This is a genomic window from Falsiroseomonas sp. (assembly GCF_030695085.1).
Lineage (GTDB): Bacteria > Pseudomonadota > Alphaproteobacteria > Acetobacterales > Acetobacteraceae > Falsiroseomonas.
The window spans coordinates 54425-110349 of record NZ_JAUYTS010000116.1 but is presented as its reverse complement, the minus strand read 5'-3'; the positions used below and the strand labels follow the sequence as shown (position 1 = coordinate 110349).

58 protein-coding genes and 1 tRNA gene (2 of these 59 running past the window's edge) are annotated in these 55925 nt (G+C 69.5%); 53 read left to right on the top strand and 6 right to left on the bottom strand.

Translation table 11 applies throughout. The features are described 5' to 3' along the window. The 6 genes in view from Q8S40_RS13140 to Q8S40_RS13115 are tightly spaced (at most 1 nt apart) and all read left to right on the top strand, a layout consistent with a single transcriptional unit that may run on beyond the window. On the top strand, positions 1-113 hold the end of the coding sequence (locus Q8S40_RS13140) for a riboflavin synthase (protein ID WP_304814609.1). It extends 490 nt beyond the left edge of the window; only the last 113 of its 603 coding nucleotides appear in the window; its start codon lies beyond the left edge, outside the window; it ends in the stop codon at positions 111-113. Then, the gene (ribB, locus tag Q8S40_RS13135) at positions 110-1237 is read left to right on the top strand and encodes a 3,4-dihydroxy-2-butanone-4-phosphate synthase (RefSeq protein ID WP_304814608.1); all 1128 of its coding nucleotides are present in this window, start codon (positions 110-112) and stop codon (positions 1235-1237) included. Before Q8S40_RS13140 ends, ribB begins: the two co-directional genes overlap by 4 nt. Then, positions 1234-1731 (top strand): 6,7-dimethyl-8-ribityllumazine synthase, encoded by a 498-nt coding sequence (gene ribH, locus Q8S40_RS13130; RefSeq protein ID WP_305670751.1) that lies wholly within the window; start codon positions 1234-1236, stop codon positions 1729-1731. Before ribB ends, ribH begins: the two co-directional genes overlap by 4 nt. Then, on the top strand, positions 1728-2255 hold the full coding sequence (gene nusB / locus Q8S40_RS13125) for a transcription antitermination factor NusB (RefSeq protein WP_305670750.1): 528 nt from the start codon (positions 1728-1730) through the stop codon (positions 2253-2255). Before ribH ends, nusB begins: the two co-directional genes overlap by 4 nt. A gap of 1 nt (position 2256) precedes the next feature. Beyond that, positions 2257-3216 (top strand): thiamine-phosphate kinase, encoded by a 960-nt coding sequence (gene thiL / locus Q8S40_RS13120; protein WP_305670749.1) that lies wholly within the window; start codon positions 2257-2259, stop codon positions 3214-3216. Then, positions 3216-4397 (top strand): MFS transporter, encoded by a 1182-nt coding sequence (locus tag Q8S40_RS13115; protein ID WP_305670748.1) that lies wholly within the window; start codon positions 3216-3218, stop codon positions 4395-4397. The genes thiL and Q8S40_RS13115 overlap by 1 nt, the downstream gene beginning before the upstream one ends. Positions 4398-4443: 46 nt before the next feature. On the opposite strand, the gene Q8S40_RS13110 is transcribed toward Q8S40_RS13115, so the two are convergent. Further along, positions 4444-4887, bottom strand: coding sequence for an outer membrane protein assembly factor BamE (locus tag Q8S40_RS13110; RefSeq protein WP_304814603.1), 444 nt, complete (start codon positions 4885-4887; stop codon positions 4444-4446). A gap of 227 nt (positions 4888-5114) precedes the next feature. On the opposite strand from Q8S40_RS13110, the gene Q8S40_RS13105 reads away from it, so the two are divergent. The 8 genes from Q8S40_RS13105 (at position 5115) to Q8S40_RS13070 (ending at position 9594) form a co-directional block, all read left to right on the top strand. Further along, a complete protein-coding gene (locus Q8S40_RS13105) occupies positions 5115-5645 on the top strand; it encodes a ubiquinol-cytochrome C chaperone family protein (protein ID WP_305670747.1) in 531 nt (176 codons plus the stop codon). Next, a complete protein-coding gene (locus Q8S40_RS13100) occupies positions 5642-6181 on the top strand; it encodes a DUF177 domain-containing protein (protein WP_304814601.1) in 540 nt (179 codons plus the stop codon). Before Q8S40_RS13105 ends, Q8S40_RS13100 begins: the two co-directional genes overlap by 4 nt. A 102-nt stretch (positions 6182-6283) precedes the next feature. Then, positions 6284-6484 carry a 50S ribosomal protein L32 gene (gene rpmF, locus Q8S40_RS13095; protein WP_304814600.1) on the top strand — a complete coding sequence of 67 codons (201 nt, stop codon included), beginning with the start codon at positions 6284-6286 and terminating at the stop codon, positions 6482-6484. Positions 6485-6527: 43 nt separating this feature from the next. After that, positions 6528-7598: a phosphate acyltransferase PlsX gene (gene plsX, locus Q8S40_RS13090; protein ID WP_304814599.1), complete on the top strand. Its 1071-nt coding sequence runs from the start codon at positions 6528-6530 to the stop codon at positions 7596-7598. 4 nt (positions 7599-7602) lie between these two features. Next, positions 7603-8577 (top strand): beta-ketoacyl-ACP synthase III, encoded by a 975-nt coding sequence (locus Q8S40_RS13085; protein ID WP_305670746.1) that lies wholly within the window; start codon positions 7603-7605, stop codon positions 8575-8577. 137 nt (positions 8578-8714) lie between these two features. After that, entirely contained in the window at positions 8715-9035 is a 321-nt protein-coding gene (locus Q8S40_RS13080) for an integration host factor subunit alpha (protein WP_304814595.1), read from the top strand. A gap of 110 nt (positions 9036-9145) precedes the next feature. Beyond that, the gene (locus tag Q8S40_RS13075; protein ID WP_370690845.1) at positions 9146-9451 is read left to right on the top strand and encodes a MerR family transcriptional regulator; all 306 of its coding nucleotides are present in this window, start codon (positions 9146-9148) and stop codon (positions 9449-9451) included. A gap of 66 nt (positions 9452-9517) precedes the next feature. Beyond that, positions 9518-9594: transfer RNA gene (locus tag Q8S40_RS13070), tRNA-Pro, on the top strand. A 15-nt stretch (positions 9595-9609) separates the two neighbouring features. Here the strand turns inward: Q8S40_RS13070 and Q8S40_RS13065 are convergent. Continuing rightward, entirely contained in the window at positions 9610-10773 is a 1164-nt protein-coding gene (locus tag Q8S40_RS13065; RefSeq protein WP_304814593.1) for a multidrug effflux MFS transporter, read from the bottom strand. 224 nt (positions 10774-10997) lie between these two features. Here Q8S40_RS13065 and Q8S40_RS13060 point away from each other — a divergent pair, with 224 nt between their 5' ends. The 22 genes from Q8S40_RS13060 to Q8S40_RS12955 all read left to right on the top strand — a co-directional run bounded on the left by Q8S40_RS13060 (position 10998) and on the right by Q8S40_RS12955 (position 35439). Beyond that, positions 10998-12170 (top strand): PQQ-dependent sugar dehydrogenase, encoded by a 1173-nt coding sequence (locus Q8S40_RS13060; RefSeq protein ID WP_305670744.1) that lies wholly within the window; start codon positions 10998-11000, stop codon positions 12168-12170. 73 nt (positions 12171-12243) lie between these two features. Next, positions 12244-13020: a cyclase family protein gene (locus tag Q8S40_RS13055; RefSeq protein WP_305670743.1), complete on the top strand. Its 777-nt coding sequence runs from the start codon at positions 12244-12246 to the stop codon at positions 13018-13020. Positions 13021-13124: 104 nt separating this feature from the next. Continuing rightward, positions 13125-13949, top strand: coding sequence for a xanthine dehydrogenase family protein subunit M (locus tag Q8S40_RS13050; protein ID WP_305670742.1), 825 nt, complete (start codon positions 13125-13127; stop codon positions 13947-13949). A gap of 1 nt (position 13950) precedes the next feature. Beyond that, a complete protein-coding gene (locus Q8S40_RS13045) occupies positions 13951-14412 on the top strand; it encodes a (2Fe-2S)-binding protein (RefSeq protein WP_304814586.1) in 462 nt (153 codons plus the stop codon). Further along, positions 14409-16784 carry a xanthine dehydrogenase family protein molybdopterin-binding subunit gene (locus Q8S40_RS13040; RefSeq protein WP_305670741.1) on the top strand — a complete coding sequence of 792 codons (2376 nt, stop codon included), beginning with the start codon at positions 14409-14411 and terminating at the stop codon, positions 16782-16784. Before Q8S40_RS13045 ends, Q8S40_RS13040 begins: the two co-directional genes overlap by 4 nt. 19 nt (positions 16785-16803) lie before the next feature. Next, positions 16804-17871, top strand: coding sequence for a C4-dicarboxylate TRAP transporter substrate-binding protein (locus Q8S40_RS13035; protein ID WP_304814583.1), 1068 nt, complete (start codon positions 16804-16806; stop codon positions 17869-17871). A 137-nt stretch (positions 17872-18008) separates the two neighbouring features. Further along, positions 18009-18563, top strand: coding sequence for a TRAP transporter small permease subunit (locus Q8S40_RS13030; protein WP_304814581.1), 555 nt, complete (start codon positions 18009-18011; stop codon positions 18561-18563). Then, positions 18560-19870, top strand: a complete 1311-nt coding sequence (locus Q8S40_RS13025; RefSeq protein WP_304814579.1) for a TRAP transporter large permease — start codon at positions 18560-18562, stop codon at positions 19868-19870. Before Q8S40_RS13030 ends, Q8S40_RS13025 begins: the two co-directional genes overlap by 4 nt. A 200-nt stretch (positions 19871-20070) precedes the next feature. Further along, entirely contained in the window at positions 20071-20847 is a 777-nt protein-coding gene (locus Q8S40_RS13020) for an ABC transporter ATP-binding protein (protein ID WP_304814577.1), read from the top strand. A gap of 7 nt (positions 20848-20854) precedes the next feature. Continuing rightward, on the top strand, positions 20855-21547 hold the full coding sequence (locus tag Q8S40_RS13015; RefSeq protein ID WP_370690846.1) for an ABC transporter ATP-binding protein: 693 nt from the start codon (positions 20855-20857) through the stop codon (positions 21545-21547). Between the two features lie 40 nt (positions 21548-21587). After that, positions 21588-22832, top strand: coding sequence for an ABC transporter substrate-binding protein (locus Q8S40_RS13010; RefSeq protein ID WP_304814630.1), 1245 nt, complete (start codon positions 21588-21590; stop codon positions 22830-22832). Between the two features lie 116 nt (positions 22833-22948). After that, positions 22949-23806 (top strand): branched-chain amino acid ABC transporter permease, encoded by an 858-nt coding sequence (locus Q8S40_RS13005; RefSeq protein WP_304814629.1) that lies wholly within the window; start codon positions 22949-22951, stop codon positions 23804-23806. Positions 23807-23809: 3 nt separating this feature from the next. Continuing rightward, the gene (locus Q8S40_RS13000; RefSeq protein WP_305670740.1) at positions 23810-24799 is read left to right on the top strand and encodes a branched-chain amino acid ABC transporter permease; all 990 of its coding nucleotides are present in this window, start codon (positions 23810-23812) and stop codon (positions 24797-24799) included. Between the two features lie 143 nt (positions 24800-24942). Further along, positions 24943-26886, top strand: coding sequence for a methyl-accepting chemotaxis protein (locus Q8S40_RS12995; protein WP_305670739.1), 1944 nt, complete (start codon positions 24943-24945; stop codon positions 26884-26886). 123 nt (positions 26887-27009) lie between these two features. Then, positions 27010-27711 carry a DUF1028 domain-containing protein gene (locus Q8S40_RS12990; RefSeq protein WP_304814570.1) on the top strand — a complete coding sequence of 234 codons (702 nt, stop codon included), beginning with the start codon at positions 27010-27012 and terminating at the stop codon, positions 27709-27711. Further along, entirely contained in the window at positions 27708-28691 is a 984-nt protein-coding gene (locus Q8S40_RS12985) for an ABC transporter ATP-binding protein (protein ID WP_305670738.1), read from the top strand. Before Q8S40_RS12990 ends, Q8S40_RS12985 begins: the two co-directional genes overlap by 4 nt. Continuing rightward, positions 28691-29746, top strand: a complete 1056-nt coding sequence (locus Q8S40_RS12980; protein WP_305670737.1) for an ABC transporter ATP-binding protein — start codon at positions 28691-28693, stop codon at positions 29744-29746. Before Q8S40_RS12985 ends, Q8S40_RS12980 begins: the two co-directional genes overlap by 1 nt. Further along, a complete protein-coding gene (locus Q8S40_RS12975; protein ID WP_305670736.1) occupies positions 29743-31260 on the top strand; it encodes an ABC transporter substrate-binding protein in 1518 nt (505 codons plus the stop codon). Before Q8S40_RS12980 ends, Q8S40_RS12975 begins: the two co-directional genes overlap by 4 nt. A gap of 159 nt (positions 31261-31419) precedes the next feature. Then, positions 31420-32367 (top strand): ABC transporter permease, encoded by a 948-nt coding sequence (locus Q8S40_RS12970; RefSeq protein WP_305670735.1) that lies wholly within the window; start codon positions 31420-31422, stop codon positions 32365-32367. Beyond that, positions 32364-33257 carry an ABC transporter permease gene (locus Q8S40_RS12965; RefSeq protein ID WP_304814561.1) on the top strand — a complete coding sequence of 298 codons (894 nt, stop codon included), beginning with the start codon at positions 32364-32366 and terminating at the stop codon, positions 33255-33257. The genes Q8S40_RS12970 and Q8S40_RS12965 overlap by 4 nt, the downstream gene beginning before the upstream one ends. A 200-nt stretch (positions 33258-33457) precedes the next feature. Continuing rightward, complete coding sequence (locus tag Q8S40_RS12960; protein WP_305670734.1) at positions 33458-34240, top strand: hypothetical protein; 783 nt, start codon at positions 33458-33460, stop codon at positions 34238-34240. Beyond that, on the top strand, positions 34237-35439 hold the full coding sequence (locus tag Q8S40_RS12955) for a toxic anion resistance protein (protein ID WP_305670733.1): 1203 nt from the start codon (positions 34237-34239) through the stop codon (positions 35437-35439). The genes Q8S40_RS12960 and Q8S40_RS12955 overlap by 4 nt, the downstream gene beginning before the upstream one ends. 17 nt (positions 35440-35456) lie before the next feature. Here the strand turns inward: Q8S40_RS12955 and Q8S40_RS12950 are convergent, their stop codons facing one another. Further along, entirely contained in the window at positions 35457-36023 is a 567-nt protein-coding gene (locus tag Q8S40_RS12950) for a YidB family protein (protein ID WP_305670732.1), read from the bottom strand. A gap of 124 nt (positions 36024-36147) precedes the next feature. Between Q8S40_RS12950 and Q8S40_RS12945 the strand changes: the two genes are divergently transcribed. The 6 genes from Q8S40_RS12945 (at position 36148) to Q8S40_RS12920 (ending at position 43115) form a co-directional block, all read left to right on the top strand. Further along, on the top strand, positions 36148-37119 hold the full coding sequence (locus Q8S40_RS12945; RefSeq protein ID WP_305670731.1) for a tripartite tricarboxylate transporter substrate-binding protein: 972 nt from the start codon (positions 36148-36150) through the stop codon (positions 37117-37119). Between the two features lie 65 nt (positions 37120-37184). Further along, a complete protein-coding gene (locus Q8S40_RS12940) occupies positions 37185-38252 on the top strand; it encodes an alcohol dehydrogenase (protein ID WP_305670730.1) in 1068 nt (355 codons plus the stop codon). A 136-nt stretch (positions 38253-38388) separates the two neighbouring features. Then, a complete protein-coding gene (locus Q8S40_RS12935) occupies positions 38389-39792 on the top strand; it encodes a cytochrome P450 (protein ID WP_305670729.1) in 1404 nt (467 codons plus the stop codon). Continuing rightward, positions 39793-40758, top strand: a complete 966-nt coding sequence (locus Q8S40_RS12930; protein WP_305670728.1) for a lysophospholipid acyltransferase family protein — start codon at positions 39793-39795, stop codon at positions 40756-40758. It abuts the gene before it with no gap. A 72-nt stretch (positions 40759-40830) separates the two neighbouring features. Next, positions 40831-42549, top strand: a complete 1719-nt coding sequence (ilvD, locus tag Q8S40_RS12925) for a dihydroxy-acid dehydratase (RefSeq protein ID WP_305670727.1) — start codon at positions 40831-40833, stop codon at positions 42547-42549. A 242-nt stretch (positions 42550-42791) separates the two neighbouring features. Continuing rightward, positions 42792-43115: a hypothetical protein gene (locus tag Q8S40_RS12920; protein ID WP_305670726.1), complete on the top strand. Its 324-nt coding sequence runs from the start codon at positions 42792-42794 to the stop codon at positions 43113-43115. A 3-nt stretch (positions 43116-43118) separates the two neighbouring features. On the opposite strand, the gene Q8S40_RS12915 is transcribed toward Q8S40_RS12920, so the two are convergent. From Q8S40_RS12915 to Q8S40_RS12905, 3 genes are all read right to left on the bottom strand, one after another. Beyond that, positions 43119-43892 (bottom strand): exodeoxyribonuclease III, encoded by a 774-nt coding sequence (locus Q8S40_RS12915; protein ID WP_305670757.1) that lies wholly within the window; start codon positions 43890-43892, stop codon positions 43119-43121. 36 nt (positions 43893-43928) lie between these two features. Next, on the bottom strand, positions 43929-45629 hold the full coding sequence (locus Q8S40_RS12910; protein WP_305670725.1) for a hybrid sensor histidine kinase/response regulator: 1701 nt from the start codon (positions 45627-45629) through the stop codon (positions 43929-43931). A gap of 304 nt (positions 45630-45933) precedes the next feature. Continuing rightward, positions 45934-46269 carry a HesB/IscA family protein gene (locus tag Q8S40_RS12905; protein ID WP_370690844.1) on the bottom strand — a complete coding sequence of 112 codons (336 nt, stop codon included), beginning with the start codon at positions 46267-46269 and terminating at the stop codon, positions 45934-45936. Between the two features lie 142 nt (positions 46270-46411). On the opposite strand from Q8S40_RS12905, the gene Q8S40_RS12900 reads away from it, so the two are divergent. The 11 genes from Q8S40_RS12900 to serS all read left to right on the top strand — a co-directional run. Then, positions 46412-47581, top strand: coding sequence for a deoxyguanosinetriphosphate triphosphohydrolase (locus tag Q8S40_RS12900; RefSeq protein WP_305670724.1), 1170 nt, complete (start codon positions 46412-46414; stop codon positions 47579-47581). Positions 47582-47611: 30 nt separating this feature from the next. Continuing rightward, on the top strand, positions 47612-49387 hold the full coding sequence (gene argS, locus Q8S40_RS12895; protein ID WP_305670723.1) for an arginine--tRNA ligase: 1776 nt from the start codon (positions 47612-47614) through the stop codon (positions 49385-49387). Further along, positions 49384-50106 carry an SPOR domain-containing protein gene (locus Q8S40_RS12890; RefSeq protein WP_305670722.1) on the top strand — a complete coding sequence of 241 codons (723 nt, stop codon included), beginning with the start codon at positions 49384-49386 and terminating at the stop codon, positions 50104-50106. Before argS ends, Q8S40_RS12890 begins: the two co-directional genes overlap by 4 nt. 7 nt (positions 50107-50113) lie before the next feature. Next, entirely contained in the window at positions 50114-51145 is a 1032-nt protein-coding gene (gene nagZ / locus Q8S40_RS12885; RefSeq protein WP_305670721.1) for a beta-N-acetylhexosaminidase, read from the top strand. After that, positions 51142-51840, top strand: a complete 699-nt coding sequence (locus Q8S40_RS12880) for a site-2 protease family protein (RefSeq protein ID WP_305670720.1) — start codon at positions 51142-51144, stop codon at positions 51838-51840. Before nagZ ends, Q8S40_RS12880 begins: the two co-directional genes overlap by 4 nt. Beyond that, positions 51837-52607: a ScpA family protein gene (locus Q8S40_RS12875; RefSeq protein ID WP_304814532.1), complete on the top strand. Its 771-nt coding sequence runs from the start codon at positions 51837-51839 to the stop codon at positions 52605-52607. The genes Q8S40_RS12880 and Q8S40_RS12875 overlap by 4 nt, the downstream gene beginning before the upstream one ends. Next, the gene (gene scpB / locus Q8S40_RS12870) at positions 52591-53214 is read left to right on the top strand and encodes an SMC-Scp complex subunit ScpB (protein ID WP_305670719.1); all 624 of its coding nucleotides are present in this window, start codon (positions 52591-52593) and stop codon (positions 53212-53214) included. The genes Q8S40_RS12875 and scpB overlap by 17 nt, the downstream gene beginning before the upstream one ends. Continuing rightward, positions 53211-54278 (top strand): ABC transporter ATP-binding protein, encoded by a 1068-nt coding sequence (locus Q8S40_RS12865; protein WP_305670718.1) that lies wholly within the window; start codon positions 53211-53213, stop codon positions 54276-54278. Before scpB ends, Q8S40_RS12865 begins: the two co-directional genes overlap by 4 nt. Before the next feature lie 104 nt (positions 54279-54382). After that, the gene (tatB, locus tag Q8S40_RS12860) at positions 54383-54928 is read left to right on the top strand and encodes a Sec-independent protein translocase protein TatB (protein ID WP_304815759.1); all 546 of its coding nucleotides are present in this window, start codon (positions 54383-54385) and stop codon (positions 54926-54928) included. Between the two features lie 18 nt (positions 54929-54946). Then, a complete protein-coding gene (gene tatC / locus Q8S40_RS12855; RefSeq protein WP_304815758.1) occupies positions 54947-55738 on the top strand; it encodes a twin-arginine translocase subunit TatC in 792 nt (263 codons plus the stop codon). Between the two features lie 78 nt (positions 55739-55816). After that, positions 55817-55925, top strand: the 5' portion of a protein-coding gene (gene serS / locus Q8S40_RS12850; RefSeq protein ID WP_305670717.1) for a serine--tRNA ligase. The gene runs 1169 nt beyond the window's last position; only the first 109 of its 1278 coding nucleotides appear in the window; the start codon lies at positions 55817-55819; the stop codon falls past the right edge of the window.

Below are 55925 nucleotides of genomic sequence, written 5' to 3'. Positions count from 1 at the left end.
CCCACACCACGGAGGTGACCGGCTTCGCGCAGCTGCGCCCCGGCCATTCCGTGAACATCGAGATCGACATGCTGGCCCGCTACGTCGCCCGCCTGCGGGAGTTCAACGCATGAGCACCGTCACCGCCCAGACCACCAGCTTCCACGACTTCCTCAGCCCCACCGAGGAACTGCTGGAGGAAGCCCGCCGCGGCCGCATGTTCATCCTGGTGGATGACGAGGACCGGGAGAATGAGGGCGACCTGGTCATCCCGGCGCAATTCGCCACGCCGGACGCCATCAACTTCATGGCCAAGCACGCCCGCGGGCTGATCTGCCTGGCGCTGACCCGGCACCGGGTGGAACAGCTCGGCCTGCCGTTGATGGCGCAATCCAACGGCACCCGCCACGCCACCGCCTTCACGGTGAGCATCGAGGCGCGGGATGGCGTGACCACCGGCATCTCCGCCGCCGACCGCGCGCGCACCGTGGCCGTGGCCGTCAACCCCGAGCTGGGGCGGGAGCATATCGTCACGCCTGGCCATGTCTTCCCGCTGGTGGCGCGGGAAGGCGGCACGCTGGTCCGCGCCGGGCATACCGAGGCGGCGGTGGATTTCGCGCGACTGGCAGGCCTCAACCCCTCCGGCGTGATCTGCGAGATCATGAACGACGACGGGTCGATGGCGCGGATGCCGGATCTGGTTGCCTTCGCCCAGCATCACGGCCTGAAGCTCGGCACCATCGCCGACCTCATCGCGCATCGCCGGCGGACGGAACGCCTGGTGCGGCGGGTGGAGGAAGGCAACGTCGAGGGTGTCGGCGGCACCTGGCGCGTCGTGGTCTATGCCTCGACGCTGGATCAGGGCGAGCATCTGGCGCTGGTGAAGGGCGACCTTTCCGGCCCCGTCCCAGTGCTGGTGCGGATGCATGCGACGTCCCTGCTGCGGGACATGGTGGGCGGCAAGGTGGAGGATGACCTGCACGCCGCCATGCGGACCATCGCGGAAGCCGGGCGCGGCGCGGTGGTGATGCTGCGCGACTGGCGGCTGGATGGCCTGTCCCAGCAGGTGCGCGCGGCGCGCGAGAGGCGCCTGACCTCGCCGGAAATCCGCGACTATGGCATTGGCGCGCAGATCCTGGCCGATCTGGGCTTGCGCGACATCATCCGCCTGTCCGACAACCCCCGCCCCGTTGTGGGCCTCGAAGGCTATGGCCTGACCGTGGTCGAGACGCGACCGATACCGAAGGACAGCAAGTGAGTACCAAGGACGCCCCTGTTCGCGCGACGCGGACCCTCTCTGGCGAGCCACCGCGCATCCTGGTGATCCAGGCGCCCTACTACGCCGAGGTCGTGGGCGGCATGCTGGCCGGTGCGCGTGGCGTGCTGGAAGGCGTCGGCGCCAGCCTCGATGTGGTGGATGTCGCCGGGGCGTACGAGATGCCGGCGGCGCTCCGCATGGCGCTCGGCGCGACGGAACGCTGGGACGGCTTCCTGATGCTCGGCTGCGTGGTGAAGGGCGAGACGGACCATTACGATTTCATCTGCGCCTCGGTCTGCCAGGGCGCGATGACGGTCGCCTCCGAATACGGCGCGCCGCTCGGCTTCGGCCTGCTGACGGTGGCGAGCCTGGACCAGGCGATCGCCCGGTCGCGGCCCGACCAGCACAATAAGGGTGCCGAGGCCGCGCATGCCGTGCTCGGCCAGGTCACGCTGGCGCGGCGCTGGCATTTCTCGCATTGGGCGCGGCGATGAGCAGCCAGAAAGGCAAGCCCCCGGCACCTGGCGGCCGCCCGCGCACCGGCGCGCGCGTCGCTGCCGTGCAGGCCCTGTTCCAGAGCGAGCAGGCGGGTGAGAACCCGGAATCGGTCATCGCCGAATTCGTCCGCCACCGCCTCGGCCCGAATGCCGCCGAGGACAGCTATGCCGAGGGCCGGATCCCCGAGGCCGACGCCAAGCTGTTCGCCCGCATCGTCCGCACCGCCGCCGCCAAGATCGAGAATCTGGACGAGACCATCGGCAAGGCGCTGGCCAAGGATTGGCCGCTGGAGAAGCTGGACCCTGTGCTGCGCGCCCTGCTGCGCGCCGCGGCGGCGGAATTCGCCACGCCGAAGGACCCGCCGGCCCGCGTCGTGATCAACGAATACCTCGACATCGCCAACGGCTTCTTCGTGGCCGATGAGCCGCGCTTCGCCAATGGCGTGCTGGATGCGCTGGCCCGCGCCTATCGCGCCGACGAATTCGCCCCGGCTCCCGCGGCACCGGCGCCGCGCGGCTGAGATGACGCTGCCCGCCGAGTTCGGGCTGATCGCACGCCATTTCGCGCCCTTGGCGGGGAAGGGCGGGCTGGGCCTTGGCGACGATGCCGCGCTGCTGGACCCGCCGCCGGGCCGCACCCTGGTGCTTGCGGCGGATGCCATGGTGGCCGGCGTGCACTTCCTGGCGGATGACCCGCCGGAGACGCTGGGCCGCAAGCTGCTTCGGGTGAACCTGTCGGACCTTGCGGCGATGGGCGCCGTGCCACTCGCCTACCTGATGACAACGGCCTTCCCGCGCGGCGTGACGCAGGACTGGATCGCGGCCTTCGCGGCGGGCCTGGCGCTGGACCAGGCGGAATTCGGCATCGAATTGCTGGGCGGCGACACGGTGGCCACCGATGGTCCGGCCACCTTCTCGCTGACCATCCTCGGCCATGTCGCGTCGGGGGCGGCACTGCGGCGGGTGGGGGCGCGGCCGGGGGACGAGGTCTGGGTCTCCGGCAGCATCGGCGATGGCGCGCTGGGGTTGCTGGCGCTGACCGGCCGCCTGCCGGCCGACCCGCATCTCGCCGCCCGCTACCGGCTGCCGCAGCCGCGCGTGCCGCTCGGCCTGCGCCTGGTCGGGCTGGCGCGGGCGGCGATGGATGTCTCGGATGGGCTGGTGCAGGACCTTGGCCATCTGGCGCGGGCTGCCGGCTGCGGCGCGGTGATCGAGGCCGCCGCCGTGCCGCTCTCCGCCCCGGCGCGGGCCGCGCTGGCCGCCGACCCGGCCCTGCTGCGGCGTATCCTGACCGGTGGCGACGATTACGAACTGGTCTTTGCCGCCGCCCCTGCCGATTCGGCCCGCGTGCGGGCGGCCGCGGCGGAGGCTGGGGTCGTGGTGACCCGGATCGGTGTTTTTGAAGCCGGGCAGGGGGTGCGCGTGCGCGATCCGGCCGGGCAGGATGTGAAGCTGCCTGCCAGCGGATGGAGCCATTTCTGATGCCTGCCGAGGAAGCCCGCATGAAGCGGGATGTGCGGATCCTGTTCTTCTGCCAGGCGCTGATGAACGCCTCCGTGGTGGGGCAGGTCGCGATGGGCGGGCTGGTCGGCTACAGCCTGGCCACCGACAAGTCGCTGGCCACGCTGCCGCTCGCGCTGCAGATGGTGGCGACCATGGCGGCCTCGATTCCCGCCGGCATCATCTTCTCCCGCCTCGGCCGCCGGGCTGGCTTCCTGATGGGGGCGGCGGGGTCCTTCTGCGGCGCGCTGACCTTTGCGCTCGGCATCTGGCTCGGGGATTTCTGGGTCTATGCGCTGGGCGCGCTGCCCGCCGGCATCGGCTTCGGCATCGCCCAGCATTACCGATTCGCCGCCGCCGAGGTGGCCTCCCCGGCCTATCGGCCGAAGGCGATCTCGCTGGTCATGGCCGGCGGCGTGCTGGCGGCGATCTTTGGGCCGGAGCTGGTGAAGCACAGCCGCAACCTGTTCGAGCCCTTCATCTTCCTCGGCACCTACCTGATCCTGGCGCTTCTGCCGATTGCCTGTGCCGTGCTGCTGACCAAGGTGCGCCTGCCGCCGGCGCCGCCGCGGCCCAAGGTGACCACGCCGATCATCGAGATTCTGCGCCGCCCGGCCTTCCTGGCCGCCGCCGGCACCGGCGCCATGGGCTATGGCACCATGAACCTGCTGATGACCTCGACTCCGCTGGAGATGATGGCCTGCGGCTTCGGTGTCGGCGCCAGCGCCACGGTGATCCAGGCGCATGCCGTGGCGATGTTCGCACCGGGCTTCTTCACCGGCCGGCTGATCGCCCGATGGGGGGCGCGTACCATCATCGCGGCTGGCGTCGGGCTGAACGCGCTGTGCGGCGCGGTCGCCATCCAGGATGAGACCTTCTGGCACTTCACCGTGGCGCTGGTGCTGCTGGGGCTCGGCTGGAACTTCATGTTCACCGGCGCCACCACCCTGCTCGGGGAAGCCCATTCGCCGGATGAGCGGGTGCGGGCGCAGACGGCGAATGATTTCATCGTCTTCGGCACGGTTGCCTGCACCGCGCTCGGCTCCGGCGTCATCCATGCAACCGCGGGGTGGGAAGTGCTGAACCTGCTGCTGCTGCCGGCGCTGCTGTTTGCCCTGGTGCTGACGCTGTTCCTGCGTCCGGCTCGCGCCAGGGCTGCCTGAAAGGCAACAGGAACAGCCGCTTGCGGCTGTTCCTGCTCGCGCCAGATCAGCGGCTCGGCGCGCCGATCGTCTGGGTCTGTCCGCCGAGGCCCGGCGCCAGGCGGCCGATATTGCCGAACAATTGCTGCATGATCGTGCGGTCATTGCCCGGTGACGGGGTGATGCGGCTGACCACCCGGACATTGCGCCCCTCCTCCGGCCCGATGCGGCGGATATCCTCCACCACGCCGGCCTGGGTGAAGCGGATGGCGACCACGCGCTGGTCTTCCACGGACAGGGTCCGCCCCGGCCGCTGCCGGGTGATGCTGCTCATGTAATACCAGACCGAATTGTCGAAGGTCCCGGTATGGGAGGGAGAGCCGATCAGCGTCTCCACATCGGCGCGGGAACTGACGCCGGGCGTAATCTGCGCCAGCGCCTCATCATCCACCGCATGGCCGCGCATCTCCCGCGGGCTCTCGAACAGTCCGAGGCCGGGAACGGCGGACATGCCGCCGCATCCGGTCGTGCCCAGCAGGGCAACCAGAACCAAGGCAAGGCCTGGGCGGGCGCCGAGACGGGAAGTTTGACGGGCCGCCAAGGGCCGCAACATGTTGACCGCGTGCATGGGGCGCTCCATGTCCCGGCAATGCCACCCTCGCGGGTCGCGGTCAACGTCGCCCGGCAGCGTGGCCCGGCAGCGCGATCGGTGGCGAATTGCCCGGATGGGAGTGGACGATGGGCCTGCTTGGCCTTTTTGGGCGCAAGCCGCATGAACGTGCGGGCTTCGACCTGTATGGCGCGGCCGTCGCGGCGGCGCGGCAGCCGCGATTCTTTGCCGAACTCGGCGTGCCGGACACGCTGGATGGGCGATTCGACCTCGTTTCCCTGCATGTGGCGCTGCTGATTCGCCGGCTGCGGCGAGACCCGGATGTGGCTGGCCCTAAACTCGCCCAGGCGGTGTTCGACGCGATGTTCGCCGATATGGACGTGAACCTGCGGGAGATGGGCGTCGGCGACCTGGTCGTGGGCAAGCGCGTGAAACGGATGTGGGAGGCCTTCCACGGCCGTGCCGCGGCCTACGAATCGGCCGTGGATGCCGGCGATGCCGCGGCGCTGGCGGAGGCGCTGGCCCGCAACATCTGGCGCGGAGAGCCGCCGCCGGCCGGCGCCGCGGCGCAGCTGGCTGCCCATGCCCTGGCGGTGGCCGACCTGCTGGCCCCGCAGCCGATGGCGACGCTGAAGCGCGGCCAGGCGCTATTCGCATGACGACCGACAATCCCCTCGAATTCTCGCGCCGCCACCGACTCGGCGGCACCGAGTCCCGAAGCCTGGAACTGCGCGCCCGGCCGGAGGAATGTGCGGCGCTGGCCGCCCGCTTCCGAATTCCCGGCGTCACGCGGCTGGAGGCCTGGCTCACCCTCAGCCCCGAGAATGGCGGCACCATGCGGCTGCGTGGCCGGCTGGCGGCGGATGTGGTGCAGGAATGCGTGGTCTCGCTCGGACCCGTTCCGCAAACCGTTGATGCCGCATTGGATCTGCGCATCCTGCCGCCTGGCACCCCGGCCACCGATGACGACCCGGACAGCCCGGATGAGATCGAGACATTCGGCGACGCGGTCGATCTGGGGGAGGTGGTGGCCGAGCAGCTCGCCCTGGCGCTCGACCCCTATCCGCGCGCGCCGGACGCGGCGATCCCGCCCGAACTGGATGGCACCACGCTTGAGCCCGAGGCCGATATGGACGATACGGCCCCGGAGCGCCCGAATCCCTTCGCCGCCCTGTCCCGCCTCAAGCGGAACTGACGGCGGGAGAAATCCGGGGCCGCTTGCTTCCCCGTGCCGCGCGGTGCTAATGCCCGCGGCTCCGCTGATATTGCAGCTTGTTGACGAGAAAGGCTCGGCACCATGGCCGTCCCGAAGAGAAAAGTATCGCCGTCCCGCGCCGGCATGCGGCGGAGCCACCAGGCTCTGACGGCGGCCGCGCATATGGAGTGCACGAACTGTGGCGAACTGAAGCGCCCGCACCACATCTGCTCGCATTGCGGCCATTACGATGGCCGTGAAGTGATGGCGGCCGACAAGGCCAAGGGTGTCGTCCGCGTCTGAACCGCACGAAAGGGCAACCGCCCATGTGGCGAAGGCTCTGAAGGTGGCGAGGAAGATCCTGGCGGATCGAGGTCCAGCAGCGTTCGCGCTGGCAATCGATGCCATGGGCGGCGATCACGCACCGGAGTCCATCCTGGATGGGCTGGAGCTGGCCGCGGAACGCCACCCACAGGCGCGTTTCCTGCTCGTCGGTGACGAGGCGCGCGTCGGGGCGTTGCTCGCAAGGCGTCCTCGCGCGGCCAAGGCCTGCAGTCTGCGTCATGCTCCGGAAGCCATTCCGGGCGACATGAAGCCGACCGCGGCTTTGCGCGTGCGTGGGTCCTCCATGCGCGTGGCAATCGATGCCGTGGCGCAGGGCGAAGCCTCCGGTGTCGTCTCCGCCGGCAATACCGGCGCGCTGATGGCGCTGGCCAAGATCGTGGTGAAGACGCTGCCGGAAATCGATCGGCCGGCGCTGGCGGCCATCGGGCCCTCGGCGCGGGGCGATGTGGTGATGCTCGACCTCGGCGCGAATTTGCAATGCGATTCACGCAACCTGGTTGAGTTCGCCATCATGGGCGACGCTTTCGCCCGTGCGGTGCTGGGCCTGACCAATCCCACGCTCGGCCTGCTCAATGTCGGCTCCGAGGAGCTGAAGGGCGATGAGCGCGTGCGGGTGGCGGCGGAAACGCTGCGCGACAGCCATCTAGGCACCAATTTCCGCGGTTTCGTCGAAGGCCATGACATTGCCGCCGGCACGGTGGATGTGATCGTCACCGATGGCTTCACCGGCAATGTCGCATTGAAGACCGGGGAGGGTGCGCTGAAACTGATGCGCGACCTGCTGCGCCAGGTCTTCACCAGCTCCATGCCCGCGCGCATGGGCTACCTGCTGGCCCGCCCGGCGCTGGACCGGCTGCGTGAATGGATGGACCCACGGCGCTACAATGGCGCCGTGTTGATCGGGCTGAATGGCGTGGTGGTGAAAAGCCATGGCGGCACGGATGCCGTCGGCTTCGCCCATGCGGTGGATGTGGCGATGGACATGGTGACGCACCGCTTCAACGACCGGATCCGGGAAGGGCTGGCGCTGCTGCCAAGCCCCGCCCAGCGGCTTGCCGCCACCCAGCGCTGATCCGATGAGCAGCGCGATTCGCGGCGTGATCGCCGGCACCGGCGGCTACCTTCCGGCGCGCTCCGTCAGCAATGACGAGCTGGCGCTGGAGAAGAACCTCGACACCACCGATGACTGGATCGTGGAGCGCACCGGCATCCGCCGGCGGCACTTCGCGGCCGTCGGTGAAACGGCCTCCTCCATGGGCATGGAAGCCTGCCGGGCGGCGCTGGCGCAGGCCGGGGCTTCGGCGGCGGATGTGGATGCGGTGATCGTGGCCACGGCCACGCCGGACAGCGCCTTCCCCTCCACGGCCTCGCGCATCCAGGGTGGCCTCGGCATCACGCGCGGCTTCGCCTTCGACCTGTCGGCCGCCTGCACCGGCTTCATCTACGCGCTGTCGGTCGCCGATGCGATGATCCGCACCGGCCAGGCGCGTGGCGTGCTGGTGGTGGGCGCGGAAATCTATTCCCGCATCCTGGACTGGACCGACCGCGGCACCTGCGTGCTGTTCGGTGATGGCGCCGGCGCGGTGTTCCTGCGGGCGGAGGAAGGTACGGCACGCGGCCTGCTTTCCACCCATCTTCATTCCGATGGCCGTTTCGGCGACATCCTCCAGGTCGATGGCGGCGCGGGCTCCACCGGCTGCTCTGGCGTTGTGCGGATGGCGGGGCGGGAGGTGTTCAAGCACGCCGTCACCAAGCTGGCCGCCGCGGTGGATGAGGCGCTGGCGGCCAATGGCCTCGGCCATGACGACGTTGCCTGGCTGGTGCCGCACCAGGCCAATATCCGCATCATCGAGGCGATGGGCCGCAAGCTGCATCTGGGCCTCGACCGCGTGGTGGTGACGGTGGACCGCCACGCCAATACCTCCGCCGCCTCCATCCCGCTGGCCCTGGCGGAAGCCACGCGCGACGGACGCATCAAGCCGGGCGAGCTGGTGCTGATGGAGGCCATTGGCGGCGGGCTCACCTGGGGCGCCGCACTGGCGCGTTTCTGAGCGATTCCCGCGCCCTGTGCGGCGCGGTGGCAACAGTGTTGCAACTTCCTGCCACACCGCCGCAAACCTATGGTTGACGGCCATCCCGGAACCCGGCTTTCTTGCGACTTGAAGGGGTTGCAAGGACCTGCTCTGGCATGACGACGATCACGCGGGCCAATCTGGCGGAAGCGATCTATGCGCAGGTGGGACTCTCGCGCAACGAGAGTGCCGAACTGCTGGAGACGGTGCTGGAGCGCATGTCGGCGGCGCTGGAGGCGGGGGAGGCGGTGAAGATCTCCGCCTTCGGGTCCTTCGTCGTGCGCCAGAAGGGCCGCCGGGTCGGGCGCAACCCGAAGACCGGGGTGGAAGTGCCGATCCAGCCCCGCAAGGTGCTGGCCTTCCGGCCCTCCCACGTGCTCAAGGCGCGGCTCAATCCGGGCCAGACCATCGCGCGCTCGGCCGATGACGACGCATGAGTGACGACGGCCAGGACGGCGATGATCCCCGCGGCCGTCCCCGCAAGGCCCCCACGGCCTTTCGTACAATCAGTGAGGTAGCGGACGATCTTCAGATCCCGCAGCATGTCTTGCGGTTCTGGGAGACCAAATTCCCGCAGCTCAAGCCGCTGAAGCGCGGCGGCGGGAGGCGCTATTACCGGCCGGAAGACATCACGCTGCTGCGGCGGATCTCCGACCTTCTCTATACCCAGGGCTACACCATCAAGGGCGTCCAGCGCCTGCTGCGGGAAGGCGGGCTGGATGAGGCCGGGCAGGCCCCGGAACTGCCACTCGGCGATATCGATGAGGTGGAGGCGCCGGAGCCGGTGCGCGACGCGCTGGATGCCCTGGAACGCCTGGCGCATGAGCTGCGGGCCCTGGCCGCCCGGGGCTGAACGGGGGCTGATTTTGCGCCCCGGGGGTTGGCGCGGCCCGGCGCCCGGTGCTATTGCCGCCGCAGTCGGAGCGTAGCGCAGTCTGGTAGCGCATCAGTCTGGGGGACTGGGGGTCGTGGGTTCGAATCCCGCCGCTCCGACCATTCAGCGACCCTTTTTCAGCGCCGCGTCCGCATCAGGTCTGCGAGCAGCGCGGTGCCGACCCCGGCGAGCATCAGCAGCGCCATCGGCACCGCATCCGTTCCCGTCAACACACCGACCAGCCCGGCACCCAGCGCCGCCAGGCCGAACTGCATCATGCCGAGCAGGGCAGACGCACTCCCGGCACGCGTGCCATGGCGGGCCAGCGCGCCCACCGCGGCATTCGGCAGCACCAGGCCGGTGCAGGCCAGGGCGACGCAGGCCGGCAGGTAAAGGCCGAGGAACCCCCCCCAGCCGGTGCTGGCCGACAGCGTCATCAGCAGCACCGCCAGCAGCGCGACATACAGCGCCACCCGCGGCACCAGCCCGCCAAAACGCCCGAGCAGCCAGGGGTTGAGCTGCGTCAGCCCGATGAAGCCGATGGCGCTGACGGCGAATAGCAGCCCGAACTCGGACGGCGCGATGCCGTATTGCGCGATATAGACCTCCGGCGCGCCGCCGATGAAGGCGAAGACCATGAACATGGCGGCGCCCCCCATTACCGCATGGGTGATGAAGCCGCGCTCCACGCCGATGCGGCCGAAATCGCCGAGGACCGTCATCGCCGAACGGCGTTGCCGGCGTTCCGGCGGCAGCGTCTCCGGCAGCAGGAAGCCGGCCAGCAGGCAGGAGACCAGGCCATAGCCGGCCGAGACCCAGAAAATGACGCGCCAGCCGGCGGCCTCCAGCAGCAGCCCGCCGATGGTCGGCGCCAGGATCGGCGCCGCGCCCATCACCAGCATCAGCCGCGACATCAGCCGCGCCGCATCCAGCCCGGTCGCCAGGTCCCGCACCATGGCGCGCGGGATCACGGCACTCGCCGCGCCGCCAAAGGCCGCGACGCAGCGCCAGGCGGAGAGCATGGCGATGTCGGACGCCAGCGCACAGCCGATGGAGGCCACGGTATAGATCGCGGTGCCGATGATCAGCGGCCGGCGCCGGCCGAGCCGGTCCGCCAGCGTGCCCTGCACCAGCTGCCCGACCGCCAGCCCGAGGAACCAGGCGGACAGCGTCGCCTCCACCCCGCCCCAGGCGGAGCCGAGCTCGGCCCGGATTGCCGGGAAGGCGGGCAGGTACATGTCGGTGGAGAGGGGCCCGACGGCGGTGAGGAAGCCGAGCAGCAGGGGAAGCCAGCGGGGCATGAAGATCTTTCTGCGGTGGCGCGCTTGCCGCTGCGACGAAGCGGCAGCGACCATGCAGGACGCCGGGACGGCGTGCCAACGCGGATAATCGGACCCGGGCATACGCTGCGCGCCGGGTCGCCACCGTGACGAACCTCGGGCGCGGCATGGCGTTGCCTGACACCGACTTCATAAGTCGGCCATGCAACTCCTGCGCAACAACCGCCGAACCGAGGAGCCTCCCCATGAGCAAGCGAGTCCCCCGCCTGACGCGCGCCGGCGCGCTGGCCAGCCTTTTCCTGCTGCCGTCGCTGGCCGCCGCCACGGCGCAGACGCGCACCCTTGAGACCGAGCATGGCAGCGTCCGCGTCGAGACTCTGGCACAGGTGGAACACCCCTGGGGCCTCGCCTTCCTGGAGGGTGAGCGCTTCCTGGTGACGGAGCGCAACTCCGGCCGGCTGATGCTGGGTGGTGGCGACCGGATGCGGCCGGTCTCCGGCGCGCCGGAGGTCTATCGCTATGAGGGTCCGACGAATCGCAGCCAGGGCGGGCTGCTCGACATCGCCCTGCATCCGGATTTCAGCGAGAACCGCATCCTGTTCCTGAGCCACTCCCGCTGGACCGATGAGGGCGGCGGCACCGCCGTGACGCGTGCGCGCCTGGCCGGGGAGGATGGCGACGATCCGCGGCTCGAGGATGTCGAGACCATTTTCATGATGAACAACCCGGATGGCAGCGGCCTGCATTTCGGCGGCCGCATGGCCTTCGACCCGCGCGACGGATCGCTGATGTTGTCGGTCGGCGATCGCCGCAACATGAACCGCGCGCAGGATGACAGCGACCATGCCGGCTCCATCCTGCGCATGACGACCGATGGCAGCCCGGCAGAGGGCAACCCCTTCGCCAATGACGATGACAAGGCTGCGCACATCTATGCCATCGGCCTGCGCAACGTGCATGGCATGGCCTTCCACCCGGAGACGCAGGAGCTGTGGGTGAACGACCACGGCCCGCTCCGCGGCGATGAGATCCATCGCATCGAGGCCGGCCGCAACTATGGCTGGCCCTTCCTGACCGGTGGCCGCGACTACTCCGGCGCCCCGCTGGGCGAAGGCACGGAGCGGGAGGGGATGGAGCAGGCGGTGCATATCTTCGAACGCACCGTCGCCCCCTCCGGCCTCGCCATCTATGGCGGGGACCAGTTCCCCGACTGGCGTGGCGACAAGCTGCATGGCGGTCTGACGGCCCGCGCGCTGGTCCGCACCCGGATGGAAAATGGCCGCGTGGTGCAGGAGGAATGGATGCTGGGCGACCTGGACCGCCGCATCCGCGACGTCCGCGTGCATCGCGACGGCTCCATCTGGCTGCTGACCGAGCATGAGGATGGCGAGGTGCTGCGCCTGACGGCGGCGCGCTGAACGAAAGGGGTTTCCCCAGCCATGAAGCCGCGGGTTAGGCTTCGCGCCGGATTGGCTGGGGAAACGCCGAAAAATGCCGCGCCGGATCATCGACCTGTCGATCGCGCTCGATAATGACGTGGTGCAGGACCCGCCGGGCTACGGCCCCGCCATCGAATACCGCACGCATAAGGACTCGGCCGGGGAGCTGGTGGCCTTCTTCCCCGGCATCACGCCGGAGCAGCTGCCCGATGCCGAAGGCTGGGCGATGGAATGGGTGCGGCTGTCCACCCATAACGGCACGCATCTGGATGCACCCTGGCATTACGCCAGCACCATGGATGGCGGCGCCCCGGCGCTGACCATCGACGAGGTGCCGCTGGATTGGTGCATCGGCCCGGGCGTGCGGCTGGACTTTTCCGAGTTTGCCGATGGCCATGTGGTGACGGCGGCGGAGCTGGAGGCGGCGCTGTCCGCCATCGGCCACACGCTGCAACCCGGCGACATCGTGCTGGCGCATACCTCGGCCGGCGCCTGCTATGGGCGGCCGGACTACGTCTCCCGCGGCTGCGGTTTTGGGCGGGAGGCCACGTTGTGGCTGACCGCGCGCGGCGTGCGCGTGGTCGGCACCGATGGCTGGTCCTGGGATGCGCCCTTCATCCACACCAAGGCCAAGGTCGCCGCCACCGGCGATGCCAGCCTGATCTGGGAAGGCCACAAGGCGGGGCGGGAGGCCGGCTACTGCCAGATCGAGAAGCTGACCAACCTGGACAGGCTGCCCGCCACCGGCTTCACCGTGAGCTGCCTGCCGGTGAAGATCACCCGTGCCTCCGGCGGCTGGTGCCGGGCGGTGGCGATCTTCGACGATTGAGACTTCACAAGCCTGTGCTGGACAAAGCCCGCGCGCACGACAACTCTGGCGTCAACAAGCCGCGGCCCTGACCGCGGCGGACGTCCAGGGAGAGTATCGGAGCGGTGAAACCAGCCCCCTTCGCCTATGCGCGCGCGACCACCCTGGCCGAGGTGTTCGACGTGCTGGAGACCCATGGCGACGCGGCCCGGCTGCTCGCCGGCGGGCAGAGCCTGATCGCCGCGCTGAATCTGCGCCTCGCCAGCCCGAGCCTGCTGCTGGATATCAACGGGGTTGCCGCATTGCGCGGCGTGACCTTCGCGGATGGCCTGCTGCGGATTGGTGCGCTGACCCGCCATGCGGAACTCGGCGCCGATCCGTTGGTGGCGCAGCACGCGCCCCTGCTGGCGCAGGCCGTACCGCATATTGCCCATGCCGCCATCCGCAGCCGGGGGTCTATCGGCGGTTCGCTGGCGCTCGCCGACCCGGCGGCGGAACTGCCGGCCTGCGCCCTGGCGCTGGAGGCGGTGCTGGTGCTGGCAAGCCGGGGCGGGGAGCGCCGAGTCGCGGCCGCGGATTTCTTTCCGGGGCTGTACCAGACCGCGCTGCGCGGGGATGAGGTGCTGGCGGCGGTGGAAATCCCCTCCCGCGCCGGGGCGGCCTGCACGCTGCAGGAACTGGCGCGGCGGCATGGCGACTACGCCATTGTCGGGCTGGCCGCGCAACGCCTGGGGCAGGGGGTGCGGCTGGCCTGGTTCGGCGTCGGCCCCACGCCGCTGCGCACGCCGCGCGCCGAGGCCGCCTTCGCCGCCGGGGATGTCGCGGGCGCGCAGGCGGCGCTGGCTGGGGAATTGGACCCGCCGGAGGATCTGCATGGCCCGCCGGCGCTGCGCCTGCATCTGGCGCGCGTGCTGCTGGGCCGCGCCGCCGCCGCGCTCAAGGGGCATTGAGATGAAGCTGGATGTGTCCCTGACGGTGAATGGCGAGGCCGTTTCCGCCCGCATCGAGCCGCGCCAGCACCTGGTGGATTTCCTGCGCGAGGTGCTGGACCTGACGGGCAGCCATGCCGGCTGTGAACACGGCGTCTGCGGCGCGTGTTCGCTGATCGTGAATGGCGAGATGGTCCGCGGCTGCCTGATGCTGGCGGTGCAGGCCGAAGGCGCCGAGGTCTGGACCGTGGAGGGCCTGACCGAGACCGGTGCCATTGCCGCCTTGCAGGACGCCTTCGTGGCACGCAACGCGCTGCAATGCGGCTTCTGCACGCCGGGGATGCTGGTGGCGGCGGCGACGCTGCTGAAGGCGAACCCCCACCCGACGCGGGAGGAAATCCGCGAGGGCATCAGCGGCAATTACTGCCGCTGCACCGGCTACCACGCCATCGTCGATGCCATCGAACAGGCGGCCCGCGCATGAGTGAGCTTTCGGCCGTGGACCGGCCCAATTCCTATATCGGCCGCTCCGTGCCGCGACCCAATGCGAAGCGGCTGGTGGCCGGGCGCGGCCAATATGTTGACGACCTCCGCCTGCCGCGCATGGTGCATGTGGCTTTCCTGCGCAGCCCGCACGCGCATGCGCGCATCCTGTCCATCGACTCTGCCGCAGCGAAATCCGCGCCCGGCGTAGTGCGCGTGGTGACGGGGGCGGAGATGGCTGCGGTCTGCACGCCCTGGGTCGGCGTGCTGCACCACCTCAAGGGCCTGAAATCCGCGCCGCAACATGCGCTCGCCGTCGATCGCGCCTGCTGGCAGGGGGAGCCTGTGGTGGCTGTGGTCGCCCGGTCCCGCGCGGAGGCGGAGGATGCGGTCGGGCTGGTCGAGGTGGCGTGGGAGGAATTGCCGGCGACGGTGGATATGGAAACCGCGCTCGCCAACGGCACGCCGGTGATCCACCCGGAGCTCGGCGACAATCTTGCGTTCCAGCGCGAACATGTCGGCGGCGAGCCGGAGGCCTGTTTCGCGGATGCCGACAGCGTCGTGGTGCAGGCCAGTTTCCACACTGGGCGGCATACCGGCGTCTGCCTCGAAGGCCGCGCGATCCTGGCGGACTACAACCCGGCGGAAGGGCGCCTGACGGCGTATCACTCCAACCAGGCGCCGCACATGATGCAGACGGTGTTCGCGAAACACCTTGGCCTGCGCGAAGGCGATGTGCGCGTGGTGTGCCGCGACGTCGGCGGCAGTTACGGCATCAAGGTGCATGTCTATCCGGATGAGATGGCGACTGCCGCCTTGTCGAAGATGCTCGGGCGACCCGTAAAATTCGCGGCCGACCGGATCGAGGGCATGGTCTCCGACATCCACGCCCGCGACCATCGCATCACGGCGCGGGCCGCGGTGACCAGGGATGGCGTGATCACCGCGATGGAGATCGACGACCTCACCGGCATCGGTCCCTATTCCGTCTATCCGCGCACCTCCGCGGTGGAGGGCAACCAGGTGGTCAACCTGTGTGGCGGCCCCTATGGGCTGCGTGGCTACAAGGCGCGCACCACGGTGGTGTTCCAGAACAAGACGCCGACCTGCCAATACCGCGCCGTGGGCCACCCGATCGCCACCACGGTCACGGAAGGGCTGGTGGACCTCGCCGCGGAAGCCATCGGCATGGACCCCGCCGAAATCCGCCGCCGCAACCTTCTCGCTGATGACGTCTACCCTTTCCGCAATCTGGCCGGCCTGGCCTTCGAGGGGCTTTCGCATCACGCCTGCCTGACCAAGCTGCTGGCGATGATGGACTACGAAGGGCTGAAGGCGGAACGCGACGCGCTGCGAGCCAAGGGGGTGTATCGCGGCATCGGACTGGCCAGCTTCATCGAACTGACCAACCCATCCCCCTTCATGTACGGCATCGGCGGCGCGCGGATTTCCGCGATGGATGGCGCGACGGTGCGGCTGGACCCGGATGGCAGCGTCAGCGTTGCCTCCGGCGTCACCGAGCAGGGGCAGGGGACGGAGGCGATGCTGGCGCAGATCACAGCCGGCGCCGTCGGCGTCGATGTGGCGCGGGTCCGCGTGACCACCGGCGATACCGAGACAACCCCCTATGGCGGCGGCACCTGGGCTAGCCGCGGCGCCGGCATCGGCGGTGAGGCGGCGCTACAGGCGGGCAATGCGCTGCGGCAGCAGATCCTGGTGATCGCGGGTGCCATGTTGCAGGCCGCACCCGAAAGCCTGGATGTGCGCGGCGGCGTGGTGGTGGATCGCGCAACGGGCGCGGAACGCCTGCCTTTGGAAGAGCTCGGCCGCATCGTCTATTTCCGTGGCGATACGCTGCCGAAGGATCTGCCGCGGGAGCTGGTGGCGACGCGGCACTACACGCCGAAGGATTACCCCTTCGCCTTCACCAATGGCGCGCAGGCCAGCTACCTCGAAGTCGATGTCGAGACCGGCTTCGTGAAGCTGCTGAAGCATTGGTGCGTCGAGGATTGCGGCACCGTCATCAACCCGATGCTGGTGGATGAGCAGATCAGGGGCGGTGTGGTGCAGGGCCTCGGCGGCGCGCTGCTGGAACACTGCGTCTATTCGCCGGAGGGCCAATTGCTGACCGGCTCGCTCGCCGACTACCTGCTGCCGATGTCGGGCGAGATGCCGGATATCGCGGTGGCGCATGTGGAAACTCCGACCAAGGAATCCGCCCTCGGCGCCAAGGGTGCCGGTGAGGCGGGGACGGCCGGCGCGCCGGCCGCGGTGCAGAACGCCATCAACGACGCGCTGCGGCCGCTCGGCGCGCGCGTCTTCGCGCAACCCTTCACCCCCGCGCGCATTCTCACCGCGCTCGGCAAGATCTGAACAACAGGGAGCAATAAACATGAAGAACTTTACCCGCCGCGCGCTGCTCGGCACCGCCGCCGCAGCCCCACTCGCCGCGCCGAACGTGCTGGCGGCGCAGACACAAATCAACATCACCATCGCGGCCAGCCACCCCACCACCATCGCCTGGATCTGGGCGATGCAGCAGGCGCTGATGCCGGCGGTGAACGAGGCGCTGGAGAGCACGCGCTTCCGCATCCGCTGGCGCGAGGCCTTCGGCGGCACGCTGTACCGCTTCACCGAGACGCGCAACGCGGTGAAGGACGGCATCACCGATATCGGCTTCGTCGGCACGCTGTGGGAAGGCAGCGCCATGCCGCTGCAGAACGTGACCTACTTCACGCCCTTCGCCACCGACAATCTGCGCCTGCAGGTCGATGTGATGGAGAAGATGACGGCCGAGATGCCGGAGATGCAGAAGGCCTGGACCGACAACAACATGGTCTATCTCGGCACCTGCGGCACCGAGACCTACGATCTGTGGTCCACCTTCCCGGTGCGCAGCGTGGACGACCTTCGCAACCGCAAGATCAGCGCGCCCGGCGTCTCCGCCACCTGGCTCGGCGGCACCGGCGCGGTGCCCGTGAATGGCGCGCTGACGACCTACTACACGGATATCCAGACCGGGGTGAGCGAGGGCGCGCTGTCCTTCCCCTCCGGCATCTTCCCGGTGCGGGTGCATGAGGTGGCGAAGTACATCACGCGGGTGAATGTGGGCTGCATGTATGTCGGCGGCATCGGCATGAACCGGCAGACCTTCGGCCGGCTGGACCCGGTGGTGCAGGCGGCGTTCCGCACCGGCGGCAAGGCCTATACCGCGGCGCTGACGAATCGCGTGCTGGAGACCAGCGACGCCAACCTGCGCCAGATGGCGGCGGCGGGGGCGGAGGTTTCCACCTTCCCGGCAGCGGAGCGCCAGCGCTGGGTGGATGGCCTGCCGGACATCGCCGGCGATTGGGCGCGCACCAATGAGGGCCGGGGCCAGCCGGCGAAGAAGGTGCTGGCGGCGTATATGGACGGGCTGCGCGCCGGCGGCGCCACGCCGGGCCGCGCCTGGACGGCCTGATCTTCCAGTTGCAGCCGGCGTCGCAGACGCCGGCTGAGCGGCCGAAGGTCCGCCGCCGGCAGTCCGGTGAGCCAAGCCCGCGGAGCGGGTGCCCAACACGCCTGTGGTGTGGCTGCGGCACGATTGAGGGTCAGAATATGTCGGAACTGGATGGCATCAGCGATGCGGCGCAGGAGGAAGCGGCGCGTCCGCCGAAGGATGCCTTCGGCCTGGTGCTGTGGCTGCTGAACAGCCTCGGCACAGTGATGATCGCGGCGATGATGGTGCTGATCGTCAGTGACGTGGTCGGCCGGTCGTTCTTCAACGCGCCGCTGAACGGCGTGGCGGAAATCTCCGCCAAGCTGATCGTCGCCATCGTCTTCCTGCAATTGCCGGCGGCGATCCACTGGCAGCGCATGACGCGGGCGGACATGTTCCTCAATCGCCTGGCCGCCCGCAGCCCGCGCGCGGCCCATGCGGCGGAGGCAGTGTTCGCCGGCATCGCGGTGTTCGTCTTCATCGTGATCTTCCGCGCGACGCTGCCGCAATTCATGGATTCGTGGGAGCAGGCCGAGTTCTTCGGCGTGCAGGGCGTCTGGACCCTGCCGACCTGGCCGATCCGCCTGGCCATCCTGGTGGGCTGCGCCGGTGCGGCGCTGGCCAGCCTGGTGCAGGTGGCGCGCGGCCTGCTGGGCGCGGGGCGCCCGGCATGATCGAGATCGAGATCGGCCTTGCGCTGATCGCCATCATGGCAGGCCTGGTGCTGGCGGGCGTGCCGATCGGCATCGGCCTCGTGTTCCTGTCCTTCATCGGCATCGGACTGATCCGGGAGAATTGGGACCTGGCCGGACGGTTGCTGGCGCTGGCGTCCTATGCCGCGATTTCGGACTACCTGTTTGCCACGATTCCACTTTTCGTGTTGATGGGACTGCTGGTTTCCGTCAGCGATGTGGGCCGCGACACCTTCGAGGTGGCGCAGCATCTGCTGCGCAAGCTGCGCGGTGGCCTGGGCATGGCCACCGTGCTGGCCAATGCGGTGTTCGGCGCCGTCACGGGTATTTCCATTGCCTCGGCGGCGGTGTTCACCAAGGTGGCGGTGCCGCAGATGATTCGCTTCGGCTACACGCCGCGCTTCGCGGTGGGCTGCGTCGCGGGCAGTTCCATCCTCGGCATGCTGATCCCGCCCTCCCTGCTGCTGATCATCTATGGCGTTCTGGCGGAGGTCTCGATCGGGCGGCTGTTCCTGGCCGGCATCATCCCGGGCCTGGTGATGGCGGCCGGCTTCATGCTGATGATCTGGCTGATGGCGACCTTCCGGCCGGACTGGGTGCAGCCCCATGCCGCCCAGGTGGCGCCGCCGCCGGAGGAGACCGCAGGCAGCCTGCTGGCGAAATCGGTGCCGATCACCACGCTGATCGGCCTGGTCCTTGGCGGCCTGTACAGCGGCTACTTCACGCCGACCGAGGCGGGCGCGGTGGGGGCCTTCGGCGCGCTGGTCATCGCCCTGGTGCGGCGCCGGCTGAATCTGCAGAAATTCTGGCGTATCCTGGTGGAGACCGGCTTCGTCTCCGTCGGCATCCTGTTCCTGCTGATCGCTGCCAGCATGTATTCGCGCATGCTGACCATGGCCGGCATCCCGGCCTCCATCGCGGATCTCATCCAGGCGATGGGGCTTGGCGTCTATGGCTTCCTGTTCGTCTATATCCTGTTCGTGCTGCTGCTGGGCATGATCGTGGACAGTTCTTCCATCCTGCTGATCGTAACGCCGATCGCAGCCCCGATCGCGATGGCCTTCAATCTGGACCTGATCCATTTCGGGATCATCACCGTCATCGCAGTGGAGGTGGGGCTGCTGACGCCGCCCTTTGGCATCGGCGCCTTCGCGGTGAAGGCGACGCTGAACGACAAACGCATCGGGCTGGAGACGATCTTCGCAGGCTGCATCCCCTTCATCCTGGTGATGCTGGCGGTGCTCGCGCTGATCGTCGCGGTGCCGGGGCTGACGCTGATGTTCAACTAGGGTGTTCAACCCGCCATCTGGCGTGCCAGTGGCATGCCGCTGAAAGGTTGAGCTTCCTATCGAGTGATGCCTTTCCCTCACTTGCGTCTTGCGCGGACTGCCTGCACAAATGTCCCACAAGCGCATCGGCCATGCGCCGCGGGCGGACCACCGCCCCCGACCAGGCCGAGCCATAACAACACAATTGGGGGCGTCCACGAGTGGTCGATACGATCCTCGAGACCGAGGGGCTGACGAAGGAATTCCGTGGCTTTGCCGCGGTCAGCGATGTGCGCCTTCAGGTGGCGCGCGGCAGCATCCATGGCCTGATCGGCCCCAATGGGGCCGGCAAGACCACCTGCTTCAACCTGCTGACCAAGTTCCTGCCACCAACCCGCGGCACCATCCGCTACGATGGCCGTGACATCACCGGCATGAAGCCGGCGGAGGTCGCGCGGCTGGGCCTGGTGCGGTCATTCCAGATTTCCGCAGTGTTCCCGAACCTGACGGTGCTGGAGAATGTGCGTCTGGCCCTGCAGCGCCAGCGCGGCGGGTCCTTCGACTTCTGGCGGGGCGAGAGCCTGCTGCGCCAGTATGACGACCGGGCGATGGAATTGCTGGCCGATGTCGGCCTCACCGAATACGCCCGTTTTTCCGCCGGCCAGCTTCCCTATGGTCGCAAGCGCGCGCTGGAGATCGCGACGACGCTGGCGCTCGACCCGGTGATGATGCTGCTGGACGAGCCCACGGCCGGGATGACGCATGAGGATGTGGACCGCATCGTCACCCTGGTGAAGCGGGTTGCCGCCGGGCGCACCGTCCTTCTGGTGGAACACAACCTGAAGGTGGTGGAAGGGCTGTGCGACACCATCACGGTGCTGACGCGTGGCCGGGTGCTGGCGCAGGGCGATTACGCCACCGTATCCCGCAACCCGGAAGTCCAGGCCGCCTATCTCGGCACCGATCCCGGCATTTCCGGAGGCACGCAGCATGTCTAACGCCGCCATGCTGGAAATCCGCGACCTCGAGGCCTGGTACGGCGAAAGCCATGTGCTGCACGGCGTCTCGCTCGATATCCATCCGGGGGAGGTGGTGACGCTGCTGGGCCGCAATGGCGCCGGCAAGACCTCCACCCTGCGGTCCATGATGGGGCTGGTCGGGCGGCGGTCCGGCAGCATCAAGTTCGAGGGGCGGGAGACCATCGCCCTGCGCTCCGACCTCATCGCCCGGGCCGGCATCGCCTATTGCCCCGAGGAGCGCGGCATTTTTGCGAGCCTCGACGTCACCGAGAATCTCATGCTGCCGCCGGTCATCGCGCCGGGCGGCCTCGGGCTCGACGAGATCTACACGCTGTTCCCGAATCTGAAGGAACGCGCGCGCAGCCCGGGCACCAAGCTCTCGGGCGGCGAGCAGCAGATGCTGGCCATCGCCCGCATCCTGCGCACGGGTGCCCGGCTGCTGCTGCTGGATGAGCCTTCCGAAGGCCTCGCCCCCGTCATCGTGCAGCAGATCGGCGCCATGATCCGGGAGATCAAGCAGCGCGGCTTCACCGTGCTGCTGGTGGAGCAGAATTTCCGCTTCGCCCAGACCGTGGCGGACCGGCACTATGTGATGGAGCATGGCCGCGTCGTGGACATGGTGCCGAACGAACAGCTCGCCTCCAGCCTGGACCGGTTGCACGAATACCTGGGCGTTTGAGAGCCTGGGCATGACCAAACATCATCGGGAGAATTCGAACATGAGCCTCAATCGCCGCACGCTGCTCGCCGGTGCCGCCGCCCTTCCGGCCCTCGGTGGGCTGCCTTTCCGCAGCGCCCGCGCCCAGGCCGCCAACACCATCCGCATCGGCGTGCTGAACGACCAGTCCGGCACCTATCGCGACCTGTCCGGCCCGGGCTCCACCCAGGCGGTGCAGCTCGCCGTGCAGGAATCGGGCATCACCCAGCGTGGCGTCACGGTGGAAGTGGTGCAGGCCGACCACCAGAACCGCCCGGATGTCGGCTCCACCGTGGTGCGCCAGTGGATCGACCGCGACGGCATCGATGTGGTGGTGGATGTGCCCACCTCCTCCGTCGCACTCGCCACCAACACGCTGGTGCGGGAGAAGAACAAGGTCTTCCTCAATTCCGGCGCCGCGACCTCGGACCTCACCGGTGCGCAATGCTCGCCGAACACGGTGCATTGGACCTACGACACCTACATGCTGGCCAATTCCACCGGCGGCGCCATGGTGCGCGCCGGCGGCAAGTCCTGGTTCTTCATCACCGCGGACTACGCCTTCGGCCATGCGCTTGAGCGTGACACCGGCAATTTCGTGAAGGCGCAGGGCGGCGAGGTGCTCGGTTCGGTCCGCACGCCGTTCCCCGGCACCACCGACTTCTCCTCCTACCTCCAGCAGGCGCAGCGCTCCCGCGCCCAGGTCATCGGCCTGGCCAATGCGGGCGGCGATACCATCAACTCCATCAAGCAGGCGGCCGAATTCCGCATCACCCGCGGCGGCCGCGTGAAGCTGGCGGGGCTGCTGGTGTTCATCACGGACGTCAACTCGCTGGGTCTGGAAGTGGCGCAGGGCCTCGTGCTGTCCGAGACCTTCTACTGGGATCTGAACGACAAGACGCGCGCCTTCACCCAGCGCCTCGGCGCCATGCCGGGTGGCATTCGTCCCTCCATGGTGCAGGCCGGCTGCTATGCCTCCGTCCTGCATTACCTGAAGGCGGCGGGCGACATGGGTGTTGCGGCCGCCAAGGCCTCCGGCGCCGATGCTGTGACGCGGATGAAGGCGATGCCGACCAGCGACGATGCCTTCGGCGAGGGCACGATCCGGGCCGATGGCCGCAAGATCCACCCCTGCTACCTGTTCGAGGTGAAGGCCCCGTCCGAGAGCAGCGGCGCCTGGGACTACTACAAGCTGCTCGGCACCACCCCCGGCGACCAGGCCTTCCGCCCGATCGCCGATGGCGGCTGCGCGCTGGTCCGTAGCTGATCCGCGCGGCATCCCGGCGGGGTCCACCCGCCGGGATGCCGACCTTTGACACCCCCTGATACCAACCCTGGCAAGGCCCGCGCCCGGTGATCGAAAACCTGCTGTTCGAACTCGAGATGGCGGCCCCACAGGTGATCCTTGGGCTGGTCAACGGCGCCTTCTACGCGCTGCTGTCGCTCGGGCTTGCCATCATCTTCGGCATGCTGAACGTCATCAACTTCGCCCATGGCGCGCAGTTCATGATGGGCGCCTTCGTCGCCTGGATGCTGCTGGCCTGGGCGGGCATCCCGTACTGGGGCGCGCTGGTGCTGGCGCCGCTGATCGTGGGCGCCTTCGGCGTGGTCATCGAACGAACGATGATCGCCCGATTGTACAAGCTGGACCATCTGTATGGCCTGCTGCTGACCTTCGGCCTGGCGCTGATCATCGAGGGTGTGTTCCGCAACGCCTTCGGCGCCTCCGGCCTGCCCTATGCGCCGCCGGCGGCCTTCAATGCGCTGAATGTCGATATCGCCATCATGTTCCTGCCCGGCTATCGGGTCTGGGTGGTGATCGCCTCACTCCTGGTCTGCCTCGCCACCTGGCTGGTGATCGAGAAGACCAAGATCGGCGCCTATCTGCGCGCCGCGACGGAACGGCCCGAACTGGTGCAGGCCTTCGGCATCAACGTGCCGCGGATGATGACGCTGACCTACGGCGCGGGCGTGGCGCTGGCCGCCTTTGCCGGCGTGCTGGCGGCGCCGATCTATTCGGTGAATCCGGCGATGGGGGCGAACTTCATCATCACCGTCTTCGCCGTGGTGGTGATCGGCGGCATGGGGTCCATCATGGGCTCCGTCGTCACCGGCTTCGGGCTGGGGCTGATCGAGGGGCTGGCGCGGGTGGTCTACCCCGAAGCTTCCGCCACCGTGGTTTTCGTCATCATGGCGATCGTGCTGCTGACGCGGCCCGCCGGCCTGTTCGGAAGGGGCTGAGACATGGCCGATACCACCATCAGCCTCGGCACGCCCGAGGCGGTGCATGAGGAAGCGGGCTTCCTCGGCTTCACCCGGGCGCAGGCCCTGGCCTTCGGGGTCCTGGTCGCCTTCGTGGTGATCAGCCCGTTCTTTCTGTACCCGGTCTTCCTCATGAAGATCCTGTGCTTCGCGCTGTTCGCCTGCGCCTTCAACCTGTTGATCGGCTATGTCGGGCTGCTGTCCTTCGGCCATGCCGCCTTCTTCGGCATGGGCGGCTACATCACGGCGCATTCCCTGAAGGTCTGGGGGCTGACGCCGGAACTGGCGATCCTGGCCGGCGGGCTGGTCGGCAGCGTGCTGGGGCTGGGCATCGGCTGGCTGGCGATCCGGCGATCCGGCATCTATTTCGCCATGATCACCCTGGCCATGGCGCAGATGGTGTATTTCTTCTGCCTCCAGGCGCCCTTCACGGGTGGCGAGGACGGCATCCAGCAGGTGCCACGCGGCAGCCTGTTCGGCATGGTGTCGCTGGATTCCGATTTCACCCTGTACTGGGTGGTGGCCTTCGTCTTTCTCGCCGGCTTCCTGCTGTTCCACCGCGTGGTGCATTCGCCCTTCGGCCAGGTGATGAAGGCGGTGCGGGAGAATGAGCCGCGTGCCACCTCCCTCGGCTACCGCACGGATGACTACAAGCTGATGGCCTTCGTGCTCTCCGCGGCGCTGTCCGGCGTGGCCGGCGGCACCAAGGCGCTGGTCTTCGGCATTGCGACCCTGACCGATGTGAACTGGACCATGTCGGGCGAGGTGGTGCTGATGACGCTGGTCGGCGGGCTCGGCACCGTCTTCGGGCCGGTCGTCGGGGCTGCTGTCATCGTCACCATGCAGAACTACCTCGCGGAATTCGGCGCCTGGGTCACGGTGATCCAGGGCGTCATCTTCGTGGCCTGCGTGCTGGCCTTCCGGCGCGGCGTGGTGGGTGAGATCGGCAACTGGCTGAAGGTGAAGCTGTAGCGGAGCCACGGGCCGCCTTCGCCTGGCGGTCCGCGCGACCTCGGCTGATCTTCAGCATGGCTTAATCACGAATGCGTTACAGCGGCAGTCCCGGAAACCTCTGCCGCTGAGGTTACATGCCAGTACGACACCTCCTGATTGCCATGCAGCTTGCTCTGGCGCTGTGTGTCCTGGCCGGGTGCCTGCTCGGCTGGTCGGCGCTCCGGAACAACCGGGCGGATCTGGATTACCTGACCCGTGTGGCGGTGGCGCCGTTGATCGACCTCAAGGCGATGTCGGACGCCTATGCGGTCGCCGTGGTGGATGTCAGCCACAAGGTCCGCAATGGCAACATGGCATGGCCCGAGGGGCTGGAGAGCTTCCGCGAGGCGCAGGCCAAGATCGCCGAGAGCCTCGCCCGGCTGAACGCCGCAGCACTTGACGCGGAGGCCTGGGCGGAGGTTCTTCGCCGCCGGCAGGCCGCCGACACCACCGTCACGGCGCTCGCCGCCGCCCTGCAGGACCAGAACCGCGCAACGCTGGATGATCTGGTACGCAATGCGCTGTACCGCGATATCGACCCGCTGAGCGAAGCGATCGGCAGCTTCTCGGACCGCATCCTGGCCCAGACTGATGCCCGCCTGCAGGACAGTGGCGCCCGCACCCTGTGGCTCGGCCGGGTGATGGCGGGCCTTGCCATCGCGGCACTCCTGGTGACGCTGGGCGCCTTCCTGCTGGTGCGCCACCGCGTCGCCCGGCCGCTGCTGGCATTGACCCATGCGATGCAGGAGGTGGCCGAGGGCCGGCTGGACGGCGCCCGCGCTGTCAGCCCGCGGCGCGACGAATTCGGCAAGATGGCAGAGGCGCTGGAGGTGCTGCGCGATCGTAGCGCGGAGACGGTACGGCTGCGCGCGGAACAGGAACGCGCCAGGGCGACGGCACAACAGGCGCAGGCCGCGGCGCTGCGTGCCATGGCGGAGGCGGTGGAGCGAAAGGCCAGCGACGCCAGCCAGGCGATGGGCGAAAGCCTGTCACGCATGGGGGCGGCGGCAACCGACATGGGCGCACTCGCCCAGGCCTCCGGTCGCGCCGGGGCGGAGGTGGGGGAGGCCGCGGACCGCGTGCTTGAGAATGCCGAATCCGGGGCCGCCGCGACCGAGCAGATGACCGCCAGCATCCGCAGCATCACCAGCCAGGTCGCCGCCGCCGCGGCCGCCACCGGCCGTGCCGTGACGGAGACCGAGGAAGGCACGCGCGCCATCACGGGGTTGCAGGAAGCGGTGAGCCGGATCGGCGCGGTGGCGCGCCTGATCGGCAATATTGCCGGCCAGACCAATCTGCTGGCGCTGAATGCCACCATCGAGGCCGCGCGCGCCGGCGATGCCGGCAAGGGATTCGCCGTGGTGGCCGGGGAGGTGAAGTCGCTGGCCAGCCAGACCGCCCGAAGCACGGAGGAGATCGCCCGCCATATTGCCGAGGTCGGCGCGGCGACCGAGCTGGCGGTGAAGGCCGTGCACGCGACACTCGGGACCATCGCCGAGCTGGACGCAATCTCCGCGACCATCGCCGAGGCGATGGCGCAGCAGAACGAGGCGACGGCGGATATCGCGCGCACCGTTCTCGGGACCGCGGACGCAGCCCGGCAGATGACCGGGCGGCTCGCCGCCGTGACCGATGCCGGGGCGGCGGTGGGCACCCACGCCGCGGCGCTCGGCGCGATGACCGGGGAGGTGGTCTCCGGCCTGAGCGGCCTCCGTCACGCCCTGGTCGAGACCGTGCGCGCCGCGGCGCCGGAGCTGGAGCGGCGCGGTTCACCACGCCATGCCGTCGATTTCGAGGTCACGCTACGCCAGGGCGGCCAGGTGTTCCCGGCGCGGCTGCGCGATGTCTCCATGGGCGGGGTGCGGCTGGTATCGCAGCCGGGTGGGCCCGCGGGCCTCGCCCGGGGCATGACGATGGAAGTGGACCTGCCCGGAATCGGTCGCCGCGCGGCGGCGGTGGTCGGGGCGGAACCGGACCATCTGCGCCTGCGCTTCGCCCCGCAGCGGCTGACGGAAGCGGAACTGTCTGCCCTGATCGCCGGGTTGCCAGGTTTGCGGGCAGCCTGAACGACCAAACTGCCGCAGGCGGCGGCAGGCTGGTCAGGCCTCGGGCAGCGCGATGCCGGAATCTATACAAACCGTCCAGAAGTCAGGCTTGCGCCGCCGGATCAGCCTGTCATGTAGCGGGGCATGACGTGGTCCATTCTCCTGCGCGATCCAACGACCGGTGAGCTCGGCGTCGCGGTGGCCAGCCGCTTCCTGGCGGCGGGCGCGCTGTGCCCGCGCGTGGAGGGCGGGGTCGGCGCCGCCAGCACCCAGGCGCTGGTGAACCCCTTCCTGGCGCCCGATGCGCTGGCCCGGCTGCGGGCCGGGCAGGGGCCCCGGCAGGCGCTGGCCGAGCTGATCGCCGCCGATGCCGGCCAGGCCACGCGCCAGGTGCATGTACTGGCGGCAGACGGCAGCAGCGCCCAGCACACCGGCGCGGAATGCATCGCCTGGTGCGGCCATCTCGCGGCGCCGGATGTGTCAACAGCCGGCAATATGCTGGCCGGGCCGGAGGTGCTGCGCGCCACGCTGGACGCCGCGCTGGCATCCGCCGGGCTGCCGATCGCCGAGCGCCTGCTGCTGGCGATGGAGGCCGGCGAGGCGGCCGGCGGCGACAGGCGCGGGCGGCAATCCGCGGCGATGCAGGTGGTATCGGGCGATCCTTATCCGGATCTCGACCTGCGGGTGGATGACCACCCGGACCCCCTGGCGGAACTGCGCCGGCTGCATGGCGTCTGGCGCGGCTATCTGCGGCATTTCCGGCGGTTCCTGCCGGGCCGCGACCATCCCGGTGTGTTCGATCGTGCCGTAATCCAGGCCGCGATCGCGGAGACGCAATCCGAATGAGCACGCCGGTCCTGGAACTCGCCCGCGTCAGCGTGGAGTTCCCCACAGATCGCGGCCGGCTGCGCCCGGTGGATGGCATTTCCTTCAGCGTGGGGGCCGGCCGGACGCTGGCTGTGGTCGGCGAAAGCGGCTGCGGCAAATCCGTCACGGCGCTCGCCATCATGGGGCTGCTGCCGCAGGGCGGCGAGGTCGGCGGCGGCATCCGCCTCGCCGGCGAGGAGTTGCTGGCGCTGACCCCGGACCAGCGCCGCGCCCGCCGCGGCGGCGAGATGGCGATGGTGTTCCAGGAACCCATGACCAGCCTGAACCCCGCCTTCACCGCCGGCGAACAGGTGGCGGAGGCCTTGCGCCTGCACCAGGGCCTGTCCCCGGAGGCGGCATTCACAAAAGCCATCGAGATGTTTGCCCGCGTCCGCATCCCGGAACCGGAACGCCGCGCCCGCAGCTACCCGCACCAGCTCTCGGGCGGCATGCGCCAGCGGGTGATGATCGCCATGGCGCTCGCATGCCGCCCGCGCCTGCTGATCGCGGATGAACCGACCACGGCGCTGGATGTGACGGTGCAGGCGCAGATCCTGGCGCTGATCGATGAGATGAAGCGGGAGACGGGCACGGCCGTCCTGCTCATCACGCACGACCTCGGCGTGGTGCGCGACCATGCGGATGATGTGGTGGTGATGTATGCCGGGCGCGTCGCGGAGCGCGCCAGGGCGGCCGATCTGTTCGCCAACCCGCAGCACCCCTACACCATCGGCCTGCTCGGCGCAGCGCCGCGGCTGGAAGGTGGCGCCGCGCGGCTGGCCAGCATCGAGGGCACGGTGCCCGACCTGCTGAACCCGCCGCCCGGCTGCCGCTTCGCCCCGCGCTGCCCCTTCGCCATCGCCAAATGCGCCGAGCAGCCGCCGCTGGCGGAGGTCACGCCCGGCCATCTGGCGGCCTGCTGGCGCGCGCCGCTCGATACGCTGCTGGAGGCCGCGTGATGACGCCGCTGCTGGAGTTGCGCGACCTCGCCAAGGGCTTCCCGGTGCGCGATGCGCTGGGGCGGCGGCGCGGCGCGGTGCGCGCGGTGGATGGCATCTCGCTCATCGTGCCGAAGGGCAGCGTGCTCGCCATCGTCGGCGAGAGCGGCTGCGGCAAATCCACCCTCGGCCGGCTGGCGCTCAGGCTGATCGAGGCCGATGCGGGGCAGATCCTGTTCGAGGGCGAGGATTTGCGCGGCCTGTCCGCCCGCGCGCTGCGGGCGCGGCGGCGCGACATGCAGCTGATCTTCCAGGACCCCTTCGCCAGTCTCGACCCGCGCATGACGGTGGAGCAGGCGGTGGCCGAGCCGTTGCGGCTGCACGGCATCGTGCCGCGGGCGCAGGAGCCGCAGCGCGTGGCGGAGCTGCTGTCCCGCGTTGGGCTGCGCCCGGAGCTGGCGCGGCGCTGGCCGCATGAATTCTCCGGCGGCCAGCGCCAGCGCATCGCCATCGCGCGTGCACTGGCGAGCCAGCCGAAGCTGATCATCGGCGATGAGCCGGTCTCGGCGCTGGATGTCTCGGTGCAGGCGCAGGTGGTGAACCTGCTGCAGGATCTGATCCGCGAACTGGGCCTGACCTTCGTGCTGATCAGCCACGACCTCGGCGTGGTGCGCCACATCGCGGACCGGGTGGCGGTGATGTATCTCGGCCGCATCGTCGAGGAAGGGCCGACCGCGCAGGTTTTCGGCGCGCCGCGCCACCCCTACACGCGCGCCTTGCTGGCTGCCGTGCCGGGGCAGGGCCATGCCAATGCGCCGCTGCTGGAGGGTGATATCCCGAGCCCGATCAACCCCCCCTCCGGCTGCCGCTTCCGCACCCGCTGCCCCTACGCCCAGGCGCTGTGCGCGGAACTGCCGCCGCCGCTGGAGGGTCTCGGCCACGTCGCCGCCTGCCACTTCCAGGACAGCCTGCCGCCGGCGCTCGCGGGGCAGGACGTCGATACAGGCGGCGAAAGGCTGCGCCGCCTGCAGGCCTATTTCACAGACCAGACACAAAAAACCGGAGAACTGGCATGATCCGAAAGACCCTCGCCCTCGGGCTGGTGGCGCTCGCCGCCACGCTCGGCGCGGCCCCGCCCGCCGAGGCCCAGAATCTCCGCATCGCGCTGCGCGAGGACCCGGACATCCTCGACCCGTCGCTGTCGCGCACCTATGTCGGCCGCATCGTCTATATGGGCTTCTGCGACAAGCTGTTCGACATCAACGCGGCGCTGGAGCCGGTGCCGCAGCTCGCCACCAGCTACACCTGGGATGATGCCACCACCCTGACCATCAAGCTGCGTGCCGGCGTGCGCTTCCACGACGGCGAGATGATGGATGCGGAGGCGGTGCGCTATTCGCTGAACCGCCATTTGACCATCCAGGGCAGTTTTCGTCGGTCTGAGATGGGTAACGTGACCGCGATCGAGGTGGTCGATCCGCTGACTGTCCGCATCAAGCTCGGCGCGCCCAACGCCGCCTTCCTGGCGACGCTGACGGACCGCGCCGGCATGATTGTCTCGCCCAAGGCCGCCGAGGCCGCCGGCCGCAATTTCGGCAACCGCCCGGTCTGCGCCGGCCCGATGCGCTTCGTCGAGCGGGTGGCGCAGGAGCGCATCGTGCTGGAGCGCTTCCCGGAATACTGGGACGCCGCCAACATCCACTTCAACCGCGTGACCTACCTGCCGATCCCGGACAACACCGTGCGGCTGGCGAACCTGCAATCCGGTGCGGTGGAATTCGGTGAGCGGATGGAGCCGGACGACCTGCGTTCGATCCAGCGCAACCGCAACCTGCGCGGCGTGCCGGTGGATGAGCTGGGCTACCAGGGCATCACCATCAATATCGGCAACGGCCCGCGCGCCGATACGCCGATGGGCCGCGATGCCCGCGTGCGCCAGGCCTTCGAGCTGTCGCTGGACCGCGCTGCCATCAACCAGGTGGTCTATGAGGGCATGTACACGCCGACGCGCCAGCCGGTGCCGCCGGCCAGCAGCTTCCATGTCCGCAGCTTCCAGCCGGAAAACCGCGACGTCGCCCGTGCCCGCGCCCTGCTGCGCGAAGCCGGCCACACCGCCCCGGTGCCGGTGGAACTGACCGTGCCGAACAACCCGGACCTGCGCCAGGCCGGCGAGGTGATCCAGGCGATGGCGCGTGAGGCCGGCTTCGAGGTGACTTTGCGCGCCTCCGAATTCGCCTCGGCGCTGGCGGGTGCCGTGCGCGGCGAATTCGAGACCTTCCTGCTCGGCTGGTCCGGCCGCACCGATCCGGATGGCAACATCTACGCCTTCATGCACAGCCGCGGCGGCCAGAATGACGGGCGCTATTCGAACCCGGCGGTGGATGCGCTGCTGGAATCGGCGCGGACGGAACAGGACGTGGCCAAGCGCCAGGACATGTACCGCCAGGTCATGGAGATCGCGCTCGGCCAGGACCGCATGCGGATCTACCTGTGGCACCGCAAGAACGTGATGATCCACTCCGCGCGACTGACCGGCTACCAGCCGATCGCGGATGGGATGGTGCGGCTGCAGGGCATGCGGCTGAACTGAGAGCGGGGAGGGGTGGGCGGTGAAAGCCCCCACCCAACCAGCCCTTGGCGTTGCGGCAGTGCCGCAACCCCCCACAAGTGTGGGGGAGGGCTTTTTTCTCCCTCCCCCGACCGCGGGGGAGGGTCGGGGTGGGGGCAGCGGCCCAGGAGCTGACCGAGAATGTGGAACTGGCTTCTGAAACGCCTCGGCCAGGTTGTGCCGACGCTGGTGATCCTGTCCTTCCTGATCTTCGGGTTGCAACAGCTCATGCCCGGCGATCCGGCGATGATCCTGGCCGGGGAGGAGCGGGGCGACCCGTTGGTGCTGGCGCAGATCCGCGCGGAACTGCGCCTCGATCAGCCGATCTGGTCACAATACCTGTATTGGGTCGGCAATGTGCTGCAGGGCGATTTCGGCTTTTCCTGGCGCATCCGCATGCCGGTTTCCGACCTGATCCTGGAGAAGCTGCCGGTCACGGCGCAGCTGGCCTCCATGGCCTTCATCATCGCAGTGCTGATCGGCGTGCCGCTCGGCATCCTGTCCGCGGTGAAGAAGGACACGGGCTGGGATTGGGCGGCGAATGGCATCGCGCTGTTCGGCATTTCGACGCCGAATTTCTGGCTCGGCATCATGATGATCCTGTTCTTCAGCGTGCAGCTCGGCTGGCTGCCGCCCTCGGGCTACGTGCCGCTGTGGGAAGACCCGGTGCAGTCGCTGGCCACCACCATCATGCCGGCCTTCGTGCTGGGCACCGGCGTCGCCTCCGTGCTGATGCGCCACACCCGGGCGGCGATGCTGACGGCACTCAGCCAGGACTATGTCCGCACGGCCCGTGCCAAGGGGCTGACGGAACGCGTGGTGGTGTGGAAGCACGCGCTGCGCAACGCGCTGATCCCGGTGGTCACGCTCGGCACCATTGAATTCGGCCGGCTGCTGGCCGGCGCGGTGCTGACCGAGCAGATCTTCACCATCCCCGGCTTCGGCAAGCTGGTGGTGGATGCAGTGTTCAACCGGGACTACCCGGTGGTGCAGGGGGTGGTGCTGGCGACGGCGCTGATCTTCGTGGCGCTCAGCCTGCTGGCGGATATCCTGTACATGGCGATCAACCCGAGGCTGCGGCAGGCATGAGCGCCTCGATTGCCCCCCCTGGCGCCCCGGTGACCGCGGATCGCGGCGAAAGCCCGTCCCGCCGCGCGCTGCGCCGCTTCCTCCGCCACCGCCTGGCGCTGGCCGGCTTCATCGTGGTGCTGGCCTTCGTGCTGGTGGCGATCTTCGCCCCCTGGATCGCGCCCTACGACCCGATCGAGACGAGCTGGACCCGCATCCGCCGCCCGCCGTCGGAGCTGTACTGGTTCGGCACGGATGAGAATGGCCGCGATGTGCTGTCCCGTGTCATCTGGGGCGCGCGGGCCTCGCTGATGGCGGGCGTGGTGTCCGTGATCGGCGCGGTGCTGATCGGCGTGCCGCTCGGACTGCTGGCGGGGCTGGCGGGCGGCTGGGTGGATGCGCTGATTTCCCGCATTGCCGATGCGATGCTGTCCATCCCCTTCCTGATCCTGGCCATTGCCCTCGCCGCCTTCCTCGGCCCGGCGCTGGAGAATGCGATGCTGGCGATTGCCATCACCGCCAGCCCGGTCTTCGCCCGGCTGGCGCGCGGCATGGCGCTGGATGCGAAGAGCACGGATTGGGTGGAGGCGTCGCGCTCGCTCGGCAACCCGCCCTGGCGCACCGCCTTCGTCCATGTCCTTCCCAACATCATCCCGCCGCTGCTGGTGCAATCCACGCTTTCGATCGCCGAGGCGATCATCGCCGAAGCCTCGCTCAGCTTCCTGGGCCTCGGCCAGCAGCCGCCGCAGCCGAGCTGGGGGTCCATGCTGAACAGCGCCCAGCGCTTCCTGGAAACGGCGCCCTGGCTGGCGATTGCGCCGGGTGCCGCCATCTTCCTGGTGGTGCTGGCCTTCAACCTGATGGGCGATGGGTTGCGGGATGCGCTGGATCCCCGCGCCGACAGGCGCTGAAGCCAGGGCGCTGATGGTTACGTGACGTGAAGGGAGGCGGCCCTTGATCGCGGGCTGCCGCGCGGCGATCTATGCTGCGCCATGGCACGCCCCCCGAAGATCCTCCTGCCCACCCTGCCGGCGCCCGCGCGGCGCGTTGCCGGATTCTGGCTGCTGACGCTCAGTCTCTGGCTGGCCAGCGCGTTGGCGCTGTTCCGCTGATGCAGCCGCCTGATCACAGCCGCCCCTGGCAGAACGACCCCTGGCGCGGCGCCCGCGCCAAGGCGGAGGGCGCCTTCAGCAGCTTCCGCAATGGCACCCGCGGCCTGCTGCTGCCGCTGTTCACCTGGCCGCTGCTGATCGACGTGGTGGTGGAGGTGGTGCGCGGCAACACGCGCGGGCTGGTGGCCGCCGGCCTGGGCATCCTGCTGCCGATCCTCGCCGTGCGCGTGCTGCGCCGGGGCCGCCGTGGCGATACGCGCCGGGCGGCGGTGCTGGTGGCAGTGGCCACCGGCATTGTCGCGATGATGGGCGCGCAGACCGGCGCGCCGATCGCCCTGCTGCTGGCCGCCGGCGCCTGGCTCGGCACCCGCCTGATGTATGACGGCGCCCAGGTCGAGGTGGAACCGCCCGCGCCGCCAGCGCCGCCGCGGCCGCCCGGCCCGCTGGACGAGGCCCGCCTCCGCCTGGCGCGGATCAGCGCGGAGCCGCGCATGGCCGGCATCGCCCAGGCGATGGATGCGGTGCTGGACGACCTCGATGCGCGGCCGGACAGGCTGCCCCTGGCGCGGCGCTTCCTGACCGTGCATCTGGACGGGCTGGACCGCATTGCCCAGCGCCTGTCCGCCGGCGCCGAGCCGCCCGCCAGCCTGCCACAATTGCTGACGGATATGGAAACCGCCGCCGAAGACCTCCGCGCCAAGCTGCGGGCGGAGGAGAGCGTGGCACTCGATATCCAGGTGAAGGTGCTGTCCGACAGGCTGCGCCAGGAGGGTTACGCATGAGCACGACCAAGCCGAACAGCCCGAAGCCGCATGGCGCATCGAAGCCGGAGGTGATCCTGGAGCCTGCCGGGCCCAACCCGGTTGCGCCCAACCCGGTGGCAGCCGCCCAGGCCGCCGCGGAGCGCGACCTGTCCGAGGCAGCGCCCGCCCGCGCGGGGGTGCCGGAGGCGATGCTCGGCGAGCTGGCGCAGCAGATCGACCTGTCCGATCCCGGCTCCATCCTGCGCTTCGGCCAGCAGACCCAGACCCAGGCCCAGGCCGCGGCGGACGCCATGCTGGAAGGCGCGCGGAACCAGGAGACGGGGGAGGCGGGGCGCACGCTCGCTTCCCTGCTGCAGACCCTGCGCGGCTTCGATGTGACCAAGCTGGATGAACGGCCGGGCTTCCTGGCGCGCATCTTCACCAAGGCCGGCGCCGAGGTGACGGAAATCATCGGCCGCTATGAGACGGTGAAGGGCCAGATCGAGGGGATTGGCGACAAGCTCGACACCCACCGCACCCGCCTGCTCGAAGACGTGGAGCGGCTGGAGCGGCTGTACCAGGCGACGCTTGAGTGGTTCCACGCGCTCGGCACCCATGTGCAGGCCGGCGAGGAAGTGCTGCGGAAGACGGATTCCGAGGCGATCCCCGCCATGGAAGCCGCAGTCGCCAACTCCACCGACGACCTCGCGCCCCAGAAGCTGCGCGACCTGCGCGGGGCGCGGGATGAGCTGGATCGCCGCGTGCACGATTTGCGCCTGACCAGGCAGGTCGCGATGCAGGCGCTGCCCTCGATCCGGTTGATCCAGGAAAACGACAAGGCGCTGGCCAGCAAGATCCACTCGGTGCTGGCCAATACCGTGCCGCTGTGGCGCCAACAGCTGGCCCAGGCGCTCGCGATCCACCGGATGCGGGAGGCCGGCCAGGCGGTGAAATCCGCCACCGACCTGACCAACCAGTTGCTGACCGCCAATGCCGAGACGCTGCGCCGCGGCAATCTGGAAGCGCGCACCGAGCTGGAACGCGGCGTCTTCGACCTCGCTGCCGTGCAGAAGGCGAATGCCGCGCTTGTCTCCACCATCGAGGACAGCCTGCGCATCGCCGACGAGGCCCGTGGCCAGCGCCTGCGCGCGGCGGAGGAGCTGGAGAAGCTGGAGGGTGATATCCGCCGGGCGCTGAAGGCGGCGAAGCCGCCGCCGCCGGCGCCCCGGCCAGTCTGAGGGGGCGAGTGTAGGGTTCAGAGACTCCGGCTGATCCCGAAGCCGGACAGCAGCTCATCCTCCTCCGCCTCGGGCAGGTCCTCATCCAGCCCGGGCAGGCGGCCATCCGGGGTCAGCCGGTCCACCATGCGTGGCAGGCCGTGGCTCAGGCGGGTCAGCACATCCTGCCGGCCGAGTCCGGTGCGGGCCTCGATATCCGCCAGGGCGCCTTGTGGCAGCGCGCCTTCCAGCATCGCCGGATCGGCCGGCTGGTTGCCGCCCTGGGCGATCCAGCTTTCCACCTGCTTGCCGAGCCCGGCCGCGCGCAGCCGGTCCGTCAGCGTCGCCAGGCCGCGCGGGCCGCCGCTGCCCTGGGTGAGGTTGGCGAGCAGGGCGCGGATCACCAGCAGGTTCAGCCCATCCGCCCCGGCCGCCTCGGCGGCGCCGGCCTCGGCCTCGCGCAGGTCGAGCCCGCCGGGATGGCCGAACACCCCATCCACCAGCCCGGTCAGGCCACCTCCATCCAGATCGCCGGAGCTGCGCCCTTCCACGGTCATGTGCGATCCTTCGCGGCGGGCCAGGATGCGGGACAGGATATCGCTCATCGCCTGTGGTCCTTCTGCCAAAGCGGGGCCAACGCGCGCCAAGGGGGGCGCGTTCCGGCGCGGCTTGCGCCGCTGCCGGTGCCCGGGCCTAATGCTTGGCAAGAACGAACAGGGAGGATCCATCATGCCCCAGCTCACGCGCCGCGTGCTGCTCACGGCTGCCGCCGCACTGGCGGCGCCGGCCATCCAGGCGCAGCCCGCCTGGCCCTCCGGCACCATCCGCATCGTGCCGCCCTTTCCGGCCGGCGGCAGCACGGACGCGCTGTCGCGGATCCTACAGCCGCATCTGATGCGGATCCTGGGTGTGAACGTGATCGTGGAGAACCGGCCAGGCGCTTCCGGCTCGCTCGGCACCGGCGCCGTGGCGCGCAGCGCACCGGATGGCAATACCTGGGTGCTGGTCTTCGACACCCATGCGGTGAACCCGGCGCTGATCCCCAATATGGGCTTCGACACGGAGCGGGACATGACGCCGCTGCTGCTGTTCGGCACCGCGCCCATGGTGCTGACCGCGCATCGGACGCGCCCCTTCAAGACCTTCGCGGAGATGGCGGCGGCAGCCAAGGCAAAGCCGGATACGCTGACCTATGGCAGCATCGGCAACGGGTCTCTGGCGCATCTGACCATGGCGCTGGTCGGCAAGGCGGCGGGCTTGCAACTGGTGCATGTGCCCTATCGCGGCGGCGGCCCGCTGGCGCTCGCGGCCCTGGCCGGGGAGGTCGATATGCCCATCGCCACCCGCCCGGCGATCGGCGTGCATGTGGATAGTGGCGCGCTGGTGCCGCTGGCGCAGACCGGTGCCACGCGCTCACCCTCCATGCCGGATGTGCCGACGCTGGCGGAAGTCGGCGTGCCGGGCATCGATGCCCGCGCCTTCTGGGGCTTCCTCGGCCCGGCCGGCATTCCGGCGCCGATCAAGACCCGCATGGAAGCCGCGATCCGGGAGGCGCTGGCGGTGCCGGAGGTGCGCCAGCGCGTCATCGCCCTCGGCATCGACCTGGACCCGAAGGGGGAGGCGGAGTTCGGTCCCTTCCTGTCCCGGCAGATCGCCACCTGGGGGCAGGTGGTGCGGGAGAACAACATCCGGCCGGATTGACCGGCCGGATTGACCGGAACGGCGCCGCCTGTTGCCATGCAATCCTGCAATCGGGGGAACGGGCAATGAAGGCATGGGCAATCGTGGAAGTGGCGCAGCCGTTGCAGGAAATCGACCTGCCGACGCCTGAGCCTGTCGGCCAGCAGGTTCTGCTGGAAGTCACCCATGCCGGCGTCTGCCATTCCGACATTCATGTCTGGGAAGGCGAGTGGGACCTCGGCAGCCGCGGCAAGATGCGGCTGCTGGATCGTGGCGTGGTGCTGCCGCTGGCCATGGGGCATGAGACGGTGGGCCGCGTGGTGAAATGGGGGCCGGAGGCCGAAGGGCAGGGGCTCGAAGTTGGCCAGATCCGCATCGTCTTCCCCTGGGTCGGCTGCGGCACCTGCGCCAAATGCAAGGCGGAGGAGGACAATATGTGCCTCCAGGGCAAGGCGCTCGGCATCTTCCAGAATGGCGGCTACGCCACCCACATCCTGGTGCCGGAGCCGCGCCACCTGGTTGATCCGGGCGATATCGACCCGGCGCTGGCCGCCACCTATGCCTGCTCCGGCATCACCGTCTTCTCCGCCATCAACAAGGTGATGCCGATGGCACCCGAGGAACCGATCGTGCTGGTCGGCGCCGGCGGGCTGGGCTTGCAGGCGATCGCGGTGCTGAAGGCGATGGGGCACAAGCGCATCGTCTCCGTCGATGTCAGCGACGAGAAACTGGTCGCGGCACGGGAGGCCGGGGCGAGCGATACGCTGAATGCCAGCGGCGAGGATGCGGCGAAGCGGCTGGTCGCGCTGTGCGGCGGGCCGGTGGAGGCGATCATCGACCTGGTGAATGGCAGCCAGACCGCGCGCATGTGCTTCGACGCGCTGACCAAGGGCGGCAAGCTGATCCAGGTGGGGCTGTTCGGCGGCGAACTGACCGTGCCGCTGCCGCTGATGGCGATGCGGGCGCTCACGGTGCGCGGCAGCTATGTCGGCAGCCCGAAGGAGCTGCGGGAGCTGGTGAAGATCGCCCAGGGCGGCCGCCTGCCCGGCATCCCCATCACGCGGGAGCCGATGCAGAACGCCGACAGCGCCCTGCAACGCCTGCGCGCCGGCAAGGTGACGGGCCGCATCGTGCTGACGGCGGAGGCTGCATAGCGCGCAAGGGCCAGGTGAATCATTCCAACTGACCGCGACCTGCGCCCGCCACAGGCGGGCGAGAGCCCGCAGGGCGCCCCGCCAGGTGGCGCGTGGATCGGTTTCGATCCAGGGGATTTGGTATAAGCTGCGGGGCATGCTGATCGAACCGGCTGCCCCGCCGACCGCCTCGCCGCCCGCGGCCCCCTACGTTCCGCCCTTTCCGCCCCGCCCGGATAAGGGCCTGCCGCTGCTCCAGATGCTGAAGCTGGCGCGGGAGAATTGGCTGGCGATCTGGGCCAAATCCTCCTTCGAGCGGGATGTCTATGGCAGCCGCCTGCTGATGCGGGACGTGGTGGTCTGCAACAGCCCGGATTCGGTGCATTACGTCTTCGTCGAGCGGCATGAGAATTTCCAGCGCAAGAGCCCGCAGCACCGCCACGCGCTGATCCCGCTGCTCGGCGACGGGCTGTTCGTCAGCGACGGGCCGCTGTGGCGCGAAAGGCGCAGGGTGGTGGCGCCGGTTACCCATGTCTCCCGCCTGGCCGAACTGGCGCCCGCCATCACGGAGGCTGCGGCCGAGCGCCGCGACCAGTGGCGCGCCCTGCCGCCCGGCCCGGTGGATGTGCTGGCGGAGATGGGCCATCTGACGGCCGAGATCATCTGCCGCACCATCTTCGGCCGCGCGCTCGGCCGCGATGCGGCGGGCGAGGTGGTGGCCGCCTTCGCCGAATACCAGGCGCATATCGGCCAGACGGATCTGCTCTCCCTGTTCGGCCTTCCGGACTGGTTCCCGCGCTTCCGCGGCCGCCAGGTGCGGGATTCCGCGCGGCGCATCCACAAGGTGGTGGATGGGCTGATCGCCGATATCCTGGACGGGCGGCAGCAGGGCGAGGCCTCGCTGATCCGCGCCATGTCGGAGGCCAAGGTGCCCGGCACGGACCGCCCGATGGACCGCCGCGCCTTCCGCAACGAGGCGATCGTGCTGTTCATGGCCGGCCACGAGACCACCGCCAATACCCTCGCCTGGGCGCTGTTCATGCTGTCCCAGGATTCGACGAGCGCGGAGCGGCTGGCGGCGGAGGTGCGTGGGGTGTTGGGTGAGCGCGTGGCAACACTGGCCGACCTGCCAAACCTGCCCTTCACCCGCGCGGTGGTGGAGGAGACGCTGCGCCTCTACCCCCCCGTGCCGCTGCTGTCGCGGGAGGCGCTGGGGCCGGACCGCATCGGTGACCGCCCGGTGAGGAAGGGCACCCTCATCCTGGTCAGCCCCTGGCTGCTGCACCGCAAGCCGGGACTCTGGGACCAGCCGGACGCCTTCATCCCGGACCGTTTCCTGCCCGGCGCGCCGAAGCCGCCGCGGCATGGCTACATCCCCTTCAGCACCGGCCCGCGCATCTGCACCGGCCAGCATCTGGGCCTGGCCGAGGCGACCATCTGCCTCGCCGCGCTGGCGGGCCATTTCCGCCTGGCGCTGGAGCCGGGGACGCAGGTGATGCCGGTGGCGCGGCTGACCTTGCGCCCGGGCGATACCCTGCCGATGCGCCTGACGCCCCGCTAGATGACCGGCCACCTCTACCCGTCGCCGCCCTGGCGCTGGTCCGCGCGGCGGGACCTGCTGCGCCATTGGCTGCGCGACCCCTTGCAGGGGCTGGCGGACTGGCTGCCGCACCAGGCGCTGCGCCTGCTGCCGACCGAGACCGCCTCCGCCTTCGGCGCCCGCATGGGGCCGCGCGCCGGCCGCAAGCGGCAGGTGGGGTCTGACCGCGTCCGCGCTTTGCTCCGCCAGTTGCGGCCGGAGGCCTCGACCCGGGAGGTGGAGGCGCTGCTCGCCGCGCATTGGGCCCATATCGGCCGCTGCTTCAGCGAATTCGCCGCCCTGTCCCGCTTCCGCGCCGAGGGGCGCATCGAGATCGAGGGCGGCGACCAGCTTCTGGCGCTGCGTGATTCCGGGCGCCCGCTGATCATCGCCGGGCTGCATGTGGGGAATTGGGAGGTGGTGCATGCCGGCCTCGCCCAGCTCGGCATTCCCTTCCACGCCATCTACCAGCGCCTGCCCAATCGCTTCCGGATGCGGATCGCGGACCGGGCCCGCGGCCGCAGCCGCAGCGCCGCCGGGCCACAGGCCGCGGTTGCGGTGGCGCCCACCCTGGGCGCGGTGTTCGAGGCGCATCGCGTGCTGGAAAGCCGGGAAGCGGCGCTGCTGTATTACGTGGACGAATTCTGGGAGGGACGGGTGCACGCCCCCGCCCTCGGCCGGCCGTTGAAGATGGATGGCAACATCATGCGCGCGGTGCGCCTGGCCTCCGCCACCGGCGCGGCGATCGTGCCGGCCTATGCGCTGCGGCTGGGGGAGGCGGCGCGCTTCCGGCTGCACTTCCTGCCCGAAGTGCCGGTCGGCCCGCCGGGGCGTGGCCGCAAGGCAGTGCTGGAGGATATCGCGGCGCTGGATTCGGTGGTCGAGCAGGTGGTGCGCGCCCATCCCGAACAGTGGTTCATGGCGCATGTCTTCCAGCCGGACCGCTAGCTTCCCGCCACACGCCCCTGGCCGCGCGCCGCATCCTGTGGCACCCCATCCCAAACCCTCGGGAAACGCACCATGACCAAATGGGACAAGTCGAAGCTGCCGAGCCGCCACACCACGGTGGGGCCGGAACGTGCGCCGCATCGCAGCTACTACTACGCCATGGGCCTGACGCAGGAGGAGATCGACCAGCCCTTCGTCGGCGTCGCCACCTGCTGGAACGAGGCCGCGCCCTGCAACATCGCGCTGTCCCGCCAGGCGCAGTCGGTGAAGATCGGCGTGAAGGAATCCGGCGCGACGCCACGCGAGTTCACCACCATCACGGTGACCGACGGCATCGCCATGGGCCATCAATCCATGAAGTCGTCCCTGGCCTCCCGCGACGTCATCGCCGATTCGATCGAGCTGACCATGCGCGGCCATTGCTACGATGCGCTGGTTGGCGTGGCGGGCTGCGACAAGTCGCTGCCGGGCGTGATGATGGCGATGGTGCGGCTCAACGTGCCGTCGGTCTTCATGTATGGCGGCTCGATCCGCCCGGGCCGCTTCCAGGGCCGTGACGTGACGGTGGTGGATGTGTTCGAGGCAGTCGGCCAGCACGCCGCCGGCAACATGTCCGACGCCGACCTGCTGGAGCTGGAACAGCATGCCTGCCCGGGCGCCGGCGCCTGCGGCGGCCAGTTCACCGCCAACACCATGGCCTGCATCTCCGAAGTGCTGGGCCTGGCCCTGCCGGGTTCCGCCGGCGCGCCGGCACCCGACGAATCGCGTGACTACTTCGCGGTGCAGTCCGGCCGCGCCGTGGTGGATCTTCTCCGCAAGAACCTGCGACCGCGGGACATCGTGACGCGGGATGCGCTGTTCAACGCGGCCGCCATCGTCGGCGCCACCGGCGGGTCCACCAATGCGGCACTGCACCTGCCGGCCATCGCGCATGAATGCGGCATCAAGTTCGACCTGCATGACGTGGCGGAGATCATGCGCGCCACGCCGCATATCGCGGACCTCAAGCCCGGCGGGCGCTATGTGGCACTCGATGTGTTCAATGTCGGCGGCGTGCCGGTGATCATCAAGGCGCTGCTCGATGGCGGCTATCTGCGCGGCGATGCCATCACAGTCACCGGCAAGTCCCTGGCGGAGAACCACCGGGAGGTGATCTTCCCGAAGGACCAGGATGTGGTGCGCCCGACCAGTGACCCGATCAGCCCGATCGGTGGCGTCGTCTCCCTGAAGGGCTCGCTGGCCCCCGAGGGCGCCATCGTGAAGATCGCCGGCATGACCAAGCTGCGCTTCGAAGGCACGGCCTTGTGCTTCGATTGCGAGGAGGATGCCTTCAAGGCCGTGGAGATGCGCGCCTACAAGGCGGGCGACGTCATCATCATCCGCTACGAAGGCCCGAAGGGCGGCCCGGGGATGCGGGAGATGCTGTCCACCACCAGCGCCATCTATGGCCAGGGCATGGGCGACAAGGTGGCACTCATCACCGATGGCCGTTTCAGCGGCGCCACGCGCGGCTTCTGCATCGGCCATGTCGGGCCGGAAGCGGCGGTCGGCGGGCCGATCGCCCTGCTGAAGAATGGCGACCCGATCGTCATCGATGCCGAGGCCGGCACCATCGACATCATGCTGCCGGAGGCCGAGCTGGCCGCCCGCCGCGCCGCCTGGGTGCCGCGCAAGACGCTGTATACTTCCGGCGCGTTGTGGAAATACGCCCAGACTGTGGGGCCGGCGTCGCAGGGCGCGGTGACGCATCCCGGCGCGGCCGAGGAAAGCCACATCTACGCCGACCAGTAGCCGGACCAGCCCCTCAAGGCGGCGCCGCCTCCTCCATCAAGGCGGCTCCGCCGGGGTCATTCAAGGCGGCTCCGCCGCGGGCATTTAAGGCGGCTCCGCCGCGGCCATTTAAGGCGGCTCCGCCGCAAAGGGCCTCACCGCCGCCGCGATCGCGCCCGAACCGGGACATGGCGGCGGGGTTAACTCCACATCAAGCGGTGGTCCAACTTTCGAAACCGGACCGCCGCAGGGGAGCCCCCGCCATGCGCCGCCTCCGTGCCCTGTTCCTGCTGCTGCCGGTGCTGCTGTTCACGCCCGGCTGCGTCGTCGCTGCCGATGTCACACCGGTGGGCGGCTACGGTTACGGCTATGGCTATGCCCAGCCCTACTACGCCCCGCCGCCGCCGCCGCGCTACTACGCGCCGCGCCCGGTCTACCGTCCCTACTACGCCCCGCCGCCGCGCTACTACGCGCCGCCGCCGCGCCATCATGGTGGTTGGGACCGCGGCCGTGATCGCGGGCGTCAGCATGGCTACAATCGGGGCCATGATCGCGGCCACGACCGCGGCGGCCGCAACTGGCGCTGAGGCTCAGGCCGCCAGGTCCACCACCAGCGGGGTATGGTCCGAGGGCTGTTCCTCCGCCCTCGGCTCCGCATCCACCGTGCAGGCCGCCAGCCGTTCCGCCAGCTCCGCGCTCAGCAGCGCATGGTCGATCCGCAGACCGGCGTTGCGCTCGAAGGCGGAGCCATAGTCCCAATAGGTGTAGATCGGCTCCGGCGCCGGATGCAGCGCACGCAGCGCATCGGTCAGGCCGAGATGCTCCAGCGCCCGCCATTCCGCCCGTGTCTCCGGCCGCACCAGCGCATCGGTGGGCGGCAGGGTGCCCTTGGCCAGGTCATGATCGGTCGGGCAGACGTTGAAATCGCCGAGGATGGCGAAGGGGATGAAGGCATCCAGCCGCGCCTGCGCCAGGCGCCGCAGCCGTTCCATCCAGGCCAGCTTGTACAGATAGCCCGCATCGCCGCCGGAATTGCCGTTCGGCAGGTAGATGCCGGCCACCTGCATGCCGGCGGCCGCGACCTCGATATAGCGCGCCTGCGTATCGTCATCCTGGCCCGGCAGATGCTCGGCCACCAGCTTGAACGGGATGCGGGAGATCACGGCGACGCCGTTGCGCCCGCCCGTCTGCCCCACGGCGTGGACCTGATAGCCCGACGCGGCGAATTCGGCGGCCGGAAATTCCTCCGTCCGGCATTTCAGCTCCTGCAGGAACAGCAGGTCGGGCTGCTGCCGCGCCAGGAAACGCAGGATATGCGGCGCCCGCTTGCGGACGGAGTTCACGTTGAAGCTGGCTAGGCGAATCATGAGGCGGACACTGCCCGCTGATCCAGCTTCTGGCTAGGCCGGGAACGAAAGGGTGACACGGGTGCCCTGGCCCGGCGCGCTGTCGATCGTCATGCCGCCGCCCAGATTTTCGGCGAATTGCCGCGCCAGGGACAGGCCAAGCCCGGTGCCGCGGCCCGGACCCTTGGTGGTGAAGAAGGGCTCGCCGGCATGGCGCAGCACCTCCGGCGTCATGCCGGTGCCGGTATCCGCCACGGTGACGCCTAGAAGCACGGCGCCGTCGGCCGCGTGCTGCAGCCCCGCCGTCACCCGCACCGCGCCGCCCTCGGGCATCGCGTCGCGGGCATTGACGATCAGGTTGACCAGCACGGTCTCGAACTCCGCGCGATCCGCCCGCAGCGGCGGCAGCCCAGGCTCGGCGGCGCAGGTCAGGCGGATGCCGGAGCCGAGCAGGCCGCCCACCATCTCCTCCAGCCGGCCGAGGGCGGCGGGCAGATCGAAGCGATCCTCCGCCGCCCCGCCATTGCGTGCCGAACCCTGGCGGCTGAAATCCAGCATGCGGGCGGCGATTCGTGCGCCGCGCGCCGCCGTTTCCTGCATCATGGTGGCCAGGCTGCGGACCTTCTCCGGTTCCTCCGCCCGCCGGTAGATCAGGCGGGAGGCGGCCATGACGCTCTGGATCAGGTTGTTCATGTCATGCGCGACGCCGGCCGTGATCTGGCCAAGGGCGGAGATGCGCGCCGACTGGGCCAGCTGGATTTCCGCCTCCAGCCGCCGCGCCGCCTCCGCCTGCGCGCGACACAGCGCGGCGTATTCGCGCTTCAGGCCGGTCTGCGCCAGCCGGATCAGCGCCAGCAGCAGCAGCACCACCACGAGCGCGGCGCCGGCGAAGGCCAAGGCGCGGTTGCCCCAGATGCCGCGCATCTGGTCCATGTGCAGCCCATAGACGACGGCGATGCCGTAGCGTTCCAGCCAGCGCGCCGCCACCAGCCGCTCGGCCCCCAGCCAGGCGGCCGGCAGCCCCTGCTGCGCGGTGCCGACATAGGCCATGGCGATCTGCCCGGTCCGCATCGCGCTGCCGACCACGGCCATTTTTTCCGCCCGCCCGGCGGCATCCTCGAACGCCACGTCCGGCAGCAGCGGGTGCTGCACCAGGATGCGGCCGTCCTGGCGGATGAGTTGCACCGTGTCGGAGGGTGCGATGACGATGGAGGCGTATAGCCGGGCGACGGCGTGCACATCGGAAGTGGCCCAGATGACCCCGCCATCGGGCATGCCCTCCCGGTTTCGGCGGGCGTGGCTGAGGGGAAACACGAGGCGGCCGCTGACACGGCTCACGATTGCCTGGCCGATAACCGGGCGTATCGCATCCACCCCGACGCCCTGGTGGGCCTGGACATAGTCGCGGAAGGACAGGTCGATCGGCGGGGAGGGGAAGTCGCGGATCGAGGTCTGCACCAGCTGCCCGGCGGGGGATATGATGCCGATGGCGCTGGTGCCTGGGGCGCTGTCATGCAGCCTTGCGATGAAATCCGCCACGTCCGGGCTGCTGGCGATCGTGTTCCAGTCGCTTCCCATGATGAAGCGGTTGATCGCGGTCAGGTAGGCTTCCTGGCTTTCCAGCGCGCGCAGCGTGTTTTCGTGCAGCAGGTCGACCGTGCGGGTCAGCCGGTTCCTGGTCTCCACCTCCAGGTCCCGCAGGCTCGACCAGGCCGCGCCGGCGGCGGCCAGCAGCGGCAGCGTCACCACGGCCACGCAAAGCGGCCAAAAGGTGAAGGGGGCGCTAAATCCGGGTGGCCTGGGTGTAGCGGGACCCTTTCCGCGCAGCTTCGAATCGCCCAGCGTGATCCCGGCATCTGGCTGAGCGCCAGGACCTGGACCGCGGCCTGTCACGCGACCGGTACGCGCCGAGCTGGTCATAGGCTGACCCTATTAGCAGCACCCCCGCATAACAATGCCGTTCGGCAGCGTCCAGAGATGTCCCTCAGGCCAACGGGCCTGTGAACCGTAGGCCAACGGGCCTCTGAACCGTAGCGGTGAAGCAGGGTCCCGGCTGTGGTCAGCCGACGCTGAAGCTGGTGCCGCAGCCGCAGGCGCTGACCGCCTGGGGGTTCTTCACCGCGAAATGCGCGCCGATCAGCGCCTCGGTCCAATCGAGTTCGGCGCCGGCCAGCAATTCCATGCTCACCGGATCGACGAAGACGCGGCCGGGGCCCTCGGCCACCACCAAATCATCCTCGGCCGGTGCATCCTCCAGGTCGAAGCGATACTGGAAGCCGGAACAGCCCCCGGCATCGACCGCCAATCGCAGCCCGGCGCCGGGCTTGCCCTGGCGGGCCGCAATCTCCGCCACCTGGGCGGCAGCGCGGGGGGTGACGCGGAACGGGGTGGTCATGGTGTCCATGTTGGGAAGATAGGATGGAAACGCCTGCGGTTCCAGGCTCCTCTGACCACGCTCCTCTGGCCACGCTCCTCTGGCCACGCTCCTTTGGCCGCGACCCTTCCAGCGGGGGCGGGCGGGTGCTAGGCCCGGCGGGATGGATGCGAAGCGCCTGCCAGATGGGCTGGCCCCCTGGGCAGTCCGCACCGAGACCTCCCGCGGGCGGCTGCATGCCGAACCTGTTGGGGGCGCGCGCTCACCCTTCCAGCGCGACCGCGACCGCATCATCCACGCCACCGCCTTCCGGCGCCTGCAATACAAGACCCAGGTCTTCGTCTATCACGAGGGCGACCATTTCCGGACGCGGCTGACCCACAGCCTGGAAGTGGCGCAAATCGCGCGCTCCATCGCCCGGGAACTGGCGCTGGAGGAGGACCTGGCGGAGGCGCTGGCGCTGGCGCACGACCTCGGCCACCCGCCCTTCGGCCATGGCGGGGAGGATGCGCTGGACGTGATGATGAAGCCCTATGGCGGCTTCGACCACAACGCGCAGTCGCTGAAGGCGGTGACGCGCCTGGAAACCCGCTACGCCGGCTTCGATGGCCTGAACCTGACCTGGGAAACGCTGGAGGGCCTGGCCAAGCACAACGGCCCGCTGCGCCGCCCGAGTCCGTACATCGTTGAATACGACCGCCTGCATCCGCTGGAACTGACCACCCATTCGAGTGCGGAGGCACAGGTGGCGGCGCTGGCGGATGACATCGCCTACAACAACCACGACCTGGATGACGGCATCCGCGCCCGGCTTTTCACTTTGGAGGAAGCCGCCAGCCTGCCGCTGGTGCGCGAAGCCCATGCCGAGGCGCTGAAGGCCAACCCCAGCCTGCCGCCGGATCGCGCAGTGTCCGAGGTGGTGCGCCGGGTGATCAACGCCATGGTCAACGACACGGTGGCCGAGACCCGCCGCCGCATCGCAGCCCTGGCGCCGGCCAGCGCGGCCGATATCCGCGCGCATGACCGGCCCGTGGTGGCGTTCTCGGACGCGATGATGGAGGCGAATAACGAGCTGCGCGCCTTCCTGTTCCAGCGCATGTACCGCCACTGGCGCGTCAACCGCACCACCCAGAAATGCAAGCGGGCGCTGCAGTTGCTGTTCACCCTGCTGCATGGCGAGCCACGCCAGTTGCCGCCCTGGTGGCAGGAGAAAGCCGGCGAGCCCGGCAGCCCCGCCGCCGCCCAGGCGGTGTGTGACTACCTGGCCGGCATGACCGACCGTTTCGCGCTGGAGGAGCATCGGCGCCTGACCGATCCCTCCATCCCGGGCTAGAACCCCCCTACCGTTTCCGGATTCGCCTGCATGACCCCGACCACCGACCTGTTTGCCACCATGCGCGCCCATGTGGTGGAGGCGCTGCGGCAGATCCTGCCGGAACTGCCGCCCGATTCCTTTGCCCGCGTGCTGGTGGAGCCGCCGAAGGACGCCTCGCATGGCGACATGGCGACCAATGGCGCCATGATGGTGGCAAAATTGGCAAAAATGCCGCCGCCGAAGCTGGCCGCGGCGCTGTGCGAGAAGCTGCGCGAATTGCCCGTGGTGGTGGAGGCGACGCCGGCCGGGCCAGGCTTCGTCAACCTCCGGCTGGATGAGGCCTTCGTGCGTGCCGTGGTGCCGGCGGTGCTGGCGGCGGGGCCCGCCTATGGCGATGGGCCGGCGCGGGAAGGCGGGCCGGTGAATGTGGAATATGTCTCGGCCAACCCGACCGGGCCGATGCATGTCGGCCATTGCCGCGGCGCCGTGGTGGGGGATGCGCTGGCGCTGCTGCTGCGCAAGGCGGGCTATGACGTCACGCGCGAGTATTACGTGAACGATGCGGGCGCGCAGGTGCTGGCACTCGCATACGCCACCTACTGGCGCTATCTCCAGGCCCTCGGCACACCGATGACCGAGGAGGAGTTTGCCCAGTCGGTCCCGGGCGGGCTGCAATACAAGGGCGAGTACCTGGTGCCCGTCGGCATCGCGCTGCGCCAGATCTTCAAGGAAACCCTGGCCGAGCCCGGCGCCATGCCGGCGGCGGCGATACATTGGCTGGATACGGTGCGGGACTTCACCGTGGAAGCGATGATGTCCGCGATCCGCGAGGATCTGGCCGCACTCGGCGTCGAGCATGACGTGTTCATCAGTGAGCGCGCCATCGTGGCGGAAGGCTGGCTGGAGAAGGCGGAGGCCACGCTTTCGGCCAAGGACCTGATCTACACCGGCGTGCTGGAGCCGCCGAAGGGCAAGACGCCGGAGGATTGGGAACCCCGCCCGCAGGTGCTGTTCCGCGCCACGCAGTACGGCGACGATGTGGACCGCCCGCTGCGGAAGTCGGACGGCTCCGGCACTTATTTCGCGAACGACGTGGCGAACCACCTTGCCAAGATCGACCGCGGCTTTCCGCAGCTCGTGCAGGTCTGGGGCGCCGACCACGGCGGCTACGTCAAGCGCATGCAGGCCGCCGTCGCGGCGCTGTCGGACCGCAAGGTCAGCCTGGATGTGGTGCTGACCCAGATCGTCCATGTGGTGAAGGATGGCGAGCCGGTCCGCATGTCGAAGCGCGCCGGCACCTATGTGACCCTGCGCGACCTGATCGACGAGGTGGGCAAGGACGCCGTGCGCTTCACCATGCTGACGCGCAAATCCGACGCGCAGATGGAATTCGACCTGAACAAGGTCATCGAGCAGACCCGGGAAAATCCCGTCTTCTACGTGCAATACGCCCATGCCCGCTGCCGTTCGGTCCTGCGCTCCGCCGGCGATCCGGCGCCGACTGATCTGGCGCAGGTGCCGCTCGATTCGCTCACCGACCCAGCCGAACTCGCGCTGATCCGCCGCATGGCGGGCTGGCCGCGCACGGTGGAAGCCGCTGCTGCGGCGCGGGAGCCGCATCGAATCGCGTTCTTTCTCCAAGACTTGGCCAGCGACTTTCATGTATTGTGGAACAGGGGGCGTGACGATGCGACGTTGCGCTTCATCCGGGCGGAGGAGCCGGAGGCGACCCAGGCGCGTCTCGCGCTGGTGGCCGCCACTTCGGTGGTCCTGCGCTCAGGCCTCGCGGTGATGGGGGTCGAACCCGTCGAGGAGATGCGATGAGCGACATGATGGTGCCATCCTATCGCGTGCAGCGGGACGCTTCGGGCGTTCCGTGGCGCATGCTGGCGGTGGCAGGCGGCATGCTGGCAGTGGTCGCGGTGGGGGCAGGGGGGTACTGGGCCGTCCAGCGCTCCGGCGGTGGTGGCGTGCCGGTGGTGGAAGCCGATCCGCGCCCCTTCAAGGTGCGCCCGGATGATCCGGGCGGGTTGCGCGTGCCGAACCAGAATGCGCTTGTGCTGGAACGCCCCGGCAACCGCCAATCCCCGGCACAGACCGGGCAGCCCGCTCGGCTGGTGCCGGATGCGGAGGCGCCCAATCTCGATCTGCTGCGCGCCGCCGTCGCCCCCCCGCCGGTGGTGCCGCCGCGCCCCGTGCCGCGCCCGGCCGAGGCGCCCGAAGCCGCACCTGCACCGGTTGCCGCAGCGCCTGAACCGGCACCGGCACCAACACCAGCCCCGCGCCCGCTCGCCACGGGCCGGGTGATGGTGCAGCTGGCCGCGGTGACCAGCGAGGACGGCGCCCGTTCGGAGTTCGATCGCATCGCCCGCCGCGCGCCCGATCTGTTCGAGGGCCTCAGCCCGGTGGTCCAGCGCCTGGACCGCGAGGGGCAAGGCCCGCTGTTCCGCGTGCGCACCACCGGCTTCGCCGACCAGGACAGCGCCCGCCAGTTCTGCGAGGCGCTGCGCGCGCGCAATTTTGCCTGCATCCCGGTTCGCTGAGCACCAGATGACTCCCAAGGCCGCCATCATCGGCATCGCCGGCACCAGCCTGTCGGCGGAGGAAGCGGCGCTGTTCCGGCAGCACCGCCCCGCCGGCGCCATCCTGTTCCGCCGCAATGTGGAAACCCCGAACCAGGTGGCCGCGCTGACGGCCGCCTTGCGGCATGAACTGGGGGCGGAGGCGCCGATCCTGGTGGACCAGGAAGGTGGCCGCGTCGCCCGGCTGCGCCCGCCGCATTGGCCCGACTTTCCCGCCGCCGCGCTGTTCGAGGATGCCCCCTCCATGGCGGCGGAGGCCAATGCCACGCTGCTCGGACTGGAATGCGCCGCGATCGGGCTGGATGTGGTCTGCGCCCCGGTGCTCGATCTGCGACTGCCCGGCGCGCATGACGTGATCGGCGACCGCGCCTTCTCCGCCCGCCCGGCGGAGGTGGCACGCCTTGGCGCCGCCTGGGTGCGCGGGCTGCAACAGGCCGGCTGCATCCCGGTGGTCAAGCACATCCCCGGCCATGGCCGGGCGGAGGTGGACAGCCACGAATCGCTGCCCCGCGTCACCGCGGACCGCGCCACGCTGGCGGCGGACCTCGAACCCTTCCGGGCGCTGGCGGCGCCCGATGGCGGGGTGGGGCTGTGGGCGATGACGGCGCATATCCTGTACGACGCGCTGGATGCGGCGCTTCCGGCGACGCTGTCGCCCGGCCTGATCCGCGATGTGATCCGCGGCGAGATCGGCTTCGACGGCGTGCTGGTCTCGGATGATCTGGCGATGGGGGCGATGGCGGGACTCGCGAACGACCTGGCCGGCGCCACCATGGCGGCCGGCTGCGACCTGGCGCTGCACTGCACCGGGGTGCTGGCGGAAACTGCCGCGCTGCTGGCGGCCTGCCCGGTCCTGTCCGATGACGCCGCGCGGCGGATGAATCGCGCGCGCAGCGAGATGCTCGCCAACCGCCGGGTGGTGGACCCCGATCTGCTGGCGCTGATCCGAGACCGGTTGCTCGCCACCCGATCCTATATGACCGGGCCGGCCTTCGCGTGATCGCCGACATCACGGCGATCGCCCTCGCCGCCATTCTCGCCATCACCCTGCATGAGGCGGCGCATGGCTTCGCCGCGCGCGCCTTGGGCGATGACACGGCCTATCTGCTCGGCCGGGTCAGCCTGAACCCGCTGCGGCATGTGGACCCTGTCGGCACTGTGCTGGTGCCCGGCATCCTGCTGGTAACCCAGCTTCTGACCATCGGGCGGGTGGAGGCGATGTTCGGCTGGGCCAAACCGGTGCCGGTGGATTTCTGGCGGCTGTACAATCCGCGCTGGGGCATGGTGCTGGTCGCCGCCGCCGGGCCGGCCATCAACTTCGCCCTCGCCATCGGCTTCGGCTTCGGCGCGCATCTGGTGACGGCCTCCGGCGGCGTGGTGCCGGATGCGGCGCTGGACTGGGTGCTGCAGTTCTTCGCCCTGTCGATGCTCTACAACGTGATTCTCGCCTGCTTCAACCTGCTGCCGATTCCGCCGCTGGATGGCGGGCGCATCCTGGTCGGCATCCTGCCGGCGCCGCTGGCCCGGGTGGTGGCGAGCACGGAGCGATTCGGGCTTCTCATCGTCATCGGGCTGATTTTCCTGGTACCCTACCTGGTGCCTGGATTCGACCCGCTGCGGATGCTGCTGCGGTCGGTGGCGCTGCCGGTGCTCCAGGCGATCTTTGCGTTGACCGGCCATGGAGGGGCGCTGTGACCGACCCGGTGCTGCATCTGCGTCTCGATGGCTATGAAGGCCCGCTGGACCTGCTGCTGGACCTGGCACGCGCCCAGAAGCTGGACCTCGCCGGCATCTCCATCGTGGCCCTGGTGGACCAGTATCTGGCGGTGATCGACCGGGCGCGCGGCATGCGGCTGGAATTGCAGGCCGAATGGCTGGTGATGGCCGCCTGGCTCGCCTGGCTGAAATCCCGCCTGCTGCTGCCGAAGGAGGAAGCGGGGCCGGAGGAAGACCCGGAAGCCCTGGCCCTGCGCCTGACCGACCGGCTGGCGGAGCTGGAGGCGATGCGCATCGGCGCCGCCTGGCTCGGCCAGCGGCCGCAGCTCGGCCGGGACGTGTTCGGCCGTGGCGCGCCGGAGAACCTGAAGGTCGAGGATCGTTCGGGTCTGCGCGCCGACCTCGCGGCGCTGTGCCAGGCCTATGTCGCCGGCCGCCGCCGGGCCATGGCCCTGCGCCCCTACCGCCCGAAGCCGCGCCGGCTGTGGAGCGTGCAGGACGCGCTGGCCCGGCTGACCCAGGTGCTGGGCGACCTGCCGAGCTGGGCGGTGCTGCAACGCTTCCTGCCGGAAGCCGGTGACCTGGATACGGTGGAACGCCGCGCCGCCCTGGCCAGCACGCTGATCGCCAGCCTGGAAATGGCGCGCGGCGGCAATCTCGATCTGCGCCAGGACCGCGCCTTCGGGCCCATTCTGCTGCGCAAGGCCGAACGCGCGGAGAAGGCGGATGATGTCCGCGCCGCCTGATGAAGACCAGCCCGGCGAGGAACTGCCCAAGGCCAGCCCGGAGCCCGCCGTCAGCGCCGCCGCGTTGCGGCTGGCCGAGGCGTTGCTGTTTGCCTCCGACCGCCCCGTTGCCCCGGCCCGCCTGCAGTCCCTGCTGGCGGAAGGGGAGGATGCGGCCGCGGTGCTGCGCGAATTGGGCTATGCGCTGGAGGGCCGCGGCGTGGTGCTGGTGGAAACCGGCGGCGGCTTCGTGCTGCGCACCGCGCCCGACCTCGCCGCCGCGCTGACCCGGGTGGTGGAGGTGCCGCGCCGCCTGCCGCGCGCGGCGATGGAGGCGCTGGCGGTGATCGCCTGGCACCAGCCCTGCACCCGCGCCGAGATCGAGGAAATTCGCGGCGCCAGCCTGGCCCAGGCGACGCTGGAGGCGCTGCTGGACCACGGCCTGGTGGCACCCCGTGGCCACAAGGAAGTGCCGGGCCGCCCGACGCTGTGGGGCACCACGCCGCGCTTCCTGGAACAATTCGGCCTGAAATCCCTGCGCGACCTGCCGCGGCGGGAGGAGCTGGTCAGCGGCGAGGCCGTGGCCCCGTTGCAAGCCACGCAACCCGGGGACAGCCCAGCCGGATGAGCATCCGATTCGAAGGCGTATCGCATCACTACCCGGAACGCGGGATGGTGCTGCGGCATCTGGATCTGGAGGTCGGGCCGGGCGAGATTCTTTGCCTGCTCGGCCCATCCGGCTGCGGCAAGACCACGCTGCTGCGCCTGGCCTCGGGGCTGGAGCCGTTGCAGCAGGGGCGCATCACGCTGGATGGGCAGCTCATCGCCGAGCCGGGGCGGGAAACCCCGCCCGAGGCGCGCGGAGTGGGCTTCGTCTTCCAGGACTACGCGCTGTTCCCGCATCTGACGGTGGAGGAGAATGTCGCCTTCGGCCTGCGCTTCGTGCCGCGCGGGCAGCGCAAGTGGCGGATCATGGATGCGCTGGCGCGCGTCGGGCTGGAAGCCTTCGCCAGTTCCTGGCCGCATATGCTCTCGGGCGGGCAGCAGCAGCGCGTGGCGCTGGCCCGCGCGCTGGCGCCACGCCCGGCCGTGCTGCTGCTGGACGAAGCCTTCGCCAGCCTGGATGCCCGCCTGCGTGAGCAGGTGCGCGACGATACGCTGCATGTGTTGCAGGAAGCCGGCATCGCCACGCTGATCGTGACCCATGATGCGGAGGAGGCGATGTTCATGGCCGACCGCATCGCATTGATGAATGCCGGGCGGATCGAACAGCTTGGCCCGCCTTCCGCCCTGTATCTCTCGCCGATGTCGCAATTCGTCGCCACCTTCCTGGGCGAGGTCAACCGCCTGCCCGGCATCATCCGCGACGGGCTGGCGGAAACCCCGATCGGCCCGGTGAAGCCGCGCGAACCGGCGCCGGCGGCCGAAGGTGGCGCGGTGGAGGTGCTGCTGCGGCCGGAAGGGCTGCGCCTGCTGCCGCCCGATTCGAATCTGGGCACCAGCGCGGAAGTCGAGGCCTGCCGCCTGCTGGGCGCCACCACGCTGGTGCATCTGGCGGTGGCGGACGGGCAGGGCGGGTTGCTGCATTTGCATGCAAGACTGCCGCCAGGGGCCTGGTTGAGCCGTGGGGACCGCGTGACGGTGGCGATGGACCCGGAACGGGCCTTCGTATTTCCACCGGAGGCTCCCTAGATAGCGTGGGTGGCGGCCACCGCCGGATTGGCGTGACGCGGCGATCCTGCTAACGGGACTGGCCCGCAGGCCGGCATGCCGCATGGCGTCGGGGATGAGGATTCATGCTGGGTCTCGATTGGACCGAACTCGCGTTGATCGCCGTGGTCGCTGTGGTCATCATTGGCCCCAAGGACCTGCCGGATGCCGTGCGCGGCATCGCCAAGGGCATCCAGAAGCTGCGTCGCATGGCCGGGGAGTTCCAGGGCCAGGTGGATGAGGTGGTGCGCGAGGCGAAGCTGGAAGACGTGCGCAACCAGATCAACGAAATCCGCAGCTTCAATGTGCGGGACATGGTCGAAAAGGAAATCGACAAGGACGGCTCGATCCGCAAGACCTTCACCGAGGACCCGATCGGCAATCCGCTGCGCGATGCCTTCTCGCCCTCGGCCGATATTCCGCCGCCGGTGCATGGGGCGGAGGTGACACCGCCGCCCGCCGAACCCGCGCCTGCCGCCGGCCCGCCGGCCCCGGCCTTCGTGCCGCCCGCCTTCATCCCGCCCGGCGCCATCCCGCCGCCCGCGCCCGTGGTGGCGAGCCCGGCCACTCCGCCGCCGGCCCCTGTTTCGGCGCCCGCATTCGTGCCGCCTTCCGGCACCTCCGCCTCCTGACATACGGATCCCCCCACCGTGCCGCGTGATCCGACCGACGAAATCAACGACAAGCCGATGCCCCTGGTCGAGCACCTCATGGAGCTGCGAACGCGGCTCATGTGGTCGGTCGGCGCCTTCATCATCGCCTTTGCGGTCTGCTATTACTTCTCCCGCCAGCTCTACGGCTTCCTCGCCGCGCCACTGGCGGACATCCTCCAGGCCCAGGGCATGGGCGAGCGCCGGATGATCTTCACGGCGCTGTATGAGGCCTTCTTCACCTACCTGAAGGTCGCCTTCTTCGGTGCCACCTTCTTCAGCTTCCCGATGTGGGCGACGCAGCTTTGGCTGTTCATCGCGCCCGGCCTCTACAAAAGCGAGAAAAGCGCGATCACCCCGTTCCTGGTGATCTCGCCCTTCCTGTTCGTGATGGGCGCGGCGCTGGCCTATTATTTCATCTTCCCGATGGCCTGGAGCTTCTTCATCAGCTTCGAAACGCCGGCCGATGCCGGCACGGTGGCCATCCAGCTGGAAGCCAAGGTCAGCGAGTATCTCTCGCTGGTCATGCACATGATCCTGGCCTTCGGCATCGCCTTCCAGCTGCCGGTGCTGCTGACCCTGCTGGCGCGCGTGGGCATCGTCTCGGTCGATGGGCTGCGGAAGGGGCGGCGCTACGCCATCGTCGGCATGTTCGTCGTCGCCGCCATCATCACGCCGCCGGACATCATCAGCCAGATCGGCCTCGCCGTACCGATGATCCTGCTCTACGAGATTTCGATCTGGGCGGCGGTCTGGATGGGGCGCAAGAAGAAGGGCGCGACGGAGACCTGAGTGGCCGGGGCTTGATTGACGGACCCGCCACTCTGGCTTAGCCGCTGAGCGCCACACCACGCGCTCAGGTCCAGTTCCATGCACGACATCAAGTCGGTTCGCGCCAACCCCGAAGCCTTCGACGCGGGCCTCGCCCGGCGGTCCCTGCCGCCCGCGGCGGCGGAGGCGCTGCGCCTCGATGATCTGC

Coding starts and splice junctions, on each gene's coding strand:
- ribB (WP_304814608.1), top strand. CDS start 110: ATGAGCACCGTCACCGCCCAGACCACCAGCTTCCACGACTTCCTCAGC.
- nusB (WP_305670750.1), top strand. CDS start 1,728: ATGAGCAGCCAGAAAGGCAAGCCCCCGGCACCTGGCGGCCGCCCGCGC.
- thiL (WP_305670749.1), top strand. CDS start 2,257: ATGACGCTGCCCGCCGAGTTCGGGCTGATCGCACGCCATTTCGCGCCC.
- Q8S40_RS13115 (WP_305670748.1), top strand. CDS start 3,216: ATGCCTGCCGAGGAAGCCCGCATGAAGCGGGATGTGCGGATCCTGTTC.
- Q8S40_RS13110 (WP_304814603.1), bottom strand. CDS start 4,887: ATGTCCGCCGTTCCCGGCCTCGGACTGTTCGAGAGCCCGCGGGAGATG.
- Q8S40_RS13105 (WP_305670747.1), top strand. CDS start 5,115: ATGGGCCTGCTTGGCCTTTTTGGGCGCAAGCCGCATGAACGTGCGGGC.
- Q8S40_RS13100 (WP_304814601.1), top strand. CDS start 5,642: ATGACGACCGACAATCCCCTCGAATTCTCGCGCCGCCACCGACTCGGC.
- rpmF (WP_304814600.1), top strand. CDS start 6,284: ATGGCCGTCCCGAAGAGAAAAGTATCGCCGTCCCGCGCCGGCATGCGG.
- Q8S40_RS13085 (WP_305670746.1), top strand. CDS start 7,603: ATGAGCAGCGCGATTCGCGGCGTGATCGCCGGCACCGGCGGCTACCTT.
- Q8S40_RS13080 (WP_304814595.1), top strand. CDS start 8,715: ATGACGACGATCACGCGGGCCAATCTGGCGGAAGCGATCTATGCGCAG.
- Q8S40_RS13065 (WP_304814593.1), bottom strand. CDS start 10,773: ATGCCCCGCTGGCTTCCCCTGCTGCTCGGCTTCCTCACCGCCGTCGGG.
- Q8S40_RS13060 (WP_305670744.1), top strand. CDS start 10,998: ATGAGCAAGCGAGTCCCCCGCCTGACGCGCGCCGGCGCGCTGGCCAGC.
- Q8S40_RS13055 (WP_305670743.1), top strand. CDS start 12,244: ATGCCGCGCCGGATCATCGACCTGTCGATCGCGCTCGATAATGACGTG.
- Q8S40_RS13045 (WP_304814586.1), top strand. CDS start 13,951: ATGAAGCTGGATGTGTCCCTGACGGTGAATGGCGAGGCCGTTTCCGCC.
- Q8S40_RS13040 (WP_305670741.1), top strand. CDS start 14,409: ATGAGTGAGCTTTCGGCCGTGGACCGGCCCAATTCCTATATCGGCCGC.
- Q8S40_RS13035 (WP_304814583.1), top strand. CDS start 16,804: ATGAAGAACTTTACCCGCCGCGCGCTGCTCGGCACCGCCGCCGCAGCC.
- Q8S40_RS13030 (WP_304814581.1), top strand. CDS start 18,009: ATGTCGGAACTGGATGGCATCAGCGATGCGGCGCAGGAGGAAGCGGCG.
- Q8S40_RS13025 (WP_304814579.1), top strand. CDS start 18,560: ATGATCGAGATCGAGATCGGCCTTGCGCTGATCGCCATCATGGCAGGC.
- Q8S40_RS13015 (WP_370690846.1), top strand. CDS start 20,855: ATGCTGGAAATCCGCGACCTCGAGGCCTGGTACGGCGAAAGCCATGTG.
- Q8S40_RS13010 (WP_304814630.1), top strand. CDS start 21,588: ATGAGCCTCAATCGCCGCACGCTGCTCGCCGGTGCCGCCGCCCTTCCG.
- Q8S40_RS13005 (WP_304814629.1), top strand. CDS start 22,949: ATGGCGGCCCCACAGGTGATCCTTGGGCTGGTCAACGGCGCCTTCTAC.
- Q8S40_RS13000 (WP_305670740.1), top strand. CDS start 23,810: ATGGCCGATACCACCATCAGCCTCGGCACGCCCGAGGCGGTGCATGAG.
- Q8S40_RS12995 (WP_305670739.1), top strand. CDS start 24,943: ATGCAGCTTGCTCTGGCGCTGTGTGTCCTGGCCGGGTGCCTGCTCGGC.
- Q8S40_RS12990 (WP_304814570.1), top strand. CDS start 27,010: ATGACGTGGTCCATTCTCCTGCGCGATCCAACGACCGGTGAGCTCGGC.
- Q8S40_RS12985 (WP_305670738.1), top strand. CDS start 27,708: ATGAGCACGCCGGTCCTGGAACTCGCCCGCGTCAGCGTGGAGTTCCCC.
- Q8S40_RS12980 (WP_305670737.1), top strand. CDS start 28,691: ATGACGCCGCTGCTGGAGTTGCGCGACCTCGCCAAGGGCTTCCCGGTG.
- Q8S40_RS12975 (WP_305670736.1), top strand. CDS start 29,743: ATGATCCGAAAGACCCTCGCCCTCGGGCTGGTGGCGCTCGCCGCCACG.
- Q8S40_RS12970 (WP_305670735.1), top strand. CDS start 31,420: ATGTGGAACTGGCTTCTGAAACGCCTCGGCCAGGTTGTGCCGACGCTG.
- Q8S40_RS12965 (WP_304814561.1), top strand. CDS start 32,364: ATGAGCGCCTCGATTGCCCCCCCTGGCGCCCCGGTGACCGCGGATCGC.
- Q8S40_RS12960 (WP_305670734.1), top strand. CDS start 33,458: ATGCAGCCGCCTGATCACAGCCGCCCCTGGCAGAACGACCCCTGGCGC.
- Q8S40_RS12955 (WP_305670733.1), top strand. CDS start 34,237: ATGAGCACGACCAAGCCGAACAGCCCGAAGCCGCATGGCGCATCGAAG.
- Q8S40_RS12950 (WP_305670732.1), bottom strand. CDS start 36,023: ATGAGCGATATCCTGTCCCGCATCCTGGCCCGCCGCGAAGGATCGCAC.
- Q8S40_RS12945 (WP_305670731.1), top strand. CDS start 36,148: ATGCCCCAGCTCACGCGCCGCGTGCTGCTCACGGCTGCCGCCGCACTG.
- Q8S40_RS12940 (WP_305670730.1), top strand. CDS start 37,185: ATGAAGGCATGGGCAATCGTGGAAGTGGCGCAGCCGTTGCAGGAAATC.
- Q8S40_RS12935 (WP_305670729.1), top strand. CDS start 38,389: ATGCTGATCGAACCGGCTGCCCCGCCGACCGCCTCGCCGCCCGCGGCC.
- Q8S40_RS12930 (WP_305670728.1), top strand. CDS start 39,793: ATGACCGGCCACCTCTACCCGTCGCCGCCCTGGCGCTGGTCCGCGCGG.
- ilvD (WP_305670727.1), top strand. CDS start 40,831: ATGACCAAATGGGACAAGTCGAAGCTGCCGAGCCGCCACACCACGGTG.
- Q8S40_RS12920 (WP_305670726.1), top strand. CDS start 42,792: ATGCGCCGCCTCCGTGCCCTGTTCCTGCTGCTGCCGGTGCTGCTGTTC.
- Q8S40_RS12905 (WP_370690844.1), bottom strand. CDS start 46,269: ATGACCACCCCGTTCCGCGTCACCCCCCGCGCTGCCGCCCAGGTGGCG.
- Q8S40_RS12900 (WP_305670724.1), top strand. CDS start 46,412: ATGGATGCGAAGCGCCTGCCAGATGGGCTGGCCCCCTGGGCAGTCCGC.
- argS (WP_305670723.1), top strand. CDS start 47,612: ATGACCCCGACCACCGACCTGTTTGCCACCATGCGCGCCCATGTGGTG.
- Q8S40_RS12890 (WP_305670722.1), top strand. CDS start 49,384: ATGAGCGACATGATGGTGCCATCCTATCGCGTGCAGCGGGACGCTTCG.
- nagZ (WP_305670721.1), top strand. CDS start 50,114: ATGACTCCCAAGGCCGCCATCATCGGCATCGCCGGCACCAGCCTGTCG.
- scpB (WP_305670719.1), top strand. CDS start 52,591: ATGTCCGCGCCGCCTGATGAAGACCAGCCCGGCGAGGAACTGCCCAAG.
- Q8S40_RS12865 (WP_305670718.1), top strand. CDS start 53,211: ATGAGCATCCGATTCGAAGGCGTATCGCATCACTACCCGGAACGCGGG.
- tatB (WP_304815759.1), top strand. CDS start 54,383: ATGCTGGGTCTCGATTGGACCGAACTCGCGTTGATCGCCGTGGTCGCT.